43 protein-coding genes, 1 tRNA gene and 1 pseudogene (1 of these 45 running past the window's edge) are annotated in these 57,671 nt (G+C 58.0%); 33 read left to right on the top strand and 12 right to left on the bottom strand.

Going from position 1 to position 57,671, the window contains the following annotated elements; all coding sequences use genetic code 11:
- Positions 1-1,489 carry the 3' portion of a SulP family inorganic anion transporter gene (locus GTU67_RS11465; protein WP_185780204.1) on the top strand. The gene continues 242 nt to the left of window position 1, outside the view, so only the last 1,489 of its 1,731 coding nucleotides appear in the window; its start codon lies beyond the left edge, outside the window; it ends in the stop codon at positions 1,487-1,489.
- A 57-nt stretch (positions 1,490-1,546) separates the two neighbouring features.
- Here GTU67_RS11465 and GTU67_RS11460 read toward each other — a convergent pair whose 3' ends face one another.
- Both GTU67_RS11460 and GTU67_RS11455 read right to left on the bottom strand, forming a co-directional pair.
- Positions 1,547-2,575, bottom strand: coding sequence for an adenosine deaminase (locus tag GTU67_RS11460; protein WP_185780203.1), 1,029 nt, complete (start codon positions 2,573-2,575; stop codon positions 1,547-1,549).
- Positions 2,576-2,616: 41 nt separating this feature from the next.
- Complete coding sequence (locus GTU67_RS11455; protein WP_185780202.1) at positions 2,617-2,994, bottom strand: DUF423 domain-containing protein; 378 nt, start codon at positions 2,992-2,994, stop codon at positions 2,617-2,619.
- 24 nt (positions 2,995-3,018) lie between these two features.
- Between GTU67_RS11455 and GTU67_RS11450 the strand changes: the two genes are divergently transcribed.
- Genes GTU67_RS11450 through GTU67_RS11430 form a run of 5 tightly spaced genes read left to right on the top strand, consistent with a single transcriptional unit; the run spans position 3,019 to position 10,016 of the window.
- The gene (locus tag GTU67_RS11450; RefSeq protein WP_185780201.1) at positions 3,019-5,289 is read left to right on the top strand and encodes an ABC transporter substrate-binding protein; all 2,271 of its coding nucleotides are present in this window, start codon (positions 3,019-3,021) and stop codon (positions 5,287-5,289) included.
- On the top strand, positions 5,286-6,263 hold the full coding sequence (locus GTU67_RS11445) for an ABC transporter permease (protein ID WP_185780200.1): 978 nt from the start codon (positions 5,286-5,288) through the stop codon (positions 6,261-6,263). The genes GTU67_RS11450 and GTU67_RS11445 overlap by 4 nt, the downstream gene beginning before the upstream one ends.
- Before the next feature lie 4 nt (positions 6,264-6,267).
- A complete protein-coding gene (locus GTU67_RS11440) occupies positions 6,268-7,728 on the top strand; it encodes an ABC transporter permease (protein ID WP_185780199.1) in 1,461 nt (486 codons plus the stop codon).
- The gene (locus GTU67_RS11435; RefSeq protein ID WP_185780198.1) at positions 7,725-9,479 is read left to right on the top strand and encodes an ABC transporter ATP-binding protein; all 1,755 of its coding nucleotides are present in this window, start codon (positions 7,725-7,727) and stop codon (positions 9,477-9,479) included. The genes GTU67_RS11440 and GTU67_RS11435 overlap by 4 nt, the downstream gene beginning before the upstream one ends.
- A 27-nt stretch (positions 9,480-9,506) precedes the next feature.
- Positions 9,507-10,016: a DUF1178 family protein gene (locus GTU67_RS11430; RefSeq protein ID WP_185780197.1), complete on the top strand. Its 510-nt coding sequence runs from the start codon at positions 9,507-9,509 to the stop codon at positions 10,014-10,016.
- 46 nt (positions 10,017-10,062) lie between these two features.
- On the opposite strand, the gene efp is transcribed toward GTU67_RS11430, so the two are convergent.
- From efp to GTU67_RS11405, 5 genes are all read right to left on the bottom strand, one after another.
- A complete protein-coding gene (gene efp, locus GTU67_RS11425; RefSeq protein WP_185780196.1) occupies positions 10,063-10,620 on the bottom strand; it encodes an elongation factor P in 558 nt (185 codons plus the stop codon).
- 83 nt (positions 10,621-10,703) lie between these two features.
- Positions 10,704-11,801 carry an elongation factor P maturation arginine rhamnosyltransferase EarP gene (gene earP / locus GTU67_RS11420; RefSeq protein WP_185780195.1) on the bottom strand — a complete coding sequence of 366 codons (1,098 nt, stop codon included), beginning with the start codon at positions 11,799-11,801 and terminating at the stop codon, positions 10,704-10,706.
- A 52-nt stretch (positions 11,802-11,853) separates the two neighbouring features.
- Positions 11,854-13,065, bottom strand: a complete 1,212-nt coding sequence (locus GTU67_RS11415) for a DUF2863 family protein (protein WP_185780194.1) — start codon at positions 13,063-13,065, stop codon at positions 11,854-11,856.
- Between the two features lie 102 nt (positions 13,066-13,167).
- Complete coding sequence (acnB, locus tag GTU67_RS11410) at positions 13,168-15,753, bottom strand: bifunctional aconitate hydratase 2/2-methylisocitrate dehydratase (RefSeq protein ID WP_185780193.1); 2,586 nt, start codon at positions 15,751-15,753, stop codon at positions 13,168-13,170.
- A gap of 98 nt (positions 15,754-15,851) precedes the next feature.
- Positions 15,852-16,838: a malate dehydrogenase gene (locus GTU67_RS11405; protein ID WP_185780192.1), complete on the bottom strand. Its 987-nt coding sequence runs from the start codon at positions 16,836-16,838 to the stop codon at positions 15,852-15,854.
- Between the two features lie 182 nt (positions 16,839-17,020).
- On the opposite strand from GTU67_RS11405, the gene GTU67_RS11400 reads away from it, so the two are divergent.
- The 7 genes from GTU67_RS11400 (at position 17,021) to gltA (ending at position 22,776) form a co-directional block, all read left to right on the top strand.
- The gene (locus GTU67_RS11400; RefSeq protein WP_185780191.1) at positions 17,021-17,788 is read left to right on the top strand and encodes a GntR family transcriptional regulator; all 768 of its coding nucleotides are present in this window, start codon (positions 17,021-17,023) and stop codon (positions 17,786-17,788) included.
- 92 nt (positions 17,789-17,880) lie between these two features.
- Entirely contained in the window at positions 17,881-18,294 is a 414-nt protein-coding gene (sdhC, locus tag GTU67_RS11395) for a succinate dehydrogenase, cytochrome b556 subunit (protein WP_185780190.1), read from the top strand.
- Positions 18,294-18,677, top strand: coding sequence for a succinate dehydrogenase, hydrophobic membrane anchor protein (sdhD, locus tag GTU67_RS11390; protein WP_185780189.1), 384 nt, complete (start codon positions 18,294-18,296; stop codon positions 18,675-18,677). The genes sdhC and sdhD overlap by 1 nt, the downstream gene beginning before the upstream one ends.
- Before the next feature lie 3 nt (positions 18,678-18,680).
- The gene (gene sdhA / locus GTU67_RS11385; protein WP_185780188.1) at positions 18,681-20,459 is read left to right on the top strand and encodes a succinate dehydrogenase flavoprotein subunit; all 1,779 of its coding nucleotides are present in this window, start codon (positions 18,681-18,683) and stop codon (positions 20,457-20,459) included.
- 12 nt (positions 20,460-20,471) lie between these two features.
- On the top strand, positions 20,472-21,188 hold the full coding sequence (locus GTU67_RS11380) for a succinate dehydrogenase iron-sulfur subunit (RefSeq protein ID WP_185780187.1): 717 nt from the start codon (positions 20,472-20,474) through the stop codon (positions 21,186-21,188).
- Between the two features lie 11 nt (positions 21,189-21,199).
- Positions 21,200-21,460, top strand: coding sequence for an FAD assembly factor SdhE (locus GTU67_RS11375; protein WP_185780186.1), 261 nt, complete (start codon positions 21,200-21,202; stop codon positions 21,458-21,460).
- A gap of 17 nt (positions 21,461-21,477) precedes the next feature.
- A complete protein-coding gene (gltA, locus tag GTU67_RS11370) occupies positions 21,478-22,776 on the top strand; it encodes a citrate synthase (RefSeq protein WP_185780185.1) in 1,299 nt (432 codons plus the stop codon).
- 256 nt (positions 22,777-23,032) lie between these two features.
- Here the strand turns inward: gltA and GTU67_RS11365 are convergent, their stop codons facing one another.
- On the bottom strand, positions 23,033-25,336 hold the full coding sequence (locus tag GTU67_RS11365; protein ID WP_185780184.1) for an NADP-dependent malic enzyme: 2,304 nt from the start codon (positions 25,334-25,336) through the stop codon (positions 23,033-23,035).
- 315 nt (positions 25,337-25,651) lie between these two features.
- On the opposite strand from GTU67_RS11365, the gene GTU67_RS11360 reads away from it, so the two are divergent.
- From GTU67_RS11360 to GTU67_RS11340, 5 genes are all read left to right on the top strand, one after another.
- Entirely contained in the window at positions 25,652-28,528 is a 2,877-nt protein-coding gene (locus tag GTU67_RS11360) for a 2-oxoglutarate dehydrogenase E1 component (protein WP_185780183.1), read from the top strand.
- A 31-nt stretch (positions 28,529-28,559) separates the two neighbouring features.
- Entirely contained in the window at positions 28,560-29,765 is a 1,206-nt protein-coding gene (gene odhB / locus GTU67_RS11355; RefSeq protein WP_185780182.1) for a 2-oxoglutarate dehydrogenase complex dihydrolipoyllysine-residue succinyltransferase, read from the top strand.
- A gap of 126 nt (positions 29,766-29,891) precedes the next feature.
- The gene (lpdA, locus tag GTU67_RS11350; RefSeq protein ID WP_185780181.1) at positions 29,892-31,319 is read left to right on the top strand and encodes a dihydrolipoyl dehydrogenase; all 1,428 of its coding nucleotides are present in this window, start codon (positions 29,892-29,894) and stop codon (positions 31,317-31,319) included.
- Positions 31,320-31,387: 68 nt separating this feature from the next.
- The gene (zapE, locus tag GTU67_RS11345; RefSeq protein WP_185780180.1) at positions 31,388-32,479 is read left to right on the top strand and encodes a cell division protein ZapE; all 1,092 of its coding nucleotides are present in this window, start codon (positions 31,388-31,390) and stop codon (positions 32,477-32,479) included.
- Positions 32,480-32,500: 21 nt separating this feature from the next.
- Positions 32,501-33,829: a tryptophan--tRNA ligase gene (locus GTU67_RS11340; RefSeq protein ID WP_185780179.1), complete on the top strand. Its 1,329-nt coding sequence runs from the start codon at positions 32,501-32,503 to the stop codon at positions 33,827-33,829.
- 85 nt (positions 33,830-33,914) lie between these two features.
- Here GTU67_RS11340 and GTU67_RS11335 read toward each other — a convergent pair whose 3' ends face one another.
- Complete coding sequence (locus GTU67_RS11335; protein ID WP_185780178.1) at positions 33,915-36,305, bottom strand: Tex family protein; 2,391 nt, start codon at positions 36,303-36,305, stop codon at positions 33,915-33,917.
- Between the two features lie 113 nt (positions 36,306-36,418).
- On the opposite strand from GTU67_RS11335, the gene yoaA reads away from it, so the two are divergent.
- Positions 36,419-38,434, top strand: coding sequence for a DNA repair helicase YoaA (gene yoaA, locus GTU67_RS11330; RefSeq protein ID WP_185780177.1), 2,016 nt, complete (start codon positions 36,419-36,421; stop codon positions 38,432-38,434).
- Positions 38,435-38,492: 58 nt separating this feature from the next.
- On the opposite strand, the gene GTU67_RS11325 is transcribed toward yoaA, so the two are convergent.
- Complete coding sequence (locus tag GTU67_RS11325; protein ID WP_185780234.1) at positions 38,493-39,287, bottom strand: outer membrane protein assembly factor BamD; 795 nt, start codon at positions 39,285-39,287, stop codon at positions 38,493-38,495.
- A 107-nt stretch (positions 39,288-39,394) separates the two neighbouring features.
- Between GTU67_RS11325 and GTU67_RS11320 the strand changes: the two genes are divergently transcribed.
- The 5 genes from GTU67_RS11320 (at position 39,395) to phaR (ending at position 44,201) form a co-directional block, all read left to right on the top strand.
- Entirely contained in the window at positions 39,395-40,363 is a 969-nt protein-coding gene (locus GTU67_RS11320) for an RluA family pseudouridine synthase (RefSeq protein ID WP_185780176.1), read from the top strand.
- Positions 40,354-41,178, top strand: a complete 825-nt coding sequence (gene pgeF / locus GTU67_RS11315; RefSeq protein WP_346727019.1) for a peptidoglycan editing factor PgeF — start codon at positions 40,354-40,356, stop codon at positions 41,176-41,178. Before GTU67_RS11320 ends, pgeF begins: the two co-directional genes overlap by 10 nt.
- 73 nt (positions 41,179-41,251) lie before the next feature.
- Entirely contained in the window at positions 41,252-42,850 is a 1,599-nt protein-coding gene (gene phaC, locus GTU67_RS11310; protein ID WP_185780175.1) for a class I poly(R)-hydroxyalkanoic acid synthase, read from the top strand.
- 22 nt (positions 42,851-42,872) lie between these two features.
- Complete coding sequence (gene phbB, locus GTU67_RS11305; RefSeq protein WP_185780174.1) at positions 42,873-43,610, top strand: acetoacetyl-CoA reductase; 738 nt, start codon at positions 42,873-42,875, stop codon at positions 43,608-43,610.
- Positions 43,611-43,631: 21 nt separating this feature from the next.
- Positions 43,632-44,201 (top strand): polyhydroxyalkanoate synthesis repressor PhaR, encoded by a 570-nt coding sequence (gene phaR, locus GTU67_RS11300; protein WP_185780173.1) that lies wholly within the window; start codon positions 43,632-43,634, stop codon positions 44,199-44,201.
- Positions 44,202-44,212: 11 nt separating this feature from the next.
- Here the strand turns inward: phaR and GTU67_RS11295 are convergent, their stop codons facing one another.
- On the bottom strand, positions 44,213-45,331 hold the full coding sequence (locus GTU67_RS11295; RefSeq protein ID WP_185780172.1) for a GNAT family N-acetyltransferase: 1,119 nt from the start codon (positions 45,329-45,331) through the stop codon (positions 44,213-44,215).
- A gap of 59 nt (positions 45,332-45,390) precedes the next feature.
- Between GTU67_RS11295 and GTU67_RS11290 the strand changes: the two genes are divergently transcribed.
- Positions 45,391-46,602: a CobW family GTP-binding protein gene (locus GTU67_RS11290; protein ID WP_185780171.1), complete on the top strand. Its 1,212-nt coding sequence runs from the start codon at positions 45,391-45,393 to the stop codon at positions 46,600-46,602.
- Between the two features lie 299 nt (positions 46,603-46,901).
- On the opposite strand, the gene GTU67_RS11285 is transcribed toward GTU67_RS11290, so the two are convergent.
- A tRNA-Met gene (locus GTU67_RS11285) sits at positions 46,902-46,978 on the bottom strand.
- Between the two features lie 137 nt (positions 46,979-47,115).
- Here GTU67_RS11285 and scpB point away from each other — a divergent pair.
- The 8 genes and pseudogenes from scpB to typA form a co-directional block, all read left to right on the top strand.
- Positions 47,116-47,661, top strand: a pseudogene (gene scpB / locus GTU67_RS11280) (SMC-Scp complex subunit ScpB); the annotation flags it as partial.
- Between the two features lie 52 nt (positions 47,662-47,713).
- A complete protein-coding gene (locus GTU67_RS11275; protein ID WP_185780169.1) occupies positions 47,714-49,309 on the top strand; it encodes a pseudouridine synthase in 1,596 nt (531 codons plus the stop codon).
- A 249-nt stretch (positions 49,310-49,558) separates the two neighbouring features.
- Positions 49,559-50,044 (top strand): ribosome maturation factor RimP, encoded by a 486-nt coding sequence (gene rimP / locus GTU67_RS11270; protein WP_185780168.1) that lies wholly within the window; start codon positions 49,559-49,561, stop codon positions 50,042-50,044.
- Positions 50,041-51,528, top strand: a complete 1,488-nt coding sequence (nusA, locus tag GTU67_RS11265) for a transcription termination factor NusA (RefSeq protein WP_185780167.1) — start codon at positions 50,041-50,043, stop codon at positions 51,526-51,528. Before rimP ends, nusA begins: the two co-directional genes overlap by 4 nt.
- A 68-nt stretch (positions 51,529-51,596) precedes the next feature.
- Positions 51,597-54,485 (top strand): translation initiation factor IF-2, encoded by a 2,889-nt coding sequence (gene infB, locus GTU67_RS11260; protein ID WP_185780166.1) that lies wholly within the window; start codon positions 51,597-51,599, stop codon positions 54,483-54,485.
- A 2-nt stretch (positions 54,486-54,487) separates the two neighbouring features.
- The gene (rbfA, locus tag GTU67_RS11255) at positions 54,488-54,898 is read left to right on the top strand and encodes a 30S ribosome-binding factor RbfA (RefSeq protein ID WP_185780165.1); all 411 of its coding nucleotides are present in this window, start codon (positions 54,488-54,490) and stop codon (positions 54,896-54,898) included.
- Between the two features lie 34 nt (positions 54,899-54,932).
- Positions 54,933-55,688, top strand: coding sequence for a tRNA pseudouridine(55) synthase TruB (gene truB / locus GTU67_RS11250; protein WP_185780164.1), 756 nt, complete (start codon positions 54,933-54,935; stop codon positions 55,686-55,688).
- On the top strand, positions 55,685-57,508 hold the full coding sequence (gene typA / locus GTU67_RS11245) for a translational GTPase TypA (RefSeq protein WP_185780163.1): 1,824 nt from the start codon (positions 55,685-55,687) through the stop codon (positions 57,506-57,508). The genes truB and typA overlap by 4 nt, the downstream gene beginning before the upstream one ends.
- Positions 57,509-57,671 lie beyond the last annotated feature (163 nt).

The raw sequence follows: 57,671 nt of genomic DNA, 5'->3' as shown, positions 1-57,671 counted from the left end.
GGCTGCGGTCATTTTTGCCGTGGTGGTCCCTTTGTCGGGGGGAGACCCGGCCAAGGCCGTGGCGTTAGCGGGTGCCATGGCCATTGCCGCAGGTATTACCTCATTGCTGGCCGGCTTCATCAAGCTCGGTTTCGTCACCGACCTGTTGTCCAAACCCATACGCTACGGCTACATGAACGGCATTGCGGTCGTGGTCATGGTTAGTCAGGCCCCCACGCTGTTCGGGTTTACTGTCGACGCCAACGACGTCATCGGCAAGTTCATTGGCTTTGTTGCGGGGGTCGCCGAAGGTAAAACGCATTGGCCCACGCTGGCCATTGGGGGCGGGGCATTGGCGCTTATTGCTTTGCTGCGTCATAACCGGCGTATTTCAGGCATTTTGGTGGCCGTGCTGGCGGCCATGCTGGTGGCGGGCGTGTTCAGTCTCGACCAGCACGGGGTTGCCGTTCTGGGCGCGTTGCCCCAGGGCTTTCCGTCATTCACCGTCCCCCTTATCCCGCTGACCGATCTGTTTCAGGTGGCTATTGGCGGTGCCGTTGCGGCCGTGCTGGCCTTTTCAGAAACCAGCGTGCTGTCGCGCACGTACGCCATGAAAACCGGTGATCAGGTCAACCCGGACAAAGAAATGATTGGCCTTGGCGCGGCCAATTTGGCCACGGGCTTTTTTCAGGGCTTTCCGATCAGCAGCAGTGCATCTCGAACCCCGGTTGCCGATGCCGCCGGCGCCAAAACCCAGTTGGCTTGCGTCGTGGGTGCCGTCGTCGTTTTGTTGTTGATTGTTTATGGGCCCGATCTGCTCAAGACCTTGCCCGATGCGGTGCTGGCTGCGGTGGTGATTGCATCGATGGTCGGCTTGATTGACCTGAAAAGCCTGGTGCGTATCTACCGCATGCGGCCGGCCGAGTTCTGGCTTTCGGTCGGGTGCTCGGCGGGAGTGATTGTCGTGGGTACCATCGAGGGGATAGGGCTGGCGGTTGTTATTGCATTGGTGGCTTTTGTGTGGGAAAGCTGGCGCCCTTATTCCGCCATTTTGTCGCGTGTTGACGGCTTGAAGGGCTATCACGACATCACCCGGTATCCGCAAGGGCGACGCATTCCGGGCTTGGTGTTGTTTCGCTGGGATGCACCCTTGTTTTTCGCCAATGCCGAATTGTTCTCTACCCGCGTGCTCGACGCCATTCAGTCGGCGCCCACACCGACGCGTTGGCTGGTCGTTGCCGCCGAACCTGTAACCAGTGTCGATGTGACGGCGGCCGATGTGTTGTCTGAACTGAAAGAAAGACTGGACGCCCAAGGGATTGTGCTGGCATTTGCCGAAATGAAAGACCCGGTCAAAGACGACTTGAAAGCACTGGGGGTATTTTCAAGGTTTGAGCAAGATCATTTTTTTCCGACGCTCGGGCAGGCCGTGAACGGGTATCTTGAAGAAAACGGCGTGCCCTGGACAGACTGGGATGAAGACCGGCCCGCGGGTGAGGGGCCGGCCTGACAAAGGTAAGGCGGCCCGGCACAGGGCTGTGTGCCCTGCGCCGGAGTGCCGCAACCCTTATTGCGCCATGGCCCGGATACGGGCGCGCAGAGCCGCTTTGCGGCCAATGGGCAAGAAAGACGCCACAATACTGTTGTCGGCCAGTTGCGCCAATTCGCTGCGCGACAATTTCAGTGATTTTGCGACCGCACGGTAATTGTCGGCCACATAGCCGCCAAAGTAGGCGGGGTCGTCGGCGTTGATTGTGACCAGCACACCCTGCCGCAAAAAACGCGCCAGATTGTGTTCGGCCATATCGTCTACTACGCATAACTTCAGGTTCGACAGCGGGCATACCGTAAGCGGTATCTGCTCGTCGATCAGGCGTTGCATGAGCGCCGGGTCTTCTTCGCTGCGTACGCCGTGGTCAATGCGCTCGACATGCAGCACGTCGAGCGCGTCGGACACATACTGTGCCGGGCCTTCTTCGCCGGCGTGAGCAACCAGCCTGAAACCCAGGTCTTTGCAGCGCTGGAAAACGCGGGCAAATTTTTCGGGCGGGTTGCCGACCTCGGCGGAATCGAGACCAATCGCCACCCAGACGTCGTCGTAGGCTTCGCGCAAAGGCAGGGCGGCTTCAAGCGTTTCGAAGGCAGACGCTTCGGACAGGTGCCGCAGGAAACTCATGATCAGGTAGCTGCTTAGCCCCGTGTCGCGTTGCATATCGCGTACCGCACCGGCAATGCCTGCAAAAACCGTTTCGATGGCGACACCGCGTTCGGTGTGGGTTTGCGGGTCGAACATGATTTCGGTATGGCAAACCCCGTCGGCGTGGGCGCGTTTCAGGTAAGCCATGGTCATGTCGTAAAAATCTTGCTCGGTGATCAGTACGCTGGCACCGGCGTAATACAAGTTAAGAAAGGACTGCAGGTCGGTAAAAGCATAAGCGTCGCGCAGCGACTGAACCGAGTCGTAGGGCAGCGACACCTTATTGCGCTGGGCCAGTTCAAAAATCAGTTCGGGCTCGAGCGTGCCTTCGATGTGCAGGTGCAGCTCTGCCTTGGGCAGGGCCACGATGTAATCGTCGAGGTCGGCGTGATGAATCATGTGTTTTCCGTGTTGTTATCGTGTTTTAAAAAACCGGGCGTTTAGCGACGAAAGCGCCATGCCGCAAGGGCAACCATAACCCATGCAGCTATAAATGCAACGCCGCCAATGGGGGTAATGGCGCCTAGCGCCCGTATGCCGGTCAGTGCCAGTATATAAAGGCTGCCGCTGAAAATCACGACGCCGGCAAACATGACCACGCCGGCGGCCAGCAACAGTTTTGATGCAAAGTGGGGGGCGATGGCGGCAACCCCAAGCATACCCAGCCCATGTATCATTTGATACAGTACGGCTGTTTGCCATACCGCCAGCATATCGGCAGACAGCCAGGCTTTCAGGCCATGCGCGCCAAATGCGCCGGCGCCCACGCCGGTCATCAGGCAAAGGGCGGCCAATAAAACAAGGTGACGGTCACTCATGGTTTCTCTCCTGCAATTGTCGTTATGTTAACCGCGTGGGGTGCCTCGCGCAGGCAGGCTCGGCCCGCACCGTTGGTGGTTTGCGCCTTGGCGTGGCTGCGGGGGGCGTTCGGGCGCATTGTGGTGTCGGGCAGCCTGCTTGCCCTTGCCGCTTGTTCGCCGCAGCCGGTCAACAGCCCGTATCCCGAACAGCAACTGTCTGAGAACGTCTTGTATACGGCGTTCTCCCAGCGTTCGCCCAAGTATCTCGACCCGGCAAGTTCATATTCCACCGACGAAACGCCGTTCACCTATGCCATTTACGAACCGCTGTATGGCTATCACTACTTAAAGCGGCCCTACCAGTTGATACCGCGTACCGCGGTTGATATCGCCAGCCCGCAGTACTTCGATGTCAACGACCAGCCTCTGCCTGCTGATGCCCCCGGCGAAACCATTGCCTACAGCATCTACAACATCGCGCTGCAGCCGGGTATCGCGTTTCAGCCGCATCCGGCATTTGCGCGTAATGTCGATGGCAGTTATGCCTACTGGCCATTGCCCGAAGACGGCCTGAAGGGTCGTTATGCCATCACCGATTTCGAAAAGACGGCAACGCGCGAACTGACTGCGCACGATTATGTTTATGCGATTCGGCGATTGGCCAGCCCGCGCGTAGTGTCGCCGGCTTTTGGCGTGCTGTCTTCTCATATTGTGGGGCTTGCCGATTACGCCGCCCGCCTGAAGCAGGCCGATGCGGCCCTGAAAGCTGATCAGGGCGATGGCGCCTGGCTTGATTTGCGCGCCCACGGGTTTGACGGGGTCAAGGCGCTCGACGATCACACGCTGCAAATTCGGGTCAAGGGCAAATACCCCCAATTTAAATACTGGCTGGCCATGACGTTCACTGCGCCGGTGCCCTGGGAGGCCGACCGGTTTTATCATCAACCCGGCATGGCCCAACACAATTTGTCGCTGAACACCTGGCCGGTGGGTACCGGCCCGTACATGCTGGTTGAATCCATCCAAAATCGTCGTCACGTCATGGCGCGCAACCCCAATTTCCGGGGTGAGCCCTACCCGTGCAATGGGGCGCCAAAAGACCAGGCAGCCGGCTTGTTGGCCGATTGCGGGCAAATGACGCCTTTTATCGATCGCATCGAGTTTTCCCTTGAAAAAGAAAGCGTGCCGCTGATGGGCAAGTTTTTGCAAGGTTATTACGACATTCCTGAAGCCGACGGTGGCAATTATGGCGTGGCCATGCGTGTGGCCGCCAGCGATTCGGCCGAAAAGGCCGCGCTTTATGCCGACCACGGGTTGCAACTGCTGGCCTCGACCGAAGCGCAAATTACTTACCTGGGCTTTAACTGGCTAGACCCGGTCGTGGGGCAGGGCGATACCCCCGAACAGCAGGAAAAGAACCGTAAGTTGCGTCAGGCCATCAGTATTGCGTTTAACTGGGAGCAATTCATCTCCATATTCCTGAACGACCAGGGCGAGGTGGCGCACGGGCCCGTGCCGCCGGGCATTGCCGGCTATCAAGGTCTGCCGCAGGGGCTGAACAGCCAGGTTTATCGGTGGGAAGACGGGCGGGCCGTTCGGCGTAGTCTTGACGAAGCGCGCCGGTTGTTGGCCGAGGCGGGCTACCCCGACGGGCGGCATGCCGATACGGGCGAGCCGCTGGTGCTGTACTTCGATTCGTCGGCAGGCATGGGGTCTAATGCCACACTCGACTGGATGCGTCGCCAGCTGAAGGCGCTGAATATCGAGCTGGAAATCCGGGCAACCGATTACAACCGTTTTCAAGACAAAATGCGGCAGGGCACGGCACAGATGTTCATGTGGGGTTGGGTGGCCGATTACCCCGACGCCGAGAACTTTCTGTTCTTGCTTTATGGGGGTAACGCCAAGGCAAAAACCGGCGGTGAAAACGCTTCAAATTATCAGAACCCACGCTACGACGTACTCTTTCGGCAAATGCGGTTTCTCGACGACGGGCCCGAAAAAGACCGTCTGGTACAAGAAATGATCAAGATTGCCCAAGAAGACATGCCCTGGATGTTTGGTTTTTATCCGATGTCGGGCGGCGCGTATCAGGCCTGGGTAGCCAATGCCAAGCCCACCCAAATGGTGCGCAATACCTTGCAGTACCTGAAGCTCGACCCCGCCATGCGCGCCGATCGTATTGCGCAATGGAACCGACCGGTGTGGTGGCCGCTATGGTTGGGTGCGTTATTGCTGGCGCTTGGGGTGTGGCCGGCCTGGCGTGTGTTAAAGCGTCGTGAACAGGCCACAGCGCTGGGGGACCAAAAATGACCGCGTATATCATCCGGCGTTTGTTTTACGGTGTGGCCGTTCTAATTGGCGTCAACCTGCTGACGTTTGTGTTGTTCTTCGCGGTGAACACGCCCGACGATATGGCACGGTTGGCTATTGGCGGGCAGCGCGTTAGCGCCGATGCCGTCGAAAAATGGAAAGCCGATCGCGGTTACGACAAGCCGCTGTTTTACAACACGGCCGCGTCCGGCATGGGCACGGTGACCAACACTATTTTCTACGAGCGGTCGGTCCCGTTGCTCAGGTTCGACTTCGGGTTTTCTGACGCGGGTCGCGATATCGGCTACGAGATCCGGCAGCGTATGGGCCCGAGTCTTGCTTTAGCCCTGCCCAGTTTTTTCCTTGGGCTTATTGCAAGTGTTGCCTTTGCGCTCTTGCTGGTGTTTTTCAGGGCAACCCGGCTCGATTTTGTCGGGGTGGTGCTGTGTGTGGTCATGTTGTCCATCTCGGGGCTCTTTTACATCATTGCCGGGCAATGGCTGTTTGCCAAGGTACTGCGCTGGGTGCCTTATTCGGGCTATCTCGATGGCATCGACAGCTTGCGGTTTTTGGTGTTGCCGGTACTGGTGGCGGTTATTTCGGGCCTGGGCAGCGAGGCCCGCTTTTATCGCACGCTCTTCCTTGAAGAAATCGGCAAAGATTATGTGCGTACGGCCCGCGCCAAGGGCTTGTCTGAACGCATTGTGCTGTTTCGCCATGTGTTGCGTAATGCTTCGCTACCCATCCTGACGGGTACGGTCTCTGCCATTCCGTTGCTGTTCATGGGCAGCCTTATTGCCGAATCGTTCTTTGGTATCCCGGGGTTGGGCAGCTACACCATCGACGCCATTAACGCGCAAGACTTTTCAATCGTGCGCGCCATGGTGTTTTTGGGGTCGGCGCTTTATATTGCCGGGCTGTTGCTGGCCGACATTTCTTACACCCTGGTCGATCCCCGGGTTCGATTCGAGTAACGCCATGCCAGAGTTCGTGTTTTTGTTTACCGATGTCTTTATTGTGTTGCTGTTTGCGGCAATGCTGGCCTATGGCTTTTATGTGCGGCGCAGCGCGGCATTGCGCGCGGCCTGGCGTAATGTTGGGCAGTCATCGGCTGCCATGTGTGCGGCCGTTGTGCTGTTTTGTTTTGCCCTGGTGGCGTTGCTGGATTCCATTCATTACCGCCCGGTACTGCCCGCCGAATCCGGTCAACCCGATCAAGCGGTTGTCTATTCACCGGTGGTTCGGTCGGCGCTCGACGACTTACTGTCGTACACGCAAATGGCGCACCCCGAAAAGACCTATTCGGCGCCGCTTGCTATCCGGCAATTTACCAAAGAGACTCAGCTGATTGACGGCCAACCCGTGCGTGACTTTCCGCGCCTGGCTCATGCGGGTCTGTTGCTGACGTCAGATTCGGAGCATACAGCCGATGTGCTGCAACGCAGTTTGCTTGGGGTTGGCGTAGGCCTATGCCTTGCGTTGGGGCTAGCGGGGTTGCTGACGCTTGCCGTGTTGCGAGGCGGGCGTAATGCCAGGCAAGCATTTGATTACTGGTGGCAAGGGCAGACACAATTGCCGTGGCGAGCGATGTGGATCATGACGGCCATATTGTTGATGCTGTTTGGTCTGGTTGTGTCTCTAGGCCTCGACTACCATGTGCTGGGCACCGACCGCACGGGCAACGATGTCTTGCGCCAGTCGCTTAAAAGTATCCGGACGGCACTGGTCATCGGTACGCTGACAACGTTGTCCATGTTGCCGCCGGCGCTGGTGTTCGGCCTGTCGGCCGGGTACTTCAAGGGCCGTATCGACGACGTCATCCAGTACATCTACACCACGCTCACGTCCATTCCCGGTGTGTTGCTTATTGCTGCTTGCGTGCTGATGATGCAGGTGTATATCGACAACAACCCCGAGTCCTTCCCAACGGTCGCGGCACGTGCCGACCTGCGTCTGTTTCTGTTGTGTCTGATTCTTGGGTTTACCGGCTGGGCTGGTTTGTGCCGATTGTTGCGGGCCGAAGCGCTCAAGCTGCGCGAGCTTGAATACGTTCAGGCGGCCAGGGCATTTGGCGTCAGTCACTGGCGCATTATGTTTCGCCATTTGTTGCCCAATGTCATGCATATTGTCCTGATAACCATGGTGCTGCAGTTTTCCGGGCTTGTGCTCTACGAGGCCGTTCTTTCTTATCTGGGTATTGGCGTTGACCCCAGCATGGCGTCGTTCGGCACCATGATCGATGCGTCTCGCCTCGAAATGTCGCGCGACCCGATGATTTGGTGGAACCTGCTGGCCGCGTTTGTTTTCATGCTGGCCCTGGTCCTTGCCGCCAACATTTTTGCCGACGCCGTGCAACAGGCTTTTGACCCGCGCATGCGTCGCTTCAAACCCGTGCGCAAACTAAAAGCATCCGCTGTTTCCGGGGGGCGCTCATCATGACGACGTTGTCATCGGGTTTGGGGGCCGCGCTGACGGTCGAGGCGTTGTCGGTACGTTTACAGACCGAGGCTGGCGTCAATGATGCCGTGCGATCATTAAGTCTGGCCATTGAAAAGGGCCAGACTTTTGCCCTGGTGGGTGAGTCGGGCTGCGGCAAAAGTATGACGGCGCTGGCATTGATGCGTTTGTTGCCCGAGGCGGGGCAGGTGGTCGCCGGCCGGGTCTGGGCGGGCGAGCAAGAACTTAACGCTTTACCCGAAGCGCAAATGCGCCGTGTGCGTGGCGGCCGCTTGGCCATGGTGTTTCAAGAGCCTTCGACCAGTCTGAATCCGGTTATGACGGTGGGGCGGCAAATTCTCGAGACGTTGCAGGCCCACACCCGGTTTCGCGGCAGCAAAGCCCGCGAACGTGCCATTTACTGGCTGTCCAGGGTGGGTATCCCAGATCCCGAACGCCGCATCGACGACTATCCCTTCCAGTTCTCCGGGGGCCAAAAACAGCGCATCATGATTGCGATTGCGTTGGCGGCCGAGCCCGATGTTTTAATTGCCGACGAGCCGACCACTGCGCTTGATGTGACCGTGCAAGGGCAAATCTTGCGTCTTCTGGCCGACATCCAGAAAGAAATGGGGCTTGGGATTCTCCTCATTACGCACGACCTGGCTATTGTAAAAAGCGTGGCCGACCATGTGGCGTTGATGCGCGCCGGCGAAATTCTCGAAACGCGCCCGGCGGCCGAATTTTTTGCCGATCCGCGTCATCCTTATGCGCGCGCCTTGCTGGCTGCAGTCCCTTCTTTTGCCAAGCGAGGGCAACCCCTGGCGCCGTCCACCGCGCCACCCTTGTTTGCTGCGGGCGGAAATAGTCATAGTGTCTCTGATCTCCCGGCTCAGGGCGTTGACGTTCCGCAGGCACCCCAAGCGCATCCGGCCTTCAAGTCCGGGCTCGATCAGGCGCCGGTGGTGCTGTCGGTTCGACACCTGGGCGTCAGCTACCCGCAGCGCAGTGGGATATTGCGACGGGTGACCGGGCACAACCGCGTTGTCGACGACCTCTCGTTCGAGCTTCGTGCGGGCGAAACGCTGGCGTTATTGGGTGAGTCGGGCTGCGGCAAGACAACCACGGCCAAGGCCTTGTTAAGGCTGCTCGACAAACAGGCCCACATCTCCGGGCAAGCCTGGCTTGAGGGTGAGTCGTTATTTGATGCCCGGGCGGCGCAACTCAAGGCCATGCGTCGACGACTCCAGATCGTGTTTCAAGACCCGTACGCATCGCTCGACCCGCGCATGCTGGTGGGCGATATCCTTGAAGAGGGCGTTGCCGCTTTGCGACCCGGTCGTTCGGTCGCCGATCGGCGCGCGCACGTCAAGCAGCTGCTGCAACGCGTCGGGCTGCCGGTCAACACCGTTAACCGCTATCCGCATGAGTTTTCGGGTGGGCAGCGCCAGCGTATCGCTATTGCGCGTGCCCTGGCGGTCGAGCCTGCGGTGCTGGTTTGCGACGAACCCACCTCGGCGCTCGACGTCTCTGTGCAGGCGCAGCTTATACAGTTGCTGCAAGATCTGCAGGCCGAATTCAATATGGCCTATCTGTTCATCACCCATAATTTTGGTGTGGTCGAGTACTTGTCTGACCGGATTGCGATTATGCAGGGCGGACGCATTGTCGAAATCGGCGACACGGCGGCGCTACTTCAGTCGCCCCAGCATGCAGAAACGCAACGCTTATTGGCGGCAGTGCCCCGTCTTTAAGGCCTGCAGGGCTTATAATGGGGGTCTATGGCACTTAAAGTATTCGACCTTCAATGTGAGCTGGGCCACGTCTTCGAGGGCTGGTTTGGTTCTGACGACAACTACGAGTCGCAACTGGCGCGTGGGCTTTTGACATGCCCGGTGTGCAACAGTAAGCAGGTTGCCAAAAAACTGACGGCATCGCGCATTAACCGCGGGCGTTCGCGTGCCGATGCGCCCGGTACGTCGGGTGACGTTTCCGCCGCCGTATCGGTGGCGCCTTCGCACCCGGCCCGAAACGCCGAACTCGCCGCGCCAGCCATGTCGCAGTTAGCGGCCTTGCAAGCCGAGGTCATGCACAAGGTGCGCGACATCATTCGTAATACTGAAAACGTCGGCCCCCGTTTCGCAGAAGAGGCCTTGCGCATGCACCACGGCGAGGTCGAAGAGCGTGCCATTCGTGGCACCGCTACCCCCGAAGAGCGCGAGGCGCTGGCCGAAGAAGGCGTGACGGTCTTGCCGGTGCCCGACTACCTCGACGACGAACGCATGCAATAAAAAAACGGGCCCAGGCCCGTTTTTTTATTGTGGCAGCACATGTGCTTTACATCACGCGGCTGCGGTACTCGCCTGTGCGGGTATCGATTTCGATTTTGTCGCCAATATTGCAGAACAGCGGTACGCTGATTTCTTTGCCGGTGTTGATTTTTGCGGGTTTAAGCACTTTACCCGAGGTGTCGCCTTTGACGGCCGGTTCGGTGTAAATGATTTCGCGCACGATAATAGTGGGCAGTTCAACCGAGATGGCACGGCCTTCGTAGAATACGACTTCAACCGTCATGCCTTCTTCAAGGTAGTCCAGCGCCTCGCCCATGCTGTCGGCTTCAACTTCGTACTGGTTGTACTCTTCGTCCATGAAGGCGTACATGGGGTCGGCAAAGTACGAATAAGTGCATTCTTTTTTGTCGAGCATGACGATTTCGAACTTTTCGTCAGCTTTGTAAACCGATTCGCTGCCCGAACCCGACAACAGGTTCTTGAACTTCAGTTTGACAACCGCCGAGTTACGGCCCGATTTGTTGTATTCGGCCTTCTGGACAACCAGCGGCTCGCCACCTACCATTACGACGTTACCTACGCGCAGTTCTTGTGCGGTTTTCATTAGAAAAACTCCGGGAAATAGTGTGCTTAAAGCCGGCCTTCCGGGCCAAAAGCGTTAATACAAAGCCCACTATTTTAACGTGTTTAGCAATTTCTCGCGCAAAACGCCGTCAGGTTGGTGGCCAAATCGGGCTGTTGTGCCAGGCTGTCTGTCCAGCGTGCAGCTGCTGCCACCCAGTCGTCCCATGCGGGGCCCTGCAGCAGGGTGTCAAGGTGCTGTCTTGCTGCGCTGTCTTCTTTCTTGTTCCAGGCCAGCATCAATTGCCCGACGGCGTCGGGGTAGCCGCTATGTGCAAGCCACGCCTGTAATTTAATCAGGTGCGTGTCGTCTTCTTGTTCGTAAATTTGCCATACCAGCGGCTTGCCCGCCCAAAGCGCGCGTACCAAAGAGTCTTCACCCCTGACGAAATTCAGGTCACTGCGCCATAGCAGGCGGTCAAAGCCAGCCTGGTCTACAAACGGGATTTCAACAACGCGCACATGGGGTGTGGCCACGTTGATGATGTCGGGATGCATCCCCTGGGGCACCAACACCACCCAGGGCGTCTGGGTGGCCTCAAGCGCATCGGTCAGCGCCGTTGCGGGCGCACCGGGGTAGCCAAACAGCAGCGCTTGTCGCCAACCCGTCTGCAGCCCTGCAATCACGTCGGCCGGGACATTCAATGCAGCCAATTGCGCAACGCGTTGGCGGCTATCTGATTGCCAGGCATCGCGTTGTGCCAACAAGTCGTGTTCGCGCAGCAAGCCGCCCGTTTTCGGGGTGAACCCCGGAAAGAAAAAGAACTTGCGCAGACCGTTCGATTGCAGTGAAGGCAGGGCATGACAAGATTCGACCCAGTCCTCGGCGCTTAAGTATTCCAGGTTGATCCACAAACTGCCTTTGGCTTTCATGGCGTCAATAAACGTTTGTGGCGGGTCGCAGCTGAAGGCCTCGATCACAACGTCACCGGGTTCACGCAGGAGGGCAGGCGTTGTCCAATGAACCACCGTGATGTTGTGCGTCAGGGATTGAACAGGCTGGAGCGTGATTGAGGCCTCAATACGCTGGAATCGATGGATATCGTCTACCCAGAGGGTGACATGGTGTCCGTTTGGCGCATGGGCCAGTTGGCGCGCCAGGCGCCAGCACACCCCGATGTCACCGAAGTTGTCGATGACCCGGCAGAAAATATCAAAATGCATGGCAAAGCAGGCGAAGGGCGGTGGCTTTGGGGTGACACCGCCCGAAGAGTGGTTAATGGAAGTGACGCGGTTCGAGGTCGGTCTCTTCGGGGAGCTCCGGGTGCATCATTTCGCCCAGTGCATTGGGGAAAAACGGCGCACCGCAATCTTCGCAGATTTCGGTGGTGGCCAGCCCGCTGATCAGCTTGATTTCGGTCACGCCCACTTCAGCCAGATGGGCGGCGATTTCGTCGGGGATGGTGGGGGCCCCGTTGTCGATGGCGGCGCCTGCGGCCTCTTCTTTGCTAAGAATGGGCCAGACGCAGCCGTAAATAACCTGCTGGCTGTGGCGCGTGGTAAAGCCAACCCGGTACTCTTCGATCATGGATTCGCCACACCCGACAATAGCGGCCTGCAGTTCGGAGCCCCTGAGGTTGGCGGCGTTTTGCAGCCATATCACCGCAGCTTTCAAGGCCAGCGGGCGGATACGGCGGTCGGCTTCGCGACTGTTCACGTAATAGGCGTCGGGCTGGACGTAGTCGATGGTGCAGGCCGTGTAACGCGCCTGAATAACCGGGTTGATGGCGTCTTGCCATTGCTGATGGCAAGCTGCGCGATGCCCGGCGATGTCGTCGGTGGCGGCTTGCCAGGCAAATACAGCCTTGCCTTTGGGGACGGCAACTGTGGCCACAACAAAACGTGCATCGGCCAGCATGCCTTCGGTGTTGGGCATGGGGCGAACCTCGGGGTGCGTCGCTTTACCCGACACGGCGGCCTGACCGAGTTGCAGGGTCCAGCGTGCGGTGTCCTGGAAGGTTTGCGGCATTTGTTCGAAACTGACGATTTCGGGCAGCAAGGCAACGCGAGCGCCTTCAGCCAGCACGTGCTGTTGCAATGCCTTGACCAGGGTGTCGGCCTCTTTGGGGCTCAGCGGTGACGGCACGGGTAACTGGTAGCGCGTCCAGACCAGAATGGGGGCAGAGACAAGCAAAACGTCATAGGGGCCGTCAGGCCCGTCGAGCTGCACGGATTCAGAGCCGGTTTCGGCCATTTCGACCAGAATTTCGTAGGCTGCCATGCGGTCGGGCACCAGTGCCTCGAGCGCAGATTCGATGTGCCGGTTGGGCTTGCCCTTGAGCAGCTTGGCAATCAGTGCGGTAATCTGGCTTTCCCAGAACAGGTCTTCGACGCGGCTGCCCGACAGCGCCAGCGCTTCGGCCAAAGACGTGAGGCGTCGCGCATCGGCGGTCAGACGGGTGGAACCGGATTTTGGTGTAGTTGACATGGTGCAATACAAGATTCAGACAGTGCTAGTGTAACGCGTGCAAGAAGTAAAAATCCCCCGCGCATTGCTGCGCGGGGGATAAACAGAGCAGGCCTGTCAGGGTCAGACTTTGACGGTGTCAGCGACCTTCTGGAACTCTTCGATCTGATCGAAGTTCATGTAGCGATAGATATCGCTGCTGTTTTGTTCCAGGATGCCCATGTCGGCCAGGTACTCTTCTTTGGTCGGGATACGACCCAGACGCGAGCAAATGGCAGCCAGTTCGGCCGAACCCAGGAACACATTCGAGTTTTTACCCAGACGGTTCGGGAAGTTACGGGTACTGGTAGACATGACGGTTGCGCCTTCGCGAACTTGCGCCTGGTTGCCCATGCACAACGAGCAGCCGGGCATTTCCATGCGGGCACCTGCTGTCCCCAGAACGCCGTAGTGGCCTTCTTCGGTCAGTTGGTGCTGATCCATTTTGGTTGGAGGCGCAACCCACAGCTTGACCGGGATGTCGCGCTTGTTTTCCAGCAGCTTGGAAGCGGCACGGAAGTGGCCGATGTTGGTCATGCAGCTACCGATAAACACTTCGTCGATAGTTGTGCCGGAAACCTCGGACATCGTCTTGACGTCGTCGGGGTCGTTCGGGCAAGCCACGATAGGTTCGTGAATGTCGGCCAGGTCAATGTCGATAACGGCGGCGTATTCGGCGTCGGCATCGGGTTCGAGCAATTGCGGGTTTGCCAGCCAGGCTTCCATGGCCTTGATGCGGCGTGTAATGGTGCGCTGATCTTGGTAGCCGTTGGCGATCATCCACTTCAACATGGTGATGTTGCTGTTGATGTACTCGATGATGGGCTCTTTGTTCAGGCGCACAGTACATGCAGCCGCCGAACGCTCTGCCGATGCGTCAGACAGCTCGAAGGCCTGTTCGATTTTCAGGTCGGGCAAGCCTTCGATTTCGAGGATGCGACCCGAGAAAATGTTTTTCTTGCCTTTTTTCTCGACGGTAAGCAAGCCCTGCTTGATGGCGTAAAGCGGAATGGCGTTGACCAGGTCGCGCAGGGTGACACCGGGCTGCATTTTGCCCTTGAAGCGGACCAGCACCGACTCGGGCATATCGAGCGGCATAACGCCGGTGGCAGCGGCAAAGGCTACCAGGCCCGAGCCAGCCGGGAAGCTGATACCAATGGGGAAGCGGGTGTGCGAGTCGCCGCCAGTACCGACGGTGTCGGGCAACAGCATGCGGTTCAGCCACGAGTGGATGATGCCGTCGCCGGGGCGCAACGAAATACCGCCGCGGGTGCTGATGAAGTCGGGCAGTTCGTGGTGAGTTTTGACGTCGACAGGCTTGGGGTAAGCGGCCGTATGGCAGAACGACTGCATGACCAGGTCGGCCGAGAAACCCAGGCAGGCCAGGTCTTTGAGCTCGTCGCGTGTCATGGGGCCGGTGGTGTCCTGGCTACCCACAGAAGTCATCTTGGGCTCGCAGTATGTACCGGGGCGGATACCCAGGCCTTCGGGCAAACCACAGGCGCGACCCACCATTTTCTGGGCCAGCGTAAAGCCTTTGCCAGAGTCGACAGGGCTATTGGGCAAGCGGAACAGGGTAGATGCAGGCAGGCCGAGCGCTTCGCGGGCCTTTGCGGTCAGGCCACGACCAATGATCAGGGGAATGCGGCCGCCGGCGCGAACTTCGTCGAACAGTACGTCGGACTTGACCTGGAACTCGGCAATGACTTCGCCGTTTTTCAGGGCTTTGCCTTCGTAGGGGCGTAGTTCAACGACGTCGCCGGTGTTCATGGCCGAAACGTCGACCTCGATGGGCAGTGCGCCGGCATCTTCCATGGTGTTGTAGAAGATGGGGGCAATTTTGCTGCCCAGGCATACGCCGCCAAAACGCTTGTTGGGCACGAACGGGATGTCTTGACCGGTGAACCACAGTACCGAGTTTGTCGCCGATTTGCGTGAAGAGCCCGTACCGACCACGTCGCCTACGTAGGCAATTTGATGGCCTTTGTCTTTCAGGCTTTCAAGGAACTTGACTGGGCCAACTTTGCCGGGTTCGTCGGGTTCGATACCGGGGCGGGGGTTTTTGAGCATGGCCAAGGCATGCAACGGAATGTCGGGGCGGCTCCAGGCGTCGGGCGCGGGCGACAGATCGTCGGTGTTGGTTTCGCCCGATACCTTGAATACCGTGACGGTCATGCTTTGAGGTACTTCGGGGCGTGTGGTGAACCACTCGCCGTCGGCCCAGCTTTGCATGACTTCTTTGGCAAATGCATTGCCTCTCTCGGCCTTTTCCTGGACATCGTGGAAGGCGTCGAACATCAGCAAAGTGTGCTTGAGCGCGTTGGCGGCAACGGGTGCCAGCGCAGCGTTGTCGAGCAATTCGATGAGCGGCTGGATGTTGTAGCCGCCCAGCATGGTGCCCAGCAACTCAGTGGCTTTTTCGGGGCTGATGAGCGCGCATTTCTCGGTGCCGAATGCAACGGCTGCCAGGTACGAGGCTTTTACTTTGGCAGCGTCGTCGACGCCTGCAGGAACGCGATGGGTGATTAGGTCGAGGAGATAGCTTTCCTCGCCGGCAGGCGGGTTCTTCAGCAGTTCGATCAGGTCGGCGGTTTGTTGGGCCGACAGGGGAAGCGGGGGAATGCCCAGCGCGGCGCGCTCGGCAACGTGTTGGCGGTAGGTATCCAGCATGTGACGTGCCCTTTGTCGAGGGTTGGAGGAAATTCAAAGACAGCCCGGGCGCCGGGTAGGGCGCGAGGGCTGTCGGGGATGGCCAGGCCGGTTGTTGATTACAACAGGTCTTTGACGCCGTCGCGCTCTTCGAGCAGTTCGTTCAGTGTGTTGTCCATGCGCTCGCGCGAGAAGCTGTCGATGTCCAGGCCTTGAACGATGGCGTATTCGCCGTTTTGCGTGGTAACGGGGTAACCGTAAACGATGCCTTCGGGGATGCCGTAAGAGCCGTCAGATGGAATGCCCATGGTGACCCACTTGCCGTTCGAGCCCAGGATCCAGTCACGGACGTGGTCGATGGCCGCATTGGCTGCGGAAGCGGCCGAGGACAGGCCGCGTGCTTCGATGATGGCGGCGCCGCGCTTGCCGACGGTGGGGATGAACGTGTCCCGGTTCCAGGCGTCGTCGTTGATGACCTGAGCGAGTTTGTCGCCGTTAGCGGTGGCAAAGCGGATATCGGGGTACATGGTGGGCGAATGGTTGCCCCACACGATGAGGTTTTCGATGTCGGCCACTTTTTTGCCCGATTTTGCGGCCAGTTGCGACAACGCACGGTTGTGGTCGAGGCGCAGCATGGCTGTAAAGTTTTTAGCGGGCAGGTCGGGGGCCGATTTCATGGCGATATAGGCGTTGGTGTTGGCAGGGTTGCCGACGACCAGTACTTTAACGTTGCGGCTGGCAACGTCGTTAAGCGCTTTGCCTTGTACCTTGAAGATTTCGGCGTTGACTTTGAGCAAGTCTTTGCGCTCCATGCCGGGGCCACGAGGACGCGAACCGACCAGCAGGGCGACGTCGGCGTCTTTGAACGCTTCGCGCGGATCGCTGTGGGCGGTCATGCCTTGCAGCAGGGGGAACGCGCAGTCGTCGAGTTCCATCATGACGCCTTTAAGTGCTTTTTGCGCCTTTTCGTCTGGGATTTCGAGCAGCTGCAGAATGACAGGCTGGTCTTTGCCCAACATTTCGCCCGAGGCGATGCGGAACAGCAGGGCGTAACCAATTTGACCGGCAGCGCCGGTGACGGCGACACGCATGGCGGGTTTGGACATGAAGGATCTCCGAAAAAAGATAAGGGTAAACGACAGATTTTAATAGTTAAAAGGTTAGTTGAAATCGGCCCTGTAGTCAAACATCTTATATCTTATATAAGACAGAAGAGTGTTAGACATTCGGCGCGAACCGTGCGAGAATGTCGGGCGTTTTCACAAAACCGTCCAGACTTTTGTCGACCATGTCCGATCAATCTATAGATACTTCTGCGGTGCCCGAACGTGCCCCTGCCGGCGCGGCGTATAGCCCGTTGTATCAACAGATTAAAGGCTTGTTGCTTCAAAGTCTTGATCGCGGTGAATGGAAACCGGGAGAAGTCATTCCCAGCGAATTCGAGCTGGCGGCGCGTTTTAATGTCAGCCAGGGTACGGTTCGCAAGGCAATCGACGAGCTCGCAGCCGACAACCTGCTTATCCGGCGTCAGGGCAAGGGCACTTTTGTAGCCACCCACAACGAAGCCAAGGTGCGGTTCCGCTTTTTGCGGCTCACGCCCGACGACGGCCAGCCCTCGGCGTCAAGCAGCCAGCTTATCGACTGCCGCCGGGTCAAGGCGCCTGCCGATGTCGCCCGCCTGCTCGACCTGGCGTCATCCGAAAGCGCGGTCAATGTCAGGCGCTTGTTGTCTTTCGATGCCGAGCCCACCATTCTCGACGATATCTGGTTGCCGGGTGCGGTGTTCAAGGGGCTGACCACCGAGTCCCTGACCCGCTATAGGGGGCCGTTGTACGCCTTTTTCGAGTCCGAGTATGGGGTCAGCATGGTCAGGGCCGAAGAAAAAATCAAGGCGGTGGCCGCCACTGCAGCTCAGGCTGAGCTTTTGCAGGTGGCCCCCGAAAGTCCGCTCTTGCAGGTCGAGCGGGTGTCGTTTACGTATGGCGATCGCCCCATGGAGCTACGTCGCGGGCTGTACGTTACAAACCGGTTCCATTACCGGAACTCACTGAACTAGGTTTTTTTCAACCGATTTGATCCGCTTCGCGGAAATCGGCGAAAATACTAATAGCGTTTTGCAATATTTTGTTTGTTAACCTCGAGGCCATCATGTCCGATTCAGCTTCCAAGCCGCGTCCGCAGTTTCGCAATATCAGCGTTCCGCAGATCCTAAGCTACCGTCTTCCCCTGGCGGGAAAATCGTCAATTCTGCACCGTGTCAGCGGCGCATTGCTGTTTCTCTGTCTTCCGCTTGTTCTGGTGCCGTTGTTTTCGCTTAGCGTCACGTCACCCGACAGCTTCGCGTCCATTCAGGGCTGGGTGGCCAACCCCATCGTAAAACTCATCTTGCTGGCGCTTATCTGGGGCTACCTGCATCACTTCTGTGCCGGCATCCGCTATCTGGTTCTCGATCTGCACATCGGCATGGACAAGGTCTCTGCCCAAAAAAGCGCCGGCGTCGTCTTCGGGGTCAGCCTCGCGCTCACACTGGTTTTTGGTCTTAAATTGTTTGGGGTTTGGTAATGGCTACTCAAGAACGCGTGGGCGCCAAGCGCCTGGTCGTCGGTGCGCACTACGGCACCTTTGACTTCATCGTTCAGCGCTGTACGGCCGTCATTATGGCGGTGTATACGCTGGTTCTCTTTTTCGGGGTTCTGTTTACTTCCGACATGAGCTTCGAAAGCTGGCAAAACCTGTTTACCTTCACCGTCGGTGTGATCCCGGTAGGGCAGTTGCTGGCAACGCTGGCCTTCTTCTCGCTGGCATGGCATGCCTGGATCGGTGTGCGCGACATCTGGATGGACTACGTCAAGCCCGCAGGCGTTCGCCTGCTGTTGCAAGTACTGACCTTGCTCTGGCTTGCGGGTTCAATTATTTATTTCGCTAAAGTTCTCTGGAGTTTATAAGCCGTGGCTGCTGTCAAAAATTCCTTACCTCGCCGCAAGTTTGATGTTGTGGTCGTAGGCGCCGGCGGGGCCGGCATGCGTTGCTCTTTGCAACTGGCGCAGGCGGGCTTGTCGGTTGCCGTCTTGTCTAAAGTGTTTCCTACCCGTTCGCACACGGTTGCCGCCCAGGGTGGCGTCAGTGCGGCATTGGGTAACATGAGCGAAGACAACTGGTACTGGCACATGTACGACACCGTCAAAGGGTCCGACTGGCTGGGCGACCAAGACGCCATCGAATTCATGTGCCGCGAGGCGCCGTCCGCTGTTTACGAGCTCGAACACTTCGGTATGCCGTTCGACCGCAACCCCGATGGCACCATTTATCAGCGTCCCTTTGGTGGTCACACCGCCAATTTCGGCGAAAAGCCCGTACAGCGCGCCTGTGCCGCGGCCGACCGCACCGGTCACGCCATGCTGCACACGCTGTACCAGCGTAACGTCTCGGCCCGTACCCAGTTCTTCGTCGAATGGATGGCCCTCGACTTGCTGCGCAACGACGACGGCGATGTCGTCGGCGTTACCGCCCTCGAAATGGAAACTGGCGAGGTTTATATCCTCGAAGCCAAAACAACCGTGCTGGCCACGGGTGGTGCAGGCCGTATCTGGGCCGCATCTACCAACGCCTTCATCAATACCGGCGACGGTCTGGGTATGGCGGCTCGTGCAGGCATTGCCTTGCAAGACATGGAGTTCTGGCAGTTCCACCCCACGGGTGTGGCCGGTGCCGGCGTGCTCATCACCGAAGGTGTTCGCGGCGAAGGCGGCATCTTGCTGAACAAAGATGGCGAGCGCTTCATGGAACGCTACGCGCCCACCCTTAAAGATCTGGCACCGCGCGACTTCGTTTCGCGCTCGATGGACCAGGAAATCAAAGAAGGTCGTGGTTGCGGCCCCAATGGCGATCACGTGCTGCTCAAGCTCGATCACCTGGGCGCCGACGTCATCAACAAGCGTCTGCCGTCCATTCGCGAAATCGCGATCAAGTTCGGTAACGTCGACCCCATCAAAGAGCCCATCCCTGTTGTGCCCACCATCCATTATCAAATGGGGGGGATTCCGGCCAACTACCATGGTCAGGTTGTCGACTTTAAAAACGGCGAAACCAAAGTCGTCAATGGTTTGTACGCCATCGGCGAATGTGCGGCTGTTTCGGTACACGGCGCCAACCGTCTGGGTACAAACTCGCTGCTCGACCTCATCGTATTTGGTCGCGCTGCCGGCAAGCACATTGTCGACTCCCACCTCGAGCGTCAAATTGCGCACCAGCCCCTGCCGCAATCGTCCGTCGACTACTCCCTCGATCGCCTCAACAAGCTCGAAACCCGTACCTCGGGCGTCAAGGCACAAGAAGTGGGCAATGCAATTCGCAATGGCATGCAAACGCACTGCGGCGTTTTCCGTACCCTCGAGCTGCTCAACAAGGGTGTCGATGTCATCGAAAGCCTGGCGCCCCAGGTCGAAGAAATCTACTTCAAAGACAAGTCCAAGGTCTTCAATACCGCACGTATCGAAGCCCTCGAACTGTCCAACATGATCGAAGTTGCGCGTGCCACCATCAAGTCGGCCGCAAGTCGTACCGAAAGTCGCGGCGCTCATGCGCTCGACGATCACCCCGACCGCGACGACGAAAACTGGTTGCGCCACACCCTCTGGTATTCAGAAGGCGGCCGTCTCGACTACAAGCCGGTTCAAATGAAACCGCTGACCGTCGACAGCTTCCCACCCAAAGCACGGACCTTCTAAGCAGGAACTGAAATGAGCCAAAAACGTATCGTTAAGTTTGAAATCTACCGCTACGATCCTGACAAGGACGAGCGTCCGTACATGCAAAAGCTCGAAGTCGAGCTTCAGCCTACCGACAAAATGTTGCTCGACGCGCTGGTGCGCATCAAGAACGATGTTGACGACAGTCTGGCTATCCGCCGTTCGTGCCGCGAGGGTGTTTGCGGTTCCGACGCCATGAACATCAATGGCAAGAACGGTCTGGCATGTACCACGAACTTGCGCGAACTCTCCCAGCCTATCGTGCTGCGTCCGCTGCCAGGCTTGCCTGTTGTGCGCGATCTGATCGTCGACATGACCCAGTTCTTCAACCAGTACCATTCGGTCAAGCCGTTCCTCATCAACGACACACCGCCGCCCGAGCGCGAGCGTCTGCAGTCGCCCGAGGCCCGTGAAGAGATCGACGGTCTGTACGAGTGCATCCTGTGCGCATGTTGCTCGACCTCCTGCCCGTCGTTCTGGTGGAATCCCGACAAATTTGTGGGCCCTGCCGGTTTGCTGCAGGCCTACCGCTTCATCGCCGACTCGCGCGACGAAGCCACCGCCGAGCGTCTCGATAACCTCGAAGACCCTTATCGTCTGTTCCGTTGCCACACCATCATGAACTGTACAGACGTCTGTCCGAAGGGGCTGAATCCCTCGAAGGCAATTGGCAAAATCAAAGAACTGCTGGTTCGGCGCAGTATCTAAGTGCTGCACTCATGAGCACACTGACCGAACTTGAGCGTGCCCGCCTGCGTTGGCGGGCACGCCGTGGTCTGTTGGAAAACGATTTGATCATCACGAATTTTCTGGATCAATACGAAACCCAACTTACCGATACTGATGTTGTCGCCTTAACCCAATTATTCGAGATGGGTGACAACGAATTGCTCGACGTTTTGTTGGGCCGCAAGTCGCTAGAAGGGGTGTACGACACGCCCGATATTCAGCGGCTGGTTGGGCAAATGCGAGCGCTGTAAATTTTTGAGGAAGAAAGATGCAACTGTCAGATAAAAAAGCAACCCTATCGTTTTCGGACGGTAGCGCATCGGTTGATTTTCCGGTGTACAAAGGCTCGATCGGCCCAGACGTCATCGACATTCGCAAGCTGTATGGCCAAACCGGCATGTTCACCTACGACCCGGGTTTCTTGTCGACGGCGTCATGCGAGTCGGCGATTACCTACATCGATGGCGACAAAGGTCAGCTGCTCTACCGTGGCTACCCCATCGACCAGTTGGCCCAAAACAACGACTTTCTCGACGTTTGCTACCTGATCCTGAACGGCGAGTTGCCCAGCGCCGAGCAAAAGCTTCAGTTTGACAGCGAAGTCACCAACCACACTATGGTGCACGAGCAACTGGCCACATTTATTAGTGGTTTCAGCCGCGACGCCCACCCCATGGCCATGCTGACCGCTGCCGTTGGCGCATTGTCTGCTTTCTACCACGACGCCACCGACATCACCAACCCCGAGCATCGCCGTCTGTCGGCAATCCGCCTGATCGCCAAGATGCCTACGCTGGTCGCCATGGTGTACAAGTATTCGTTGGGCCAGCCTTACATCTATCCGCGCAACGATCTGTCGTACACCGGCAATTTCTTGCGCATGATGTTCGCCAACCCCTGCGAAGATTACAAAGTCAACGACGTTGTCGAACGCGCGCTTGACCGCATCTTCATCTTGCACGCCGACCACGAACAAAACGCTTCAACGTCTACGGTGCGTTTGTGCGGTTCGTCGGGCACTAACCCGTTTGCAGCTATTTCGGCAGGTATTGCCTGCTTGTGGGGTCCCGCTCACGGCGGCGCCAACGAAGCCTGCCTGCAAATGCTCGAAAACCTGCAGGCCAACGGTGGTGTTGCCAAGGTTGGCGAATTCATGGAAAAGGTCAAAGATAAAACGTCTGGCGTTCGCCTGATGGGCTTTGGTCACCGTGTATACAAAAACTACGATCCCCGTGCCAAGCTCATGCAAGAAACTTGCAAAGAAGTCTTGTCTGCGCTGGGCCTCGAAAACGATCCGCTGTTCAAGCTGGCCATGGAGCTCGAGCGTATCGCCCTCGAAGATCCGTACTTCGTCGATCGCAAGTTGTACCCCAACGTCGACTTCTACTCGGGCATCGTTCAGCGCGCCATTGGTATCCCCACACCTTTGTTCACCGGTATTTTTGCCTTGGCACGTACCGTTGGCTGGATCTCCCAGTGGGACGAAATGATTTCCGATCCCGAATACAAGATCGGTCGTCCGCGTCAACTTTACACGGGTTCCGCCGTTCGCGATATCAAGCGTTAATTTGCTTGATGGCCCAGGTGGCCATCGTGGGTGTTGTTACCCGCGTATGGCCGCAACAAAAAAGCCGCCTTTGGGCGGTTTTTTTATGGGCGTCATGACTTACGCAGCAAGCTGCAGGCCAGCAGGCTGGCGCGGTCGGCGTGTAACAAGCACTGCTCGCCAGGGCCGCATGCAAAAAAGCCCCGCTTGTTAAAGCGGGGCTTTCGGCTGCGGCATGCCAGCGCCCAAGGGCGCGCGCCATGCCAATACAACGTGCTTATTTACTGCTGGCGCGTTGCTGTGCTTCTTGCTGGGCGTCGACTACGGCCAAGGCGGTCATGTTCACGATACGGCGAACGGTAGCGCTTGGCGTCAGGATATGCACCGGACGTGCAGCACCCAACAGTACCGGACCCATAGACACACCGTTGCTGCCTGTCATTTTCAGCATGTTGTAGGTGATATTGCCGGCATCGAGGTTCGGCATGATCATCAGGTTGGCTGGCCCTTTCAGGGGCGAATCGGGGTAGGCACGCATGCGGATTTTTTCGGACAGGGCCGAGTCGGCATGCATTTCACCGTCGACCTCAAGGTGCGGCGCACGCTCGTTGACGAGCTGACGGGCACGGGCCATTTTGCGAGAAGACTCGGTAGAGCGGCTGCCAAAGTTGGAATGCGACAGCAGCGCAATTTTAGGCACGACGCCAAAACGCAAGATCTCTTCGGCCGCCTGGATGGTCATGTCGGCAATTTCTTCAGCGCTGGGGTTTTCGTTGACGTGGGTGTCGCAGATGAACAGCGTCTGGTCGGGCAGCATCAGCACGTTCATGGCTGCAAAGGTTTGTACGCCTTCTTTTAGCCCAATGACTTCTTGTACATACTTCAGCTGATTGTCGAACTTGCTGGCCACGCCGCAGATCAGGGCATCGGCGTCCCCACGCTGCAGCAACATCGAGCCGATGAGCGTGTTGTGCTTGCGGACCATGGCCTTGGCGATTTCGGGCGTGACGCCGTTACGGCCTTGCAACTTGTAATAGCCGTTCCAGGTTTCGTTGAAGCGATCGTCGTCTTCGGGGTCGACCAGTTCAATGTTTTGCCCGGGAATCAGGCGCAGCCCGAACTTCTTGACGCGCATCTCGATGACGGCTGGGCGCCCGATAAGAATAGGCTTGGCGATGTTTTCGTCGACCACGGTTTGAACCGCACGCAGCACACGCTCGTCTTCGCCGTCGGCATAAATAACCCGCATGGGTGTATTTTTGGCCTGCATGAACAGCGGGCGCATGAGCTGGCCGGTGTGGTAAACCAGGCCCATCAGGCGCTGGCGATAGGCTTCCATGTCTTCGATGGGACGAGTGGCTACGCCTGACGCCACGGCGGCCTCGGCAACGGCCGGTGCGATTTTAATGATAAGGCGCGGGTCGAAGGGCTTTGGAATAATGTAGTCGGGCCCGAACGACAAGTCTTGCCCGGCATAGGCCATGGCGACTTCGTCGTTTTGTTCGGCTTCAGCCAGTTCGGCAATGGCCTTGACGCAGGCCAGTTTCATTTCTTCGTTGATAACGGTTGCGCCGACGTCCATGGCCCCGCGGAAAATGAACGGGAAGCACAAGACGTTGTTGACCTGGTTGGGGTAGTCGGAGCGACCGGTCGCGATAATCGCATCGGGGCGTGCGGCCTTGGCCACTTCCGGGCGGATCTCCGGTTCGGGGTTGGCCAGGGCCAGAATAAGAGGCTTGTCGGCCATGGTCTTGACCATGTCGGCCGTTAGTACGCCGGGTGCAGAACAGCCCAGGAAGACGTCGGCGTCTACACAAACGTCTGCCAGCGTGCGGGCATCGGTTTTTTGTGCGTAGTCGGCCTTGGTCGGCTCCATGTTGGCTTCGCGGCCTTCCCAGATAACGCCGCGCGAATCGACCACGAAGATGTTTTTGCGGGGGATGCCCAGGCTGACCAAAAGGTTAAGACAGGCGATGGCTGCGGCACCCGCACCCGAACACACCAGCTTGACCGAATCGAGTGATTTGCCGACGACCTTCAGACCGTTCAGGATGGCGGCTGCCGAGATAATGGCTGTACCGTGCTGGTCGTCGTGAAAGACGGGGATCTTCATGCGTTCGCGCAGCTTCTTTTCAATATAGAAGCACTCGGGCGCCTTGATGTCTTCGAGGTTGATGCCGCCCAGCGTGGGTTCGAGCGCGGCGATGATGTCAACCAGTTTGTCGGGGTCCAGTTCGTTGAGTTCGATGTCGAAAACGTCGATGCCGGCAAATTTCTTGAACAGGCAGCCTTTGCCTTCCATGACGGGTTTGGCCGCCAGGGGGCCGATATTGCCCAGGCCTAGTACCGCTGTACCGTTAGTAACGACGCCGACCAGGTTCGAGCGGGAGGTGTACTTGGCGGCAGCTTCTTCGCCCCCTTCGTAAATGGCCATGCTGGCCACTGCAACACCCGGGGAATACGCCAGCGACAGGTCGTCTTGGTTGGCCAGTGTTTTAGTTGGTGTTACCGAAATCTTACCGGGGGTTGGGTAAGCATGGTAATCAAGGGCCATTTTTGAGAGGTCCGCCTTGGCGTCCATAAGGTACTGCTCCTGAAATTATTCGAGTAAAAGAAACGTAAAAAATACACCATTAGCGAAATGTCTGCATCTTGTCGTACCGGTTTTGCACCGGGTGTCAGTAAAAATCAACGTCCGGTTTTCAAAATGCCCGTGTTTCGGGCCTCGCGGTTACATCCGCAGGTGTTTGTGGTTATACTAACTTCAATACGGCTACTCAAGGCGTCGTACTGTTGCCTTCTGCCCCCGCTATCCGCTAACCGGTCTGGCCGTGTCGCGGAAGGTTGTCCCCCCTGCATCAAACGAGTGAAGCACTCGGTAAGGTGAAGCGAACACATGTCATCACAATCAGAGTCCCTTTCAAATTCCTACCTTTTTGGTAGTAACGCTCCCTACGTAGAAGAACTCTACGAATCCTACCTCGACAATCCCGGCTCCGTCTCCGACGAATGGCGCGCCTACTTCGACCAGTTGCAGCATCTGCCTGCCACCGACGGTAAAGAAGTCACCCGCGACCAGGCCCATGCGCCCATCGTTCAGTCGTTTGCCGAACGTGCCAAAGCCAATGCCTTCCTTAGCGTTCGTGCCCAGCAGCCCGATTTGTCGGTAGCCAGCAAGCAGGTTTATGTTCAGTCTCTGATCGCGGCATACCGTACCCTTGGTTCGCGCTTCGCCGAACTCGATCCGCTCAAGCGTCAAGATCGCCCGGTTATCCCCGAGCTCGATCCTTCGTTCTATGGCCTGACCGAAGCCGACCTTGATCAGGTTTACTCAGCCACAAATACTTATTTCACCAAGTCCGAGACCATGACGCTGCGCGACATGCTCAAGGCCTTGCGCGACACCTATTGCCGTACCATCGGTGCCGAGTTCATGCACATGTCCGATCCGGCCGCCAAGCGCTGGATCCAGGAACGCCTTGAATCGTCTTTTGGCGTGCCGTCGTACTCGTCCGAACGCAAGCGTCACATTCTCAAGCAAATCACCGAAGCCGAAGGCCTCGAACGCTTCCTGCATACCAAATATGTGGGTCAAAAGCGCTTCTCCCTCGAAGGGGGTGAAAGCTTCATCGCGTCCATGGATGAAGTCGTCAATCATGCCGGCGAAAACGGCGTCCAGGAAATTGTTGTGGGTATGGCCCACCGCGGTCGCCTGAACATGCTGGTCAATATCATGGGCAAAATGCCCGGCGACCTTTTCGCCGAATTCGAAGGGAAGTACGCTCAAACCCTTACCGACGGCGACGTCAAATATCACAACGGTTTCTCTAGCGATTTGTCCACCCGTGGTGGTCCAGTTCACCTGTCGCTGGCGTTCAACCCGTCGCACCTTGAAATCGTCAACCCCGTGGTCGAGGGCAGCGCGCGCGCACGCCAAGACCGTCGTGGCGATACGGAAGGCGCACAAGTGTTGCCCGTGCTGGTACATGGCGACGCGGCTTTTGCCGGCCAGGGCGTGGTCATGGAAACCCTCAACATGGCGCAAACCCGCGGTTACGGTACCGGCGGCACGCTGCACATTGTTATCAATAACCAAATCGGCTTCACCACGTCCGACCCGCGCGACTCCCGTTCTACGTTGTACTGCACCGACGTCGTCAAAATGATCGAAGCGCCGGTGTTCCACGTTAACGGCGACGACCCCGAAGCGGTTGTCTACGTTACCGAATTGGCCCTCGATTACCGTCGTCAGTTCAAGCACGACGTTGTCATCGACATCGTTTGCTTCCGCAAACTGGGTCACAACGAGCAAGACACGCCGTCCCTGACACAACCCTTGATGTACAAGCGCATTGGTCAGCATCCCGGCACACGTAAGCTCTACGCCGACAAGCTCGTCGCACAGGGCGTGCTGTCCGAAGAAGAGGTCGATGGTCTGGTCAAAGAGTACCGTCAGCTCATGGAAGACGGCCAACGTACTGTCGAGCCAGTCCTGACCGACTACAAAAACAAGTACGCCACCGACTGGACGCCGTTCCTGAACGCCAAATGGACAGACCATGCCGACACTGGCGTACCTTTGGCTGAACTTACCCGTATCGGCGAGCGTATCACCCAGGTCCCCGAAGGTTTCACCGTTCATACGCTGGTCAACAAGCTGCTCAACGACCGTCTTAAAATGGCGCGCGGCGAAGCTCCCCTCGACTGGGGTATGGGCGAGCACCTGGCGTTTGCCACGCTAGTGTCGTCGGGCTACACCATTCGTATTACGGGTCAAGACGCCGGCCGCGGTACCTTTACACACCGTCATGCCGTACTGCACGACCAGAAGCGCGAGCGCTGGGATGACGGTTCGTACATTCCTCTGCAAAACGTCTCCGAAAACCAGGCGCCTTTCACTGTTATCGACTCGGTACTGTCCGAAGAGGCCGTGCTAGGTTTCGAATACGGTTACGCTTCGGCCGAGCCGAACACACTGACCATCTGGGAAGCTCAGTTCGGCGACTTCGTCAACGGTGCGCAGGTTGTTATCGACCAGTTCATTTCTTCGGGCGAAGCCAAGTGGGGTCGCCAGTGCGGTCTTACGCTTATGTTGCCTCACGGCTACGAAGGCCAGGGCCCCGAGCACTCTTCGGCTCGCATCGAGCGCTTCTTGCAGCTGTGCGCCGACAATAACATTCAGGCGGTTCAGCCGACCAACGCATCGCAAATTTTCCATGTGCTGCGTCGTCAAATGATTCGTCCGTTCCGCAAGCCGCTGGTCATTTTCACGCCCAAGTCGTTGCTGCGTAACAAAGACGCCACTTCGCCCTTGTCTGACCTGGCCAATGGCACCTTCTTGCCTGTTATTGGCGAAACAAACGCCAATATCGACCCGGCCAATGTCAAGCGCGTGCTGGTGTGCTCGGGCAAGGTTTACTACGACCTGGCCAATGCTCGCACCGAGCGCGAACGCTCCGACGTTGCCATCGTGCGCATCGAGCAGCTCTACCCGTTTGCCCACAAGGCATTCCAGGCCGAACTGCAAAAGTACAGCAACGCCAAAGAAATCATCTGGGTACAAGACGAGCCTCAAAATCAGGGGCCATGGTTCTATATCCAGCATCACCTGTACGAGAACATGGTCGAGGGCCAGCGCCTGGGTTATGCCGGTCGTCCTGCTTCTGCATCGCCGGCGGTTGGCTATCTGGCCAAGCACCAAGAACAGCAAAAGGCACTGATCGAACAGGCGTTTGCCGAAAAATTCAAGGGCGTGTCCCAGTCGTCCAAGTAAAGAACACACTACATTACGGAAAATATCTACTATGGCTATTACAGACGTTCTCGTACCCCAGTTGTCAGAATCCATTTCTGAGGCAACTTTGCTCAACTGGAAAAAGCAGCCCGGCGAAGCAGTCCAGGCCGACGAAATCCTCATCGAAGTGGAAACCGACAAGGTTGTTCTCGAGGTACCGGCGCCTGCATCCGGTGTGCTTAGCGAAATCGTTAAGGCAGACGGCAGCACCGTCGGTTCGGGCGAAGTCCTCGCCCGCATCGATACCGAAGGCAAAGCCGCGGCAGCAGCTGCACCCGCAGCCGAAGCACCGGCTGCCGCCGCAGCACCTGCAGCCGCACCCGCCGCGGCCTCGTCTTCTTCGGTAGCCTCGCCCGCCGCCGGCAAGATCCTTGCCGAAAAAGGCATCGATGCTGCCAATGTCGACGGCACCGGTCGTGGTGGCCGCATCACCAAGGGTGACGCCCTGGCCGCCGAAGCTGCACCCGCCAAGAAGCCTGCCGCCGCACCGGCACCTACCAGCTTGTCCCTCGATGGTCGCCCCGAGCAGCGCGTACCCATGAGCCGCCTGCGTGCCCGCGTTGCAGAGCGCCTGCTTCAGTCGCAATCCGAGAACGCCATCCTGACGACGTTCAACGAAGTCAATATGCAAGGCATCCTCGACCTGCGCGCGCGCTACAAAGACCAGTTCGAAAAAGAGCACGGCGTCAAGCTGGGCTTCACATCGTTCTTCGTCAAGGCCGCCGTAGCTGCGCTTAAAAAGTACCCCGTCGTCAACGCCTCGGTCGATGGCAAAGACATCATCTATCACGGCTACTTCGACATCGGTATTGCAGTCGGCAGCCCGCGTGGCCTGGTTGTACCTATCTTGCGTAACGCCGATCAGCTCAGCATCGCCGAAATCGAAAAGCAGATCGCCGACTTCGGTGCCCGTGCACGCGACGGCAAACTTAGCCTCGATGAACTCACCGGCGGTACGTTCTCCATCTCGAACGGTGGTGTGTTTGGTTCCATGTTGTCCACGCCCATCATCAACCCGCCGCAGTCGGCCATCTTGGGCATTCACGCCACCAAAGATCGTCCGGTTGTCGAGAACGGTCAAATCGTGATTCGCCCCATGAACTACCTGGCGCTTTCCTACGATCACCGCATCATCGACGGCCGCGAGGCTGTGTTGTCGCTGGTTGCCATGAAAGAAGCGCTCGAAGACCCCCAGCGTCTGTTGCTCGACGTCTAAGGTACGCACGCCGGGCCCCTTGCCAGGTCGTTGCGCTGTGTAGCGCACGGCCACGGCCCGGGCCCTTTTCTTTTTTAGGCAACGCGCACCTGGTGCGCGTTCGCAGAACAAATTACTGGAAATACAATGGCTAAAAATTTTGATGTCGTCGTGATCGGGGCCGGCCCCGGCGGGTACATTGCTGCAATTCGTGCGGCGCAGTTGGGTATGTCTGTGGCATGTATCGATGCCGCCTCCAACGCCGACGGCAAGCCCGCACCGGGCGGTACCTGCACCAACGTAGGTTGCATTCCTTCAAAAGCGATGTTGCAGTCCTCTGAGCACTTCGACCAGGTCAATCATCACTTCTCCGAACACGGTATCGAAGTTAAAGGCGTCAGCCTTAAACTCGACACCCTTATTGGCCGCAAAGACAACGTTGTCAAACAAAACAACGAAGGCATTTTGTACCTGTTCAAAAAGAACAAGGTCACGTTCTTCCATGGTACCGGTACGTTTTCGGCATATGTCGACGGTGGCTGGTCCATCAAAGTATCGGGTCAATCCGAAGAAGAGCTCATCGCCAAGCATGTTGTGGTTGCCACCGGTTCGGCGCCTCGCCAGTTGCCCGGTCTCGATTTCGACGAGAAAAAAATCCTGTCCAACGATGGCGCCTTGCGTATTCCGGCAGTACCCAAAAAACTGGGTGTAATTGGTGCAGGCGTTATTGGTCTCGAGCTGGGTAGCGTATGGCGTCGTCTGGGTGCCGAAGTCACCGTACTCGAAGCCGCCCCCGATTTCCTGGCGGTTTGCGATCAGCAGGTAGCCAAAGAAGCCCACAAGGTCTTTACCAAGCAGGGCCTTAATATTCAAACCGGCGTAAAAATCGGCGAAGTCAAAACCAGCGCCAAGTCGGTGACCGTACCTTACACCGATGCCGCCGGCGCAGAGCAGTCCATCACCGTCGATCACCTCATCGTCTCTATTGGCCGTGTGCCGCACACCCAGGGGCTGGGCGTTGAAACGGTTGGCCTGAAGGTCGACGAGCGTGGTTTTGTGGTTGTCGACGACGACTGCCGTACCAATTTGCCTAATGTATGGGCAGTTGGCGACGTGGTTCGCGGCCCCATGCTGGCGCACAAGGCTGAAGAAGAGGGCGTTGCCGTTGCCGAGCGTATCGCCGGCCAGCATGGCCACGTCAACTTTGGCACGATCCCCAGTGTTATCTATACCTCGCCCGAAATCGCGTGGGTTGGCAAAACCGAGCAGCAACTCAAAACCGAAGGCGTCAACTATCGTGCCGGCAGCTTCCCGTTTTTGGCCAACGGCCGTGCACGGGCCTTGGGCGATACCACCGGCTTTGTCAAGATTCTGGCCGATGCCAAGTCCGACGAAGTCCTGGGTGTTCATATCATTGGCCCCAGCGCGTCCGAGCTCATCGCCGAAGCCGTTACCATCATGGAGTTCCGCGGCGCTGCCGAAGACATCGCCCGTATCTGCCATGCTCACCCCACATTGTCCGAGTCGGTTAAAGAAGCCGCTCTGGCTGTTGACAAGCGCTCGCTCAATTTCTGATCGGGTGGTTGTTGTTGGCAACTGCTAATTCAAAAAGGGGCTGTAACGCCCCTTTTTGTTTTTAACCTATGAACGTTAAACAATACTACGAGCACGCGCTTGCCGAGCGCGGCTACAAACCCGATCTGGCGCAGATCGAGGCCATCGACAGGCTGCAGCAGTTTTATGACGATTGGGTCGTTTACAAGCAGGCCCGTTCCAGCACACTGAAAAAAATCTTTCGTCGGCCCGATATCCCTCGCGGGGTGTATATGTGGGGCGGTGTGGGTCGGGGCAAAAGCTTTTTAATGGATGCCTTTTACGCCACGGTGCCACTCAAACGAAAAGGGCGTCTGCACTTTCACGAGTTCATGCGGGGCGTGCACCAGCAGCTCGACGAAGTCAAAGGCCAGCAAGACCCGCTCGACGAGGTCGCGCGGCGCATTGCCAAACGGTATCGCCTGATCTGTTTCGACGAGTTTCACGTCTCTGATGTTGCCGATGCGATGATTCTGTATCGTCTGTTGCTCAAGCTTTTCGAGCACGGCACGTCGTTCGTCATGACGTCAAACTACGAGCCCTCTACCTTGTACCCCGATGGCTTGCACCGAGATCGCATCCTGCCGGCCATCAAGCTCATTCAAGAGCGCATGGATATCCTGAATGTCGATACCGGTACCGACTACCGCCGACGCGCACTGGAGCAGGTGCGGGTGTATTTGTCGCCCGTCAATGCCGATACGCGCGCCGAACTCCAGGACGCTTTCGACCGCCTCTCTGACACGGCACCCATGAAGCCGGTGCTAACCGTTGAAAACCGTGAGCTTAAAGCGGTAGCGCTAAGCGGTAGCGTAGTCTGGTTTGACTTTGCTACTTTGTGTGGCGGCCCCCGGTCGCAAAACGACTACCTCGATCTGGCCAGCCGGTTCCAGACGGTGATTTTGTCTGATGTACCTCGCATGACGGCACGCCAGGCGTCGGAAGCCCGACGGTTCACCTGGCTGGTCGACGTTTTTTACGACCATAAAGTTAAACTGATCATGTCGGCCGAATGCGAACCTGAAGGCTTGTATACCGAAGGCCCCATGGCCAACGAGTTTCATCGTACGGTATCGCGCCTGCTCGAGATGCAATCGCGTGAGTATCTCGAATCCGAGCGCCGTGTTGCGGCAACCCTGTAATCTATAACGAATAAATTCAACATGAAAACCCGAGTCCTGACCGGTATCACCACGACCGGCACCCCGCATCTGGGCAACTATGCGGGCGCTATTCGTCCGGCCATCGAAGCCAGTCGTCAGCCCAATGTCGACGCATATTTCTTCATGGCCGACTATCACGCACTGATCAAATGCGAAGACCCCGCGCGCGTGGCCCGTTCACGCCTTGAAATCGCGGCCACCTGGCTGGCCGGTGGGCTCGATGTTGACAAGGTTACGTTCTACCGGCAGTCCGATATCCCCGAAATTCTAGAGCTCTGCTGGCTGCTGACCTGCGTTACCCCCAAGGGTCTGATGAACCGGGCGCACGCCTACAAAGCATCTGTCGACCAGAACACGGCGCGTCAGGTAGACCCCGACGATGGCGTGACTATGGGCTTGTTTTCTTATCCGGTCCTTATGGCGGCCGACATCCTGATGTTCAATGCCCACAAAGTGCCGGTGGGTCGAGACCAGGTGCAGCACCTTGAAATGGCCCGCGATATCGCGCAACGGTTCAACCATTTGTACGGTCAGGGTAAAGAATTTTTTGTTTTGCCCGAGGCTCAGGTCGACGACGAAGTGGCGACATTGCCCGGCCTGGATGGTCGGAAAATGTCCAAAAGCTACGACAACACTATTCCGCTGTTCGAGGGCGGCAGCAAAGCCATGCGTCAGGCGATTTCCCGCATCGTGACCGATTCGCGCCAGCCGGGCGAACCCAAAGACGCCGAGGCTTCCCATGTGTATGCCCTGTACCGGGCGTTTGCCACGTCGTCGCAAGCATCCGCCTTCAAGGCGGCGCTTGAAGGCGGGCTTGCCTGGGGCGAGGCCAAAGAGGCCTTGTTTGCCTTGCTTGACGATATCGTCGCCCCAATGCGTGATCGCTACGCACAGCTGATGGCCGATCCACAGCAAATCGAAGATATCCTGCAAGCGGGTGCCGCCAAGGCGCGTCGCGAATCGGCTGAACTCATGGGCGCCCTGCGTGAAGCCGTGGGTTTGCGTCAACCCAGTCAGGTTGCCGCAGCTTCAAAAGCCAAGCCCAAGGCCGGCAAAACCGCGCGTCTGGTCAGTTTCCGCGAGGGCGAACGATTTCATTTCCGGTTGTTGTCGGCCGATGGCGCTCAGCTTTTGTTGTCCGAAGGGTTCGACGACCCCAAGACTGCAGGTCAACTCATGGGCGCCCTTAAAACACGCAGCTTGTCTGACCTTACCCAGATCAATAACGGTCAGGTCTCGGTGGTTGTCGATACTCAGCTTGTTTGTCGTTTCCCCGAAAGCGAGCTTGAGGCTGTCGAGCAGGCGCTGGCGTCACTTAAACAAGACTGACAGCGGTTTTAGCCCGTAAAAAAACACCCCGCAGGCCGATTGTTCAAGCGGCCTGCGGGGTGTTTTTATTGGGTGGCTCGGCGAGCTATTTCTTTAGTTTTGCAAAGGCGGCCGCCATGGCGCCCATGCCATCTGCAGTGCCCGACGCTTTCTCGCGACGATCGCCCGAGCTACGCTGATTGCCACCGGTATTGCGGCCGCCCTGGGCCCGACCACCGCTGCCCGCGCCTGGCCGGCTTGGCGGCGCGTCGTCATTCAGGCGCATTGTCAGGCCAATGCGCTTGCGCTCAACGTCAACTTCCTGGACTTTGACCTTGACTGTCTGACCGACACGCACAACGTCGCGCGGGTCGCTGACAAAACGATCGGCCAGCGCCGAAATATGAACCAGGCCGTCCTGGTGGACCCCAATATCAACGAAGGCGCCGAAGTTGGCCACGTTGGTAACTACCCCCTCAAGAATCATGCCCGGTGTCAGGTCGTTCAGGGTGTTCACGCCTTCTTTAAACTGGGCGGTCTTGAACTCGGGGCGCGGGTCGCGCCCGGGTTTTTCAATTTCGGTAAAAATATCGCGTACGGTCGGCAAACCAAAGCGCTCGTCGGTAAACTCGGTTGGCGACAAGCCGTTCAGGGCCCCTTGCCGTCCCATGACCTGTTTGGCGTCGGCCTTGATCTTTTCAAGAATGCGCTTGACGACAGGGTAGGCTTCGGGGTGCACGGCCGAAGCGTCGAGCGGGTTGTCGCCGTTGGCAATGCGTAAAAAGCCGGCGGCTTGTTCAAAGGCCTTGTCGCCGAACCGGCTGACTTTCATCAGCATTTTTCGGTTTTGAAACGCGCCGTTCTCGTCGCGCCAGGCCACAATATTGCGGGCCAGGCTGGCATTCAGGCCCGACACCCGGCTTAGCAGCGGGGCAGAAGCCGTGTTGACATCAACGCCCACTGCGTTCACGCAGTCTTCAATGACGGCGTCAAGCGATCGGGCCAGTTCGCGCTGGTTGACGTCGTGCTGGTACTGACCAACACCAATGGCTTTCGGTTCGATTTTTACCAGTTCTGCCAACGGATCTTGCAGGCGGCGCGCGATAGAGACCGCGCCACGCAAGCTCACATCTAGTTCGGGAAACTCGTGCGCGGCCAGTTCGGACGCCGAATACACCGAAGCACCGGCCTCAGAGACGACAACGCGCGTCGCCCTGACGTCGTTGAACTTTGCCGCCATGTCGGCCGCCAGCTTTTCGGTCTCGCGCGATGCGGTGCCATTGCCAATGGCAATGAGCTCGACTTTGTGCTTAAGCGCCAGGGCCGCCAAGGTGTTGATTGAACCCTCGTAGTCGCGCCGGGGTTCGAAGGGATATACGGTGGCCGTGTCCAGCAGTTTCCCGGTGGGGTCGATCACCGCCACTTTGACGCCTGTCCGGATACCGGGATCCAGACCCATAACGGCCTTGGGCCCGGCGGGCGCCGCCAGTAACAGGTCTTTGAGGTTGGCGGCAAATACACGTATGGCTTCTTCTTCGGCTTTTTCACGTAACTGGTTGACCAGTTCTGTCTCGAAGGCCGTCAGCAGCTTGACGCGCCAAGTCCAGCGGCAGACTTCGCCCAGCCATTTCTCGCGCGGCTTCGCGTCAGCGTCAAAGCGTGCGCCCAATGCCAGAAATCCGGCGACGCGGCTGACGCAAGGATGGGGCGTTTGCGTTTCAAGCTCGGGGGCCAGGCCAATGCGAAGATCGAGTACGCCTTGCTGACGGCCGCGCAACAGGGCCAGAATCCGGTGTGACGGCAGCGTGCGTAAAGGTTCGTGAAAGTCGAACCAGTCCCGAAAATTGGCACCTTCGGTTTCTTTGCCTTCAATAACCTTTGCATACAGCAGGCCCGAATGCCAAAGATGGTCGCGCATGTCGGCCAGCAAATCGGCGTTTTCGGCAAAGCGTTCGGCCAGAATATCGCGTGCCCCGTCCAGGGCGGCCTTGCCGTCGTTGATGCCGGCCTCGGCATTCAGGTAGCCTTCTGCCAGTGCGGCCGGGTCGGCTGTGCGGTCGCCCAAAATGGCGTCAGCCAGCGGCTCCAGGCCCGCTTCGCGTGCAATTTGCGCCCGCGTGCGGCGTTTGGGCTTGAACGGGGCGTACAAGTCTTCAAGGCGCTGCTTGGTTGTCGCCGCCAGAATCTCTTCGGTCAGTGCTGGGGTCAGTTTCCCCTGTTGCTCAATAGACTCGACCACTGCAGCGCGACGGTCCTCGAGTTCGCGCACATAAACAAGCCGCACTTCCAGGTTACGCAACACCGTGTCATCCAGGCCGCCGGTTACTTCTTTCCGGTAGCGGGCAATAAACGGTACGGTTGCGCCGCTGTCCAGCAGGTCTACGGTTGCAGCCACCTGTGCCGGGCGCACGCCTAGTTCTTCGGCCAGCAGGGCAACAATGCGTTCGGGGGAATTGTTCAGCGCCACTTTGGGTGCTGCATTTGCGGTAACTGTCATGTGGAAGCCATCTGGTTTACATCATCAAGCGGGGCATTTTGCCACATCCAGGCCGAACAGGTCTTCTTGCGCGGTTATGATTCTGGTTTAGTCTGATGTGTCTGGAACGCCCCATGTTGCTGCAAGAGCTTGATGCCATTTTTGCCGAAGACGGCCCCATTGCGGCTGCGTTGCCGGGCTACCATGCCCGTCAGGCCCAGCTGGAACTGGCACGCGCCATTGACCAGGCCATCACCGACGGCAGTACGCTGATCGCCGAGGCCGGGACCGGCACGGGCAAAACCTGGGCGTATTTGGTGCCTGCCTTTCTAAGCGGGGTGAAGGTGCTTGTGTCTACGGGCACCCGAACCTTGCAAGATCAGTTGTTCCGGCGCGATTTACCCCGCTTACGCAATGCGTTAGCCCTGCCCGTGACCACGGCCTTGCTTAAAGGACGCGGGAATTATGTCTGCCACTACCACCTCGAACGTCTGCAAGGCGATGACCGCGCACTCAAGTCGCGTGCCGAAATCGGTCAGCTTCGTCATATCCAGGTGTTTGCACAGCAATCCCGTACCGGCGACAAGGCCGAGTTGGCCGAGGTGCCCGAAGAGGCCGATATCTGGAATCGCGTGGTTTCGACGCGCGACAATTGCCTGGGCCAAGACTGCCCTAATGTGCGCGACTGCTTTGTGCTCAAAGCACGTCGCGAGGCGCAGGAAGCCGATATCGTGGTGGTCAACCACGCTTTGTTCATGGCCGACCTGGCGCTCCGTGAAGAGGGGATCACCGACCTCTTGCCCGAGGTGCAGTTGGTGGTGTTTGACGAGGCCCACCAGCTTCCCGATGTGGCCACGCGCTTTCTGGGCAGCAGTGTGTCTTCGCATCAGCTTATCGACCTGGCCCGCCAGGTCGAGGCGGCGGGGCTGGCCCACGCCCGCGAAGCCTGCAACTGGACAGAGCAAGGGCAGCGCATTGAACACGCTGCGCGCGAACTGCGCCTGGCCACTGCAGCCATAGATCGCTTGCCTGGCAAGAAAGCGACATTCGAAACTTTGCCCGATGCCGAGGCTTTCGACACTGCGCTCGAACGTTTGATTGAAGTTCTTGACGATTGTGTGCAACGGTTGGGTATCGTGGCAGAAAAGCATCCTGACCTTACTGCCGCCTCAAAAACGTCACTTGATTTGCGGGCACGGCTTTTTCGCTGGAGCCAGCCCGACCGTCAGGGCCGAAATGCGCTGGCGGCCGCTCCGGCTGCCGACGGTACCCCGGGCGGCGACGAAACGGCGGTCAGGTGGGTCGAGTCCAGCAGCCACGGCATGCGCCTGCATAGCGCACCATTGTCGGTCGCCCGCATATTTTCGCGTTTTCGCCGCCCCGAGCAAGCCTGGGTCATGACCTCGGCGACGCTGTCCATTAATGGTGATTTCGGTTTCTTTCAGCGACAACTGGGGCTGCACGACGCCGTCACGGGTCGCTGGGAGTCACCCTTCGATTATTCGGCGCAGGGTGTTTTGTTTGTGCCGTCTACCTTGCCGCTGCCTAACCACCCGCAGTTCAACGAAAAATTTGTCGATTTGCTTGTGCCGCTAATCAAGGTTGCACAGGGCGGGGTATTGGTTTTGTGCACCACCTTGCGCGCTGTCGACCGCATCGCCGAACTGCTCGATGAGCGGCTCGACGCGGCTGGTATTGATCGTTTGCTGCTCAGGCAGGGCGACACGTCAAGGCGGTTGCTGCTCGACCGCTTCCGTGATGCGCGCAATGCGGTATTGGTGGGTAGTGCCAGTTTCTGGGAGGGTATCGACGTTCCCGGAGACGCGCTGACGCTGGTTGCGATCGACAAGCTGCCTTTTGCGCCGCCCGACGACCCGGTGCTTGAGGCGCGTTTAAACGAAAGTCGCCGCCGTGGTGGCAACCCCTTCATGGAGTTTCAGTTGCCGGAAGCCGCCATTGCCCTTAAACAGGGCGCGGGGCGCCTGATTCGGTCGGAGGGGGACTGGGGCGTATTGATGGTGGCTGACACCCGTATTGTTGACAAGCCCTACGGGAAGCTGCTTTGGCGAGGGTTACCGCCGTTTTCACGCACCCGCGAGCTGTCGCAGGTGGTGAAATTTTTCAAGGCCCGGCAGACGCCCGAACGCTGAGTTTTTACCCGCGCCCACTGCCAGAACAGGTGTGGACGGGGGTGATTTGGCTGGTTGTTTAAAACCAGTTGATCGGGTTCCACATACTGCCGCTGGCCTCGGCAAAACCCTGTTCGTAGTATGGGCTGTTGGGGAAGTTGCTGTCGAGCACGCGCTTGGTATCGTCACGCAACTCGGGCATGTTCAGTTTGTCGTACGCCATGTACATAATGTACAGCGCCTTTTCGGCCGCCGGAACACCCTGGAAATCGGTGACGACGGTTTGGGCGCGATTGATGGCAGCCAGGTACGCATGGCGTTCGTAGTAGTACTGGGCCACAATGACTTCGTTTTGCGCCAATGTGTTAACCAGCCAGGTCAGGCGTTTTTTGGCGTCGGGGGTGTAACGGCTGTCGGGGTAGCGTGTAATCAGCTCGTTAAAGGCCTCGTAAGATTCGCGCAGGCCCTTCGGGTCGCGCTCGGCCGGGTCTTGGCGTGTAATGTTCGAAAACAACGCGCTGGGTGGCGTGAACGTGACCAGGCCTTTCAGGTAGAGCATGTAGTCGGTACCCGGGTGGTTGGGGTACTGCTGCTGGAAACGGTCGATGGCGGCCAGGGCCTGCTCGGGCTCGTCGTCTTTCCAGTTGACGTACGCCAGGTCAATAAGGGCTTGCTGCGCGTAGCCGCCAAACGGGTAGCGGGCTTCCAGTGCCTCGAGGCGTTGACGCGCATCGGGCCAGTTGGCGTCGCTGATTTCGGTACGTGCCTCGCGGTACAGCCGGTCGGCGCTCCAGCCGGCGGTAGGGTCGACATCGCCTTTGCTTAAGGCGCCGCAGCCTGCAACAACTGCGGCCACTATAAATACGCCGGCCAGACGGGCTACCCGGGAAGCCCCGGAGCAAAGTACAGAATTGAAGTTAACGCGAGTCACAAAAGCATCCTTGGTGTTAGCATTGCAGGCTGATTATATGATTTGTCGCCATGCCTGACACAGATATTACTAAAGAAAGTTCGTCGTGCCCGCCCGACGACGAACCCCTGCTGTTCGAGCTGCCGCTCAAAACCATGCCCGAGCGTCTCGATAAAGTCCTGGCCCGTCTCATGCCGGATCACTCCCGCAGCCGTTTGCAATCCTGGATCGAAGCCGGGCACGTCAGGGTTAATGGCCAGGCGGCGCGCGTGCGCCAAACGGTTGGCCCCGCCGACTGCATCGAGGTCTGGGAGCAAGTCGCGCCCGAGCAGCAGGCGTTCACCCCCGAGCCGGTCGCGTTCGACGTCGTGGCCCAAAGCCCCGACTGGGTTGTTATCAACAAACCCGCGGGCCTCGTTACGCATCCGGGGGCCGGCAACTGGTCGGGCACCTTGCTTAATGGTTTGCTGTACCGGTTCCCCGAACTGGCTACTGTACCGCGTGCGGGTATTGTGCACCGGCTCGACAAAGACACATCGGGCCTGCTGGTCGTGGCCCGCCACGAAAAATCACAAACGCATCTGGTGCGCCAGTTGCAAAGTCGCAGCGTCAGCCGGCAATACACAGCGCTGGCACACGGCTGGGTGCGTCATGGTGGTACTGTTAATGTCCCCATTGGCCGCGACCCGCGCGTACCCGTTCGCATGAGCGCCGAAAACCCCATCGCCCCGCGCGAGGCCATTACGCACTTCGAGCCGCTTCACATCGGCACGACCGCCGAAGGCCAGCAGGTCAGCCAGATTATTTGCCGGCTGGAAACGGGGCGAACCCACCAGATACGTGTTCATATGGCCAGTGTGTGTCATCCGCTTGTCGCAGATGTACTGTATGGTGGCCGACTTATTGCCGGCGCGTCACGCCAGATGCTGCATGCGCAGGCATTAAGTTTCGACGATTTTTCCACTGGCGAGCGGGTTACTTTCGAAGCGCCGCTGCCCGCCGACTTCGAACAGACACTGGGGCTTCTTGCGTGGCAATAACAACAAGACTGGGCTCGTTCCAGGTGGTAAGCGGCACCCCTTGGCGGGGTGTCAGGTACTTTTGTACTACCCGGTTGGGCGGGCACAGCGTGTCGCCCTTCGACACACTCAACTTTGGCGCGCATGTCGGTGACGACGCAGCGGCTGTACAGGCCTGCCGCGAGGCGCTGACGGCCCAAATCGGTGCTATGCCCGTGTGGCTTGACCAGGTGCATGGCACCGTCGTTCACGATGCCGATGCCTCTGCGTCCGCCTTGGGCAATACAGGGCAGGACGGGGCCACGGCGAGTACGCCGGTTGCCGACGCGGCGGTCACGTCGTGTGCCGGCCACGCCCTGGCTGTCTTGACGGCCGATTGCTTGCCGGTGGTTGTTGCCGATGACGCGGGGCAGGCAGTGGCAGTCGCCCATGCCGGGTGGCGTGGTCTGGCGGCAGGCGTGCTCGACAACACCGTTGCGGCGCTGCAGGCCCGTTTACCCGCCCAGGCCGAATTGCGGGCCTGGATCGGGCCGGCCATTGGCCAGTCGGCCTTCGAGGTCGGGCCAGACGTCTATGCCGCTTTTTGCGATACCCAGCCCGAAAACACGGTGTACTTTGTGCGGCGCCCTGGCTCTGAACGCGCTGGCGGCAAATGGCTGGCCGACCTTGCCGGTTTAGCCCGACACCGGCTGGCTGTGTTGGGCGTGCGTTATATTGAACAGAGCAATTGGTGTACGTATCGTCACCCGGAGCTTTTTTATTCGTATCGTTTCAACCACCCCACCGGACGCATGGCGACGTTGGCCTGGCTTGATCCGGCTACCGACTTACCCTGATTGACAGTTAATCGCCAGGCCCCCAACATGAAGGTGTTCTGATGCAAATAGTCACACAAGGCAGGTTTACTTAATGAGCATTCCGTTTTCAGGTCAACAACTCAATGAAATCCAGGCGGAATTCTCCCAAAGCTGGCAAGAATTGCTACACAAGGCCGAGCAGGGCCAGCTAGAACTACCGAAAGACAGGCGCTTCAGCGCTCAGGCCTGGGCCAGCCATCCGGCCTATTTGCTCATGGCGCATGCCTACCTGCTGTCTGGGCAGGCCATGCAAAAAATGGTCGACACGGCCGACGTCCCCGACGACACCCGCGAGCGCTTGCGGTTTTCCGTCATGCAATGGCTCGATGCCGTGGCGCCGTCCAACTTTCTGGCCACCAACCCCGATGCCCAGCACACCTTGCTGCAAACCAAGGGGTTGTCGTTGGCCCAGGGTATTCAAAACCTCTTCACCGACCTCCAAAAAGGGCACTTGTCGCAAACTGACGAAAGCCATTTTTCGGTGGGCGAGAACCTGGCCATCACCGAAGGGCAGGTCGTCTTCGAGAACCCGCTCTTTCAACTGATTCAGTACACGCCTTTGACTGCCCAGGTCTATCGCACGCCGCTTCTGGTCGTGCCGCCCTGCATCAACAAGTTTTATATCCTCGACCTCCAACCCGAAAACTCTTTCGTTCGTCATGCTGTCGAGCAAGGGTTTACGGTATTCATGGTGTCGTGGCGTAATCCGCAGCTCACCGATACCGACGGCATTTTGCAGGCCACCTGGGCCGATTACCTGCAAAGTGGCGTGTTGCAGGCTATCAAGGTGGTTCAAGACATCAGCGGTCTTGCAAAAATCAATGCACTGGGTTTTTGCGTGGGCGGCACATTGCTGGCCAGTGCGTTGGCCCTGGCCAAAGCCCGGGGCGAAGACCCGGTCAACAGTCTTACCTTGCTGACCACGTTGCTCAATTTTGAAGACACCGGTGTTCTCGACGTCTTTATCGACGAAGGTCACGTTAACGCGCGCGAGCGCCAGCTGGGGCAGGGCGGGCTGCTGTTTGCGCGCGAACTGGCCACTACGTTTTCGTTTCTCAGGCCCAACGAACTTGTCTGGAACTACGTCGTCAATAACTATCTAAAGGGCCAAAGCCCGCCTGCATTCGATCTGCTCTACTGGAATGCCGACGGCACTAACTTGCCGGGCCCGTTTTTTGCCTGGTATCTGCGTAACACCTACCTGGAGAATAATCTGGTTGTGCCCGGCAAAGTTGTTGTCGACGGTACGCCCGTCGACCTGGGTGCGCTCGACATGCCTGCCTACGTGTATGGCTCTCGCGAAGATCACATCGTGCCCTGGAAGGCGGCGTATGCCAGCATGCCTGTGCTTCAGGGGCCCAGACAGTTTGTCATGGGCGCGTCCGGCCACATTGCGGGCGTGGTTAACCCGCCTGCCAAAAACAAGCGGTGTTATTGGGTCGGCCCCGACGTGGCAGGTAAAAATGTCGACTCGGCCCGCAACTGGTTTGACGCGGCGCAAGAACATCCGGGCAGTTGGTGGTTACATTGGTCCAATTGGCTGGCTGGTCATTCGGGCACGCGTCGCAAGGTCGTCAAACGTCTGGGCAATACCCGCTTCGCACCAATCGAAGCCGCTCCTGGGCGTTACGTGAAGGCCAAGGCGGTTTAAACAGAATTACAAGGAGAACTCCATGAGTGGAAAAGTGGCATACGTGACTGGTGGCATGGGGGGGATCGGTACATCGATCTGTCAACGTCTCGCCAAAGAGGGTTTTACCGTAGTGGCGGGGTGCGGGCCAAGCCGTGATCACACCAAATGGCTCGACGAGCAAGCCGCATTGGGCTACAAGTTTCACGTGTCGGTGGGTAACGTCTCCGACTGGGACTCCACTGTCGAGGCCTTCGAAAAGGTCAAGGCCGAACTGGGCCCCATCGATGTGCTGGTCAATAATGCCGGTATCACGCGCGATGGCCTTTTCCGCAAAATGTCCCGCGACGACTGGCGTGCCGTTATCGACACCAACCTCAACAGTCTGTTCAATGTCACCAAGCAGGTCATCGAGGGCATGATCGAAAAAAACTGGGGGCGTATCATTAATATCAGCTCGGTTAACGGTCAAAAAGGCCAGTTTGGTCAAACCAATTACTCAACCGCCAAGGCGGGCATCCATGGCTTTACCATGGCGCTTGCCCAAGAGGTCGCCAGCAAGGGGGTTACCGTAAACACGATATCGCCGGGATATATTGGTACCGACATGGTCAAGGCCATGCGTGCCGATGTGCTGGAAAAAATCGTTGCCACGATCCCGGTCCGGCGATTGGGCACGCCTGAAGAAATCGGCGCCATGGTCGCCTGGATCGCCTCTGACGACGCCGGTTTTGCCACCGGTGCCGACTTTTCGCTTAACGGTGGTTTGCACATGGGGTAGTAATACCCATAACAAGCACATATGACACAAACTAAAAACGCGTCCGGCCTGCGGTTGATTAAAAAGTATCCCAACCGCCGCCTCTACGATACCCAGACCAGTGCCTACATTACCTTGGTCGACGTCAAGCAACTGGTACTCGATAACGAAAATTTTCAGGTGGTCGACGTCAAGTCAGGCGAAGACCTGACGCGCAGCATTTTGCTGCAGATCATTCTTGAAGAAGAAACCGGTGGGGTGCCCATGTTTTCTGCGGCCGCGCTGTCGCAGATCATTCGTTTTTACGGCAATGCCATGCAGGGCGTCATGGGGGCCTTCCTCGAAAAAAACATCCAGGCGTTTATCGATGTACAAGAACGGATGGCCGAGCAATCAAAAAATATGTATGGGTCTGCAGTAGGGCCAGAGGCATGGACCCAGTTCATGAGTGTGCAAACCCCGGTATTGCAAACCATGATGAACAACTACATCGACCAAAGTAAAAACTTGTTCGTGCAAATGCAAGATCAAATGCAAGATCAGACCCGGTCCATTTTCTCAACGTTTCCGTTTGTGCCGCCCGCAGGTGGCGACGGGTCGCAAAAAAAATAAGCCGGCCAGGCTTAACGAAACGGGCTGTGTTCGACCAGCGCTTCAGCGTAGTGGTCAACAGCCCGTGTTTCTTCGTCTAAAAAATTTGCTATGGCTTGGGCAAACCGTGCGTCGCGCACCCAGTGGGCCGACCAGGTTTTGACCGGCAGCATGCCTCTGGACAGTTTGTGTTCGCCTTGGGCGCCGCCTTCAAACACCTTTATCTGATGGGCAATGCAGTACTCAATGGCCTGCAAATAGCACGTTTCAAAGTGCAGGCCAGAGACAAACTCGGTGGTGCCCCAGTAGCGCCCGTATAAACGTTCTTCGCCAATAATGTTAAAGGCGCACGCTACGGGCGTTTCGTCCCGGTGTGCCAGCACCAGCAGAAGCTGGTCGCCCATGGTGCGCCATATCCGCTCAAAGAAGTCGGCGTTCAGGTAGGGGGCGTTGCCATGCTCATGGTAAGTGCGTTCATAGCAGCGATAAAAAAACGCCAGATCATCTGCCGTGATTTCGTTGCCGCGCAACCATTTGAAAGTGATCCCGGCCGCGGCTACTTTTTTTCGGTCTTGTTTCAGTTTTTTGCGCTTTTGCTGGGTCATGCCAGCCAGAAAGTCGTCGATAGTGCCGTAGTTATTGTTGTGCCAATGAAACTGTACGGTTTCCCGAAACATGAAGCCCGCCTCGCGCAGCGCGGCCTGGTCTGCGTCGTCGGGGAAAAGAATATGCAGTGAAGATAATGCATTTTGTTGCGCAAGCGATACGGCGGCCTGAGCCAGCATCGTGCGATCGGCGGGCGACCTGGCCAATAAACGGGGCCCGGGCACCGGTGAAAACGGGATCGCCGACAGCAGTTTGGGGTAATAGGGCAAGTTGTGTTGCATGAAGGCCCGCGCCCAGGCATGGTCGAAAACGTATTCCCCGCGCGAATGGTATTTGACGAAAAGCGGCATGGCACCTGCCAATTGGCCATTTCGTTTTAACAACAGATAGTGCGGGTCCCAGCCTGTTTCAAGCGATGCACAACCGCTGGCCTCAAGGGCATGCAAAAACGCATGGCTGGCCAACGGGTGACCTTTCGCCAGCGCGTTCCATTCTTCGGGTGCAATATCGTCTAAAGTACGAGCCAACGAGAGTTCTTCAGTCAAGGTGTGCCACTTGGAGGTTGGGTGATGGGTAATGGCGTAAATTTTAGGGTAACTACGGCATGACGTCTGAAATTCCGGTTTTGGTGCTGACGGGTTTCTTGGGGGCAGGCAAAACAACCTTGCTTAATCGCCTTCTGGGTGCTAGGCAGCCGGGTTTAGTGCCTGCAGCGCCTGCGGGCGCCGCCGAACCGTCGGGCAGCGCCGCTCACGTCGGTACACCTACCAACATCGGCAGCGACGCAGCTGCTGACGACGGCGTGGCATATGCTGGTACAACTGTCGACCCCGAACGCTTAGTGGTGCTGGTCAACGAGGTTGGGCAAATCGGACTCGATCATCAATTGGTTCGTCATGTCGATGATCGTCTGGTGATGCTCGAGTCGGGTTGCATTTGCTGCTCGGTGCGCGGTGGCTTGGTCACTGCGTTGCAAGATTTGTTCATGGCGGCGCTTCAGCGGCGCATTCGCCCGTTTACGCATATTGTCATCGAAACCACCGGAATCGCCGATCCGGCGGCAATTCGTTATACCTTGGCTTTTGAGCGCTTTCTGGCCGATCGGTATCGGTATGCGGGTTGCGTTACGGTTGTCGACGCTGGCAACATACAGACCCAGTTTGTGCAGCAGCCCGAGGCCGCACCGCAGCTGGCGCAAGCCGACTGCCTGGTCATCAGCAAAGCCGACCAGGTTAATGCGCAAGCGTTGGGTCTAACCCAGACTTGGCTGGATACGGTGTGCCCGCAGGTGCCCAGTCTGCTTGCCGGGCAGGTGACGTCGGTGGGGCAGTTGTTCGACGTCGTGCAGGGTCAGTCGGGCCGTGTGCCGGCGTTGGGCGGAGCCGTTCGTCGTCGCACGGCAGGCCTTTTTGGGGTGTCTGGTCAGGGCTTGTTTACTTCATCGGGCGTACCGAGGTCTGGCGCCGTGTTTCCGGATGCACAAGTGGTGGGTGATTTTTCCCGGCCGGTGGGTAGGCATGCCGACCTCGATGTCGCGAGTTGGGAACTGTCGGGCACCGTGAAGCGGGCAGACTTTTCGCGCGCCCTGGATGCCGCCGTGGCCGATACAGGCGCCGGGCTGCTACGTTTCAAGGGCATTTTGTTTTTCGAGCCGGGCGGCTGGCAGGTGGTTCAGGTCGTACACAATACCGTTTACCCACCCCAGCCCTTAAAGGCCGGGCCTGATGCCCCTGGCGCTCAAGCCGTTGCCATTACTCGCGGCAGCCCGGCTGAGGATTTTTTCAAAAAACTGGAAGCGGGTTTAAGGAGCCTCTGAACAAGTCCCCGCGCCGTCTGCATCTGTCGTTTCGGGCGTTCTGCGGCGTTGCAAATCCTCGCGATAGCTGCGGCTATCACTGCGGTTTGCGCCTTGCAGCTCATCCCGAACGACAGCGCATACTTGCCGCTCGACTTATTCAGAGGCTCCTTAGCTAAAAGTTAAAAACTGTCGCCTGTTGTCTATATTTACTCAAAGTAAAGTACGGCCAAAGTGGGCTGTACTTGGTCTGGTCATGCTATTGCGCAAGGGCCAGGCAAAAAAAATGCCTGCATGTAATATGCAGGCATTTTTAAATTTGGTTGCGGGGGCAGGATTTGAACCTACGACCTTCGGGTTATGAGCCCGACGAGCTGCCAGACTGCTCCACCCCGCGTCTGAAGAACTGAATATTAACCTACCTAAAAAAATAATGCAAATCCGTAGCAAATAGTTCACACCCTGAGGTACAAAATAGGGGCTTACAGTGCAACTTTGAAAAATTACGCGTAGAATTGTCCAAAACCAGAATACATGACCGAGAACGAAATCATTCGGGTGCTCGAAACCGCGCTGTTATGCGCCGACGCAACCCTGCCTTTATCCGAGTTACGCAAGCTGTTTCCCCCTGAAGACGTCTCTGCAGATGATCTTCGGCGGTTGCTTTCTGTGCTGCAGCTTGATTGGTCAGAGAAAGGGCTCGAACTGGTCTGTCTGGCCAGCGGGTGGCGGTTTCAAAGCCGCCCCGAAATGCAAAAATTCCTCGAACGTCTTAATCCCGAAAAACCGCCCCGATACTCAAGGGCTGTCCTCGAGACTTTAGCCATTATTGCGTGGCGTCAGCCTGTAACACGAGGCGACATCGAAGATATTCGCGGGGTTACGGTTTCGTCTCAAATTGTCAAAACGCTCGAAGAGCGTGGCTGGATCGAAGTGCTGGGCCACCGTGACGCCCCCGGGCGTCCCGCGTTATTTGGCACAACACGCCAGTTTCTCGACGACTTGGGGTTACGAACGCTCGACGATTTGCCTGCACTCGAGTCGCAAGAGTCCATGCAGGTGCTCGAAGGCTTGCAGCTCGACGACCCGCCGGCCCCTGATGCCGATTGACACGGAGTATCCGAACAAACTTATGAATGAAACCACTACCGAGGCCTTGTCGCAGGCCGTCGATGCCGTACACGACGACAACACCACCAAGGCGCCGGCCAAGGGCCGTGGACGAAAGCTGCGTACGCCGTTTCGTCGTCGCCGGGGCGATGAGTCCGATGGCACGCCCGGCGAATCGTCAGTGTCAACTCACCCCGAGGGCGCAGCCCCGGCGGGCGGGGCATCTGCCAAAGCCCCGGCTCAAGCACGCAAGCCTCGGGCGCGTGGTCCGGCAAAGGGCAAAAAAGCACCTGCATCGTCGCCGGTAGCGTTGTCCGATGCCGAAGACAGCGCCGATGCTGACAAGGCTTTGGGCTATTTGGACAAGGCCCAGAAAATCGAGCAACGTTTGGGTAAGTACCTTAACAGCGATGCCGTGACGCCCAAGCTTCACAAGGTGTTGGCCGATGCCGGCATCGGTTCGCGGCGCGAAATGGAAGAACTGATCATTGCAGGCCGAGTGTCTGTTAATGGCGAGCCGGCGCATATTGGTCAGCGCGTCGGGCCCAACGATCAGGTACGAGTCAACGGCCGCCCCATTACGCGTCCCAATGCCGCCAGGCCGCCGCGCGTCATTCTTTATCACAAACCGGCCGGCGAAATCGTCAGTCACGACGATCCCGCCGGGCGTGCGACGGTTTTTGCCCGTTTGCCAAAAATGAAAGTCGGTAAATGGTTGTCGGTGGGGCGTCTCGACCTCAACACCGAGGGCCTGCTTATATTGACCACATCGGGCGATCTGGCCAACCGGCTCATGCACCCGCGATATGGCGCCGAGCGTGAGTACGCCGTACGTGTGTTGGGTGAACTGGCCGACGATCAACAAAAACAGTTGGTCAAGGGCATTCAGCTCGATGACGGCATGGCTCAGTTCGGTTCACTCGATTTTCTTGGCGGAGAGGGCAGTAATCGCTGGTATCGGGCAACGCTGCACGAAGGCCGTAATCGCGAAGTGCGTCGTATGTTCGAGGCCGCCGGTGTTACGGTTAGCCGCCTGATTCGTACCCGCTTTGGCGAGATCGTTCTGCCGCGCAACTTGCGCCGTGGTCGCTGGGAAGAGCTCGACAGCACGCTGGTTACCGCCTGGATGGTACAGCTTGGCCTTATCAAAGACGAAAGCGCTGGCGGACGTCGTGGCGAGCGTCCGCGTCAGCCATTGACGCACGACAGCGCCTTGCCGCCGGGTTTCGGTACGCTCGAACGCAACGGTACCAGCGGCGCCAAAATCAGTCGACGCGGCAAGTTATCGGGCGGGCGTCCCGGTGCAGTTGCCGCAGTGGCCCAGTCTTTTCCCTCCGACCCTTACGGCACCGGGCAAATGCTTCCGGGTGGCTTGCCTAATGGTCACCCCGACGGTAAAGGCGGCAAGGGCCGTAAGCGGCCCGCCGGTGGCAAGCCTAAAGGCCCCGAAGCGGCCCATGGCAAACCGGCATCCCGTGCCCCGCGAGGGGCGGCCGGGCCCAAGGGTCAAAAGCCGGGCCGTGGGCCGCGTGCAGGCAAGCCGCGCAGCGGTCGCGGCGACGACTGGCAACCCAAAGGCGCCTCGGCACACGAGTCCCGGTTGGGTGTGCTTAAGTAATCTTGTTGTTTTTTAAGTCTAAACCCCGGGCAGGTCACGATTTTTTCTAAAATCTGTTAAACTACCGGCCTTTACAGGTATATGTTTGCCTTGCGGTTATTTTTGGCGGCAAGCATGGCCTTCGCTAAAGTGCAGGTAAGCCGGGGGTTTACGCGCAATGTACCAGGGTACAAAGTGCAGGCCGGCGCACCAGTCTTTAAAAAGCGCAATAACAATGGGCTGGCGTACAGCCCTTTTTTTTTGAATTTTATGGCAGATATTTTCGCACTGACACAAGACGTCCTCGAAGGCACAGATCTCGAACTGGTCGATATCGAACGTATGCCGCTTGGGTTGCTCCGTGTCACGCTCGATCGTCCGGGCGGTGTGAGAATCGAAGACTGCGAACAAGTTTCCAAGCAGCTATCCCGCGTATTCGAAGTCGAAGGCATTGATTACCAGCGCCTCGAGGTTGGTTCGCCCGGCATCGATCGCCCGCTCAAAAAAGAGGCCGACTTCGTTCGCTTTGCGGGTGAGCGCGTCGAAATTCGTCTGCGCGAACCCCGCGACAACCGAAAGGTGTTCGCCGGTACTTTGCAGCTTGCCGAAACGACAAATACTGAAAGACGTGTTTTTGGCCTAGTGCTCGATCCCGTGGCCAAAAACAGCAAGGCTGAAGTCATCAGCTTTGCATTTGACGATATTGATCGTGCCAAACTGGATCCCGTACTTGATTTCAAGGGTAAAAAGCGATGAGTCGCGAAATTCTTCTGTTGGTTGACGCCCTTGCGCGTGAAAAAAACGTATCGCGCGAAGTGGTTTTCGGCGCGCTCGAAAACGCGCTGGCCTCCGCCATGAAAAAGCGTTTCAAAGAAGACGCTGATATCCGTGTGTCTATCGATCGCGATACTGGTTCCCACGAAGGGTTCCGTCGTTGGCTGGTCGTGCCCGACGAGGCCGGTTTGCAAGAGCCCGATCAGCAAGAGCTGTTGTCCGAAGCCCAGGAAATCGTTCCAGGCATCGAAGTCGGTGAATACATCGAAGAGCCGCTCGAGCCCATCGAATTTGGTCGGATTGGCGCTCAGGCCGCCAAGCAAGCTATTTTGCAACGCATCCGCGACGCCGAGCGCGAGCAACTGCTCAACGATTTCCTCGATCGTGGCGAATCCATTGTTTCCGGTACCGTAAAGCGTATCGACAAGGGCGATGTCATCATCGAAACCGGCAAAATCGAAGCGCGTTTGCCGCGCTCCGAAATGATTCCCAAAGAAAATATCCGTGTGGGTGATCGCATTCGCGCCTGGGTGTTGCGTGTCGATCATTCAGCACGCGGTCAGCAGGTAATCTTGTCGCGTACATCGCCCGAATTCATTCGTCAGCTCTTCGAGAACGAAGTGCCCGAAATCGAACAGGGCCTGCTTGAAATCAAAGCGGCTGCCCGCGACCCGGGTGTGCGTGCCAAAATTGCCGTTGTGGCCTACGACAAGCGTATCGACCCCATCGGTACCTGCGTGGGTATGCGTGGTTCGCGGGTTACCGCCGTGCGCAACGAGCTGGGCGGCGAGCAGGTCGATATCGTCCTGTGGGCCGAAGATCCCGCCGAGTTCGTCATCGGTGCGCTGGCGCCGGCAACAGTCGAATCCATCGTGGTCGACGAAGACAAGCATGCCATGGATGTCGTCGTCGACGAAGAGAACCTGCCCAAGGCTATTGGTTCTCGTGGTCAAAACGTGCGTCTGGCCTCCGAACTCACCGGGTGGCAAATCAATATCATGACGCCCGAAGAAAGCCAGAGCCGCTTCGAGCAAGAGCGCACCGAACTGCGCTCAACCTTCATCAGTAAACTCGATGTCGACGAAGAAGTGGCCGACATCCTGATCGACGAGGGTTTCACCGGCCTCGAAGAAATCGCTTATGTGCCTATTCAAGAGCTTCTCGAAATCGAAGCCTTTGACGAGGACACCATCAACGAGCTGCGTGCCCGTGCCCGTAACGCGTTGCTTACCGAGGCTATTGCCCAGGAAGAGCGTGTGCAAAACACCGAACCCGCCATGCTCGAGCTAGAGGGCATGACGCCCGAACTGGCTGCCAAACTGGCCGAACACGATGTATACACCCGCGATGATCTGGCCGAGCTGGCCACCGACGAGCTGTCCGAAATTGCACAGATCGACGAACAGTCCGCCAGTGACCTCATCATGAAGGCCCGCGCCCACTGGTTTGCAGACGATGAAACCTGAATTTCGGGTTACGTCTAGCCACCAGGTTGTTTTTAATGAATGAAGTAGTCGTATAAAGAGAGAGTCGAATGTCGAGTAACACCGTCGCCCAGTTCGCTGTTGAACTGAAAATGCCTGCAGATGTACTGCTCGAGCAGTTGCGTTCTGCTGGCGTTGAACTCAAATCAGTAGACGATGCCGTCACTGACGCAGACAAGGCGAAACTGCTCGAATCGTTGCGCCGGTCGCATGGGGGTAGCGCCACCGAGGGTAAGAAAATTACCCTGACGCGCCGCCAGACGTCCGAGATCCGCCAGGCAGACAGCTCGGGGCGGTCACGCACGATTCAGGTCGAGGTGCGAAAGAAACGCGTTTTCGTCAAGCGCGAGCCCTCCGAATTGCTGGCCGAATCGGCTGCGCAAAAAGAAGCCGAGGCTGCCGCAGCACCTGCTACCGAACCCGAGGCGCCTGTAGCGGCGCCACCGGCTGAAGTCGCGCCTGCCGTGCAAGCGCCTGCCGCCGCAGCGTCGGTGCCCGAACCTTCCTCTGCACCCCAAGTGTCCGAGCCCGAAGCGCCTGTAGCGCAAAAGGCCGAAGAGGCGCCCGTAGAAGAAACGCAGCCAACGCCGGTAGCCGACCAGGCACCTGCCGTTGCGAAGGCGCCCGAAGAAAGTAAGCCGGCCGCACCTGAAGCGCCCGAAGCCCCGCCTGCACTCGAGCCTGAAGCTGAAGAGGTTGAACCTGTAAAAGCCACGCCTGTTGCAGCCGAGCCCGTAGCCAAAGCTGCGCCGGCAAAGTCCGCCGAAAGGCCTGCAGCCCGCCGTGCGGCGCCTGCGCCTGCGGCCCCCGCTGCCGACGACGGCCGCGAGCGTGCCCGTAAAGCCGCCGAAGCCGAAGCAGCTGCGTTGCAACAAATGCTTAACCGCCCGCGTAAAGTGCTCAAGGCCCCCGAAGACGAAGGCGGCATCAGTGGCACCTTACACAAGCCTGCAGGTAAAGCCGGCAAAAAAGACGTCAAGGCCCCCGAGAAAAAACCGGTTCGCGCCGGCGAGGGTGGTGCCTGGGTCGACGACGGGTCGCGTAAAAAACCTGTCGCGCGTACCGATGCCGCGCCTGCAAGCCGCGATGGCTGGCGTGCCGGGGGTAAAGCCGGCAAGTCGGGTCGTGGCCGCAATGCTCGCCAGTCTCAGGCAGAGCAGCGTCAACCCCAGACGGTCGAATTCATTGCCCGCGAAGTGCACGTTCCCGAAACCATCAGCGTGGCCGATCTGGCCCACAAAATGGCCGTGAAAGCTGCCGAGGTCATCAAGCACCTGATGAAGCTGGGCCAAATGGTTACCATTAACCAGGTGCTCGACCAGGAAACGGCCATGATTGTGGTCGAAGAGCTGGGTCACAAAGCCATTGCGGCCAAACTCGACGACCCTGAAGCCTTCCTCGACACCACAGAAGCCGAAGTGCAGGCCGAAGCCCTGCCGCGCGCACCTGTTGTTACCGTCATGGGTCACGTCGACCACGGTAAAACTTCGCTGCTCGACTACATCCGTCGCGCCAAAGTGGCTTCGGGCGAAGCCGGCGGCATTACGCAGCACATTGGTGCCTACAGCGTTAAAACCGACCGCGGCATGGTCACCTTCCTCGATACCCCGGGTCACGAAGCGTTTACCGCAATGCGTGCACGCGGTGCCAAGGCCACCGACATCGTTATTCTGGTTGTTGCAGCCGACGACGGCGTGATGCCGCAAACCAAAGAAGCCATTCACCACGCCAAGGCAGCAGGTGTGCCCCTGGTCGTGGCCATCAACAAAATCGACAAGCCCGATGCCAACGCCGATCGCGTCAAGCAAGAGCTGGTCTCGGAAGAGGTTGTGCCTGAAGAGTACGGCGGCGATGTGCCGTTTGTACCCGTGTCGGCCAAAACCGGCCAGGGTATCGACGACTTGCTCGAAAACGTGTTGTTGCAGGCCGAAATTCTCGAGCTGACCGCACCCATCGAAGCCCCGGCCAAGGGTATCGTCATCGAAGCCCGCCTTGACAAGGGGCGTGGTCCGGTGGCGACTATTCTGGTTCAAAGCGGCACGCTGTCGCGCGGCGATTCGGTGCTGGCCGGTGCAAGCTATGGTCGTGTACGTGCCATGCTCAACGAGAACGGTAAACCCATCAATACGGCCGGGCCCTCAATCCCCGTCGAAATCCAGGGCCTTACCGAAGTGCCTGCAGCAGGCGACGAGGTCATTGCCATGGCCGACGAGCGCAAAGCACGCGAAATCGCTTTGTTTCGTCAGGGTAAGTTCCGCGACGTCAAGCTGGCCCGCCAGCAGGCCGCCAAGCTCGAATCCATGTTCGACAATATGGGCGAAGGCTCCAAGACCTTGCCGCTTATTGTCAAGACCGACGTTCAGGGTTCGCAAGAAGCGCTGGTTCAGTCCCTGCTCAAGCTGTCTACCGACGAAGTTCGTGTCCAGGTCGTTCACGCAGCCGTCGGGGGTATCTCCGAAAGCGACGTCAACCTTGCCATTGCCTCCAACGCGGTCATCATCGGCTTTAACGTGCGCGCCGAACAAAGCGCCAAGAAGCTGGCCGAAGGTAACGGCATCGACTTGCGCTACTACAACATCATTTACGACGCCATCGATGACGTTCGTAAGGCAATGTCCGGCATGCTGGCCCCCGAGCAGCGCGAAGAAATCATCGGGTCGGTCGATATCCGCGAAGTGTTCACTATCTCGAAAGTGGGCAATATTGCGGGCTGTATGGTTACCGATGGTGTGGTGCGTCGCGACTCCCAGGTTCGTTTGCTGCGTAACAACGTGGTCATCTGGACAGGCGCCCTCGAATCGCTGCGTCGCTTCAAAGACGACGTCAAAGAAGTCAAGGCTGGTTTCGACTGCGGTATCACGCTCAAGGGTAACATCGACATCGAGGTGGGCGACCAGCTTGAGGTCTTCGAAATCAAAGAAATCGCGCGGACACTATAAACATGGGGCGTCACAAGTCTAAGCCCGCTTCGGGTCGCAATACCCGCCTGGCCGACCAGATCCAAAAAGATCTGGCCATCCTTATCCAGCGCGAGCTCGATGTCTCGCGGGCGGGTCTTATCACGCTGACGGGTGTCGAGCTTTCCGCCGACTACGCGCATGCCAAGGTGTACTTTACGGTCATGGGCGCCGAGCCCGATGCCGCGCTTGCTGCGCTGCGCGAGAAGGCGGGCTGGCTGCATTCGCTGTTGTTCAAAATGCTGCATATCCATACGGTGCCTACCCTGCATTTCCACCACGATGACCAGCTCGCTCGTGGTCTGGCACTGTCACAACTTATCGACCAGGCCAATGCGCCGCAGGGCGGGGCCGTACGCGCCGCCGAACCCGACGAACCTGACGAACAGCCCTGAGGGGCTGTCGTTTTTTGCCAAGAGACACTAAACGATGGCTTCACGACGCGGGCAGCCGCTCGACGGCGTGCTGTTGCTCGATAAACCCGAAGGACTATCCAGCAATCACGCTTTGCAGCGCGCCAAGCGCACACTCGATGCGCGCAAGGCGGGTCACACCGGCACGCTTGATCCGTTTGCGACAGGGCTACTTATTTGCTGCTTGGGTCGAACCACCAAAATTGCCGGCGCCATGCTCGACGCCGACAAGGTCTACGAGGCCACGCTGGCGTTTGGTGAAGAAACCGACTCCGGTGATCTGACCGGCAATGTGGTGACATCGGCAGCAGATTTTCAAGGCATCAGTCCGCAGGCCCTCGACGATGTCTTGCCGGCTTTTCGTGGTCCCATCGAACAAGTGCCGCCGATGTATTCGGCACTCAAGCGCGATGGCAAACCGTTATACAAATATGCTCGAGAAGGCATCGAACTCGAGCGACCGCCCCGTCAGGTGACGATTCACGACTTGCAGGTCTTGTCGTGTGATGGTCTTCAGGCCCGACTGCGGGTGCATTGCAGCAAAGGTACGTATATCCGCACGCTCGCACAAGACATTGGTCGGGCGCTGGGTTGCGGAGCGCATTTGTCGGCGTTACGTCGTACCGCGGCAGGGCCGTTCAGCATCGACGACGCCATCACGCTCGATGCGCTTCAAAGTATGGAAAACCCGATTTCGGTGCTGATTGCGCCAGATCATTTACCCGCCGGCCTGATGCCTGCGGGCGCTAAACAAAAGGATGAACAGTTATGAGTCGCGCATTGCGCAATGTGGCAATTATTGCCCACGTCGATCACGGTAAAACAACGCTGGTTGACCAACTGCTGCGTCAGGCAGGTACGTTCCGTGACAACCAGCAGCTCACTGAACGCGTTATGGACTCCGGTGATATCGAGCGCGAGCGCGGCATCACGATTCTGTCCAAAAACTGTGCTGTCGAGTACGAAGGCACACATATCAATATCGTAGACACCCCCGGCCACGCCGACTTTGGTGGCGAGGTTGAACGTGTATTGTCGATGGTAGATGGCGTATTGTTGCTGGTCGACGCCGTCGAAGGCCCCATGCCTCAAACGCGTTTCGTAACGCGCAAAGCCCTGGCGCTGGGTCTCAAGCCTATCGTGGTCGTTAATAAAGTCGACCGCCCTGGCGCCCGTATCGATCACGTGATTAACGCCACGTTCGACCTTTTCGACAAACTGGGTGCGACCGAAGAACAGCTCGATTTTCCGATTGTGTACGCATCAGGCTTGTCGGGCTATGCCGGTCTTACGCCCGACGTGCGCGAAGGCGATATGCGTCCACTGTTCCAGGCTATTCTCGAGAACGTTCCTCAGCGTGAAGACGATCCGAACGGGCCGTTGCAGTTGCAGGTCATTTCAATGGACTACAGCAGCTATGTGGGCAAAATCGGTATTGGCCGTGTCAATCGCGGCCGTGTCCGTGCAGGGCAAGATGTCGTGGTCAAGTTCGGCCCCGAAGGCGATCCAATCAAGGGCCGCATCAATCAGGTGCTCAAGTTCAAAGGCCTCGAGCGCGAGCTGGTCGATGAAGCGCAAGCCGGTGATATCGTGCTGATCAACGGTATTGATGAGATCGGCATTGGCTGCACATTGCTCGACCCCAGCAATCAAGAGGCGTTGCCGCTGCTGCGTATCGATGAGCCGACACTGACGATGAACTTCATGGTCAACTCGTCGCCGTTGGCCGGCCGCGAAGGCAAGTTTGTCACCAGCCGTCAGCTGCGCGATCGTCTCGAGCTCGAATTGAAGTCGAACGTTGCGCTGCGCGTCAACCCGACAGAAGACGACATGACCTTCGAAGTCCGGGGTCGTGGCGAATTGCACCTGACCATTTTGCTTGAAAACATGCGTCGCGAAGGCTACGAACTGGCCGTGTCGCGTCCGCAGGTTTTGCTCAAGGAAGTTGATGGCGTCAAGATGGAGCCTTTCGAATTGTTGACGGTCGACGTCGAAGAAGGGCACCAAGGTGCGGTCATGGAAGAGCTGGGGCGACGCAAGGGCGATCTGCAAGACATGCAGTCTGACGGCCGTGGTCGTACGCGTCTTGAATATCGTATCCCTGCTCGAGGCCTGATCGGTTTCCAAAGCGAGTTTTTAACGCTGACGCGCGGTACTGGCCTGATGAGCCACATTTTTGACGACTACGCACCCATGCGCGAAGGTGGTGTGGGCGAGCGTCGCAATGGCGTGCTGATCAGTCAAGATGACGGTAATGCGGTGGCCTATGCGCTCTGGAAGCTGCAAGATCGTGGTCGCATGTTTGTCAGCCCCGGCGAGCCGCTTTACGAAGGCATGATTATCGGCATTCATAGCCGTGACAACGATTTGGTGGTTAACCCCACCAAAGAAAAGAAGCTCACCAACATTCGTACAACCAGCAAAGATGAGCACATCGATCTGGTGCCACCGATCCGGATGTCGCTTGAATACGCGGTCGAGTTTATCTCCGACGACGAACTGGTCGAAGTGACGCCCAAGTCGATTCGTTTGCGCAAGCGTTACCTGCAAGAACACGAGCGTCGCCGCATGTCTCGTGAGGGCGCCGTTTAACGACGTTAGCCTGCTAAAAAAGGCCGCCCATGGGCGGCCTTTCAGACTGTTGATAAACCCCCTGTTTTTTGCAGCGGGGTTTATTTTTTTGTCTGTTAGATCATCGCAGGTCGTTTTGTCGTTAAAGCCAGCAATGAGCGCAGCGCGTTGATTTGCGCGCCGA

It is taken from the genome of Pusillimonas minor (assembly GCF_014237865.1).
Classification (GTDB): domain Bacteria; phylum Pseudomonadota; class Gammaproteobacteria; order Burkholderiales; family Burkholderiaceae_B; genus Neopusillimonas; species Neopusillimonas minor.
Note: the sequence above shows the minus strand (reverse complement) of the source record. Positions and strands in the feature narration are given on the sequence as shown.

Coding starts and splice junctions, on each gene's coding strand:
- rbfA (WP_185780165.1), top strand. CDS start 54,488: ATGGGGCGTCACAAGTCTAAGCCCGCTTCGGGTCGCAATACCCGCCTG.
- GTU67_RS11455 (WP_185780202.1), bottom strand. CDS start 2,994: ATGAGTGACCGTCACCTTGTTTTATTGGCCGCCCTTTGCCTGATGACC.
- sdhD (WP_185780189.1), top strand. CDS start 18,294: ATGGCTACTCAAGAACGCGTGGGCGCCAAGCGCCTGGTCGTCGGTGCG.
- nusA (WP_185780167.1), top strand. CDS start 50,041: ATGAGTCGCGAAATTCTTCTGTTGGTTGACGCCCTTGCGCGTGAAAAA.
- earP (WP_185780195.1), bottom strand. CDS start 11,801: ATGCATTTTGATATTTTCTGCCGGGTCATCGACAACTTCGGTGACATC.
- GTU67_RS11375 (WP_185780186.1), top strand. CDS start 21,200: ATGAGCACACTGACCGAACTTGAGCGTGCCCGCCTGCGTTGGCGGGCA.
- acnB (WP_185780193.1), bottom strand. CDS start 15,753: ATGCTGGATACCTACCGCCAACACGTTGCCGAGCGCGCCGCGCTGGGC.
- GTU67_RS11415 (WP_185780194.1), bottom strand. CDS start 13,065: ATGTCAACTACACCAAAATCCGGTTCCACCCGTCTGACCGCCGATGCG.
- GTU67_RS11365 (WP_185780184.1), bottom strand. CDS start 25,336: ATGGACGCCAAGGCGGACCTCTCAAAAATGGCCCTTGATTACCATGCT.
- GTU67_RS11445 (WP_185780200.1), top strand. CDS start 5,286: ATGACCGCGTATATCATCCGGCGTTTGTTTTACGGTGTGGCCGTTCTA.
- typA (WP_185780163.1), top strand. CDS start 55,685: ATGAGTCGCGCATTGCGCAATGTGGCAATTATTGCCCACGTCGATCAC.
- GTU67_RS11435 (WP_185780198.1), top strand. CDS start 7,725: ATGACGACGTTGTCATCGGGTTTGGGGGCCGCGCTGACGGTCGAGGCG.
- GTU67_RS11335 (WP_185780178.1), bottom strand. CDS start 36,305: ATGACAGTTACCGCAAATGCAGCACCCAAAGTGGCGCTGAACAATTCC.
- gltA (WP_185780185.1), top strand. CDS start 21,478: ATGCAACTGTCAGATAAAAAAGCAACCCTATCGTTTTCGGACGGTAGC.
- lpdA (WP_185780181.1), top strand. CDS start 29,892: ATGGCTAAAAATTTTGATGTCGTCGTGATCGGGGCCGGCCCCGGCGGG.
- efp (WP_185780196.1), bottom strand. CDS start 10,620: ATGAAAACCGCACAAGAACTGCGCGTAGGTAACGTCGTAATGGTAGGT.
- GTU67_RS11400 (WP_185780191.1), top strand. CDS start 17,021: ATGTCCGATCAATCTATAGATACTTCTGCGGTGCCCGAACGTGCCCCT.
- rimP (WP_185780168.1), top strand. CDS start 49,559: ATGGCAGATATTTTCGCACTGACACAAGACGTCCTCGAAGGCACAGAT.
- GTU67_RS11275 (WP_185780169.1), top strand. CDS start 47,714: ATGAATGAAACCACTACCGAGGCCTTGTCGCAGGCCGTCGATGCCGTA.
- infB (WP_185780166.1), top strand. CDS start 51,597: ATGTCGAGTAACACCGTCGCCCAGTTCGCTGTTGAACTGAAAATGCCT.
- GTU67_RS11430 (WP_185780197.1), top strand. CDS start 9,507: ATGGCACTTAAAGTATTCGACCTTCAATGTGAGCTGGGCCACGTCTTC.
- truB (WP_185780164.1), top strand. CDS start 54,933: ATGGCTTCACGACGCGGGCAGCCGCTCGACGGCGTGCTGTTGCTCGAT.
- GTU67_RS11460 (WP_185780203.1), bottom strand. CDS start 2,575: ATGATTCATCACGCCGACCTCGACGATTACATCGTGGCCCTGCCCAAG.
- GTU67_RS11380 (WP_185780187.1), top strand. CDS start 20,472: ATGAGCCAAAAACGTATCGTTAAGTTTGAAATCTACCGCTACGATCCT.
- odhB (WP_185780182.1), top strand. CDS start 28,560: ATGGCTATTACAGACGTTCTCGTACCCCAGTTGTCAGAATCCATTTCT.
- GTU67_RS11450 (WP_185780201.1), top strand. CDS start 3,019: ATGTTAACCGCGTGGGGTGCCTCGCGCAGGCAGGCTCGGCCCGCACCG.
- GTU67_RS11405 (WP_185780192.1), bottom strand. CDS start 16,838: ATGTCCAAACCCGCCATGCGTGTCGCCGTCACCGGCGCTGCCGGTCAA.
- GTU67_RS11290 (WP_185780171.1), top strand. CDS start 45,391: ATGACGTCTGAAATTCCGGTTTTGGTGCTGACGGGTTTCTTGGGGGCA.
- yoaA (WP_185780177.1), top strand. CDS start 36,419: ATGTTGCTGCAAGAGCTTGATGCCATTTTTGCCGAAGACGGCCCCATT.
- phaC (WP_185780175.1), top strand. CDS start 41,252: ATGAGCATTCCGTTTTCAGGTCAACAACTCAATGAAATCCAGGCGGAA.
- sdhC (WP_185780190.1), top strand. CDS start 17,881: ATGTCCGATTCAGCTTCCAAGCCGCGTCCGCAGTTTCGCAATATCAGC.
- phaR (WP_185780173.1), top strand. CDS start 43,632: ATGACACAAACTAAAAACGCGTCCGGCCTGCGGTTGATTAAAAAGTAT.
- phbB (WP_185780174.1), top strand. CDS start 42,873: ATGAGTGGAAAAGTGGCATACGTGACTGGTGGCATGGGGGGGATCGGT.
- GTU67_RS11320 (WP_185780176.1), top strand. CDS start 39,395: ATGCCTGACACAGATATTACTAAAGAAAGTTCGTCGTGCCCGCCCGAC.
- GTU67_RS11440 (WP_185780199.1), top strand. CDS start 6,268: ATGCCAGAGTTCGTGTTTTTGTTTACCGATGTCTTTATTGTGTTGCTG.
- GTU67_RS11360 (WP_185780183.1), top strand. CDS start 25,652: ATGTCATCACAATCAGAGTCCCTTTCAAATTCCTACCTTTTTGGTAGT.
- zapE (WP_185780180.1), top strand. CDS start 31,388: ATGAACGTTAAACAATACTACGAGCACGCGCTTGCCGAGCGCGGCTAC.
- GTU67_RS11340 (WP_185780179.1), top strand. CDS start 32,501: ATGAAAACCCGAGTCCTGACCGGTATCACCACGACCGGCACCCCGCAT.